The organism is Mycoplasma sp. CSL7503-lung (assembly GCF_025515455.1).
Lineage (GTDB): Bacteria > Bacillota_I > Bacilli_A > Mycoplasmatales > Metamycoplasmataceae > Mycoplasmopsis.
Map to the genome: position 1 here is coordinate 1 of NZ_JAOPHP010000002.1, position 57,671 is coordinate 57,671.

Annotated in this window: 49 protein-coding genes and 1 riboswitch (1 of these 50 running past the window's edge); of the genes, 17 read left to right on the top strand and 32 right to left on the bottom strand. The window is 25.9% G+C overall.

Annotation, left to right across the window (positions count from 1 at the left end; all coding sequences use genetic code 4):
- Nucleotides 1-361: 361 nt before the first annotated feature.
- Both N9R85_RS00325 and N9R85_RS00330 read right to left on the bottom strand, forming a co-directional pair.
- On the bottom strand, nt 362-1,303 hold the full coding sequence (locus tag N9R85_RS00325) for a DDE-type integrase/transposase/recombinase (RefSeq protein ID WP_262858097.1): 942 nt from the start codon (nt 1,301-1,303) through the stop codon (nt 362-364).
- A 368-nt stretch (nt 1,304-1,671) separates the two neighbouring features.
- The gene (locus tag N9R85_RS00330) at nt 1,672-1,875 is read right to left on the bottom strand and encodes a hypothetical protein (protein WP_262858098.1); all 204 of its coding nucleotides are present in this window, start codon (nt 1,873-1,875) and stop codon (nt 1,672-1,674) included.
- 43 nt (nt 1,876-1,918) lie between these two features.
- Between N9R85_RS00330 and N9R85_RS00335 the strand changes: the two genes are divergently transcribed.
- The gene (locus N9R85_RS00335; protein ID WP_262858099.1) at nt 1,919-2,041 is read left to right on the top strand and encodes a hypothetical protein; all 123 of its coding nucleotides are present in this window, start codon (nt 1,919-1,921) and stop codon (nt 2,039-2,041) included.
- A 94-nt stretch (nt 2,042-2,135) separates the two neighbouring features.
- On the opposite strand, the gene pepF is transcribed toward N9R85_RS00335, so the two are convergent.
- The 8 genes from pepF to ffh form a co-directional block, all read right to left on the bottom strand.
- Nucleotides 2,136-3,962: an oligoendopeptidase F gene (pepF, locus tag N9R85_RS00340; RefSeq protein WP_262858100.1), complete on the bottom strand. Its 1,827-nt coding sequence runs from the start codon at nt 3,960-3,962 to the stop codon at nt 2,136-2,138.
- 89 nt (nt 3,963-4,051) lie between these two features.
- On the bottom strand, nt 4,052-7,714 hold the full coding sequence (locus tag N9R85_RS00345) for a YobI family P-loop NTPase (RefSeq protein WP_262858101.1): 3,663 nt from the start codon (nt 7,712-7,714) through the stop codon (nt 4,052-4,054).
- 155 nt (nt 7,715-7,869) lie between these two features.
- Nucleotides 7,870-10,308 carry an ATP-binding cassette domain-containing protein gene (locus N9R85_RS00350; protein ID WP_316249921.1) on the bottom strand — a complete coding sequence of 813 codons (2,439 nt, stop codon included), beginning with the start codon at nt 10,306-10,308 and terminating at the stop codon, nt 7,870-7,872.
- Nucleotides 10,295-11,350: an ABC transporter ATP-binding protein gene (locus N9R85_RS00360; protein WP_262858102.1), complete on the bottom strand. Its 1,056-nt coding sequence runs from the start codon at nt 11,348-11,350 to the stop codon at nt 10,295-10,297. The genes N9R85_RS00350 and N9R85_RS00360 overlap by 14 nt, the downstream gene beginning before the upstream one ends.
- Nucleotides 11,351-11,358: 8 nt before the next feature.
- Nucleotides 11,359-12,669, bottom strand: a complete 1,311-nt coding sequence (locus N9R85_RS00365; protein ID WP_262858103.1) for an ABC transporter permease — start codon at nt 12,667-12,669, stop codon at nt 11,359-11,361.
- Nucleotides 12,659-13,825 (bottom strand): ABC transporter permease, encoded by a 1,167-nt coding sequence (locus tag N9R85_RS00370; protein ID WP_262858104.1) that lies wholly within the window; start codon nt 13,823-13,825, stop codon nt 12,659-12,661. The genes N9R85_RS00365 and N9R85_RS00370 overlap by 11 nt, the downstream gene beginning before the upstream one ends.
- 72 nt (nt 13,826-13,897) lie before the next feature.
- The gene (locus N9R85_RS00375) at nt 13,898-16,702 is read right to left on the bottom strand and encodes an OppA family ABC transporter substrate-binding lipoprotein (protein WP_262858105.1); all 2,805 of its coding nucleotides are present in this window, start codon (nt 16,700-16,702) and stop codon (nt 13,898-13,900) included.
- A gap of 109 nt (nt 16,703-16,811) precedes the next feature.
- A riboswitch (Lysine riboswitch) is annotated at nt 16,812-16,978 on the bottom strand.
- Nucleotides 16,979-17,243: 265 nt separating this feature from the next.
- Nucleotides 17,244-18,584 carry a signal recognition particle protein gene (ffh, locus tag N9R85_RS00380; RefSeq protein WP_205852297.1) on the bottom strand — a complete coding sequence of 447 codons (1,341 nt, stop codon included), beginning with the start codon at nt 18,582-18,584 and terminating at the stop codon, nt 17,244-17,246.
- A 292-nt stretch (nt 18,585-18,876) separates the two neighbouring features.
- Here ffh and N9R85_RS00385 point away from each other — a divergent pair, with 292 nt between their 5' ends.
- Nucleotides 18,877-19,803: an RluA family pseudouridine synthase gene (locus tag N9R85_RS00385; protein WP_216489750.1), complete on the top strand. Its 927-nt coding sequence runs from the start codon at nt 18,877-18,879 to the stop codon at nt 19,801-19,803.
- Nucleotides 19,803-20,666, top strand: coding sequence for a hypothetical protein (locus N9R85_RS00390; RefSeq protein WP_262858106.1), 864 nt, complete (start codon nt 19,803-19,805; stop codon nt 20,664-20,666). Before N9R85_RS00385 ends, N9R85_RS00390 begins: the two co-directional genes overlap by 1 nt.
- A 60-nt stretch (nt 20,667-20,726) precedes the next feature.
- Here N9R85_RS00390 and N9R85_RS00395 read toward each other — a convergent pair whose 3' ends face one another.
- Genes N9R85_RS00395 through N9R85_RS00415 form a run of 5 tightly spaced genes read right to left on the bottom strand, consistent with a single transcriptional unit; the run spans nt 20,727 to nt 27,440 of the window.
- Nucleotides 20,727-23,663, bottom strand: coding sequence for an AAA family ATPase (locus N9R85_RS00395; RefSeq protein ID WP_262858107.1), 2,937 nt, complete (start codon nt 23,661-23,663; stop codon nt 20,727-20,729).
- A gap of 7 nt (nt 23,664-23,670) precedes the next feature.
- Nucleotides 23,671-24,501 (bottom strand): ribonuclease III, encoded by an 831-nt coding sequence (rnc, locus tag N9R85_RS00400; protein WP_262858108.1) that lies wholly within the window; start codon nt 24,499-24,501, stop codon nt 23,671-23,673.
- Nucleotides 24,502-24,503: 2 nt separating this feature from the next.
- Nucleotides 24,504-25,475: a phosphate acyltransferase PlsX gene (gene plsX / locus N9R85_RS00405; RefSeq protein WP_262858109.1), complete on the bottom strand. Its 972-nt coding sequence runs from the start codon at nt 25,473-25,475 to the stop codon at nt 24,504-24,506.
- Between the two features lies 1 nt (nt 25,476).
- Complete coding sequence (locus tag N9R85_RS00410) at nt 25,477-27,126, bottom strand: DAK2 domain-containing protein (protein WP_262858110.1); 1,650 nt, start codon at nt 27,124-27,126, stop codon at nt 25,477-25,479.
- Entirely contained in the window at nt 27,126-27,440 is a 315-nt protein-coding gene (locus tag N9R85_RS00415; protein ID WP_262858111.1) for a hypothetical protein, read from the bottom strand. The genes N9R85_RS00410 and N9R85_RS00415 overlap by 1 nt, the downstream gene beginning before the upstream one ends.
- Before the next feature lie 128 nt (nt 27,441-27,568).
- On the opposite strand from N9R85_RS00415, the gene recO reads away from it, so the two are divergent.
- Nucleotides 27,569-28,240: a DNA repair protein RecO gene (gene recO, locus N9R85_RS00420; protein WP_262858112.1), complete on the top strand. Its 672-nt coding sequence runs from the start codon at nt 27,569-27,571 to the stop codon at nt 28,238-28,240.
- A gap of 26 nt (nt 28,241-28,266) precedes the next feature.
- Here recO and N9R85_RS00425 read toward each other — a convergent pair whose 3' ends face one another.
- From N9R85_RS00425 to secY, 12 genes are all read right to left on the bottom strand, one after another.
- The gene (locus N9R85_RS00425; protein ID WP_262858113.1) at nt 28,267-28,917 is read right to left on the bottom strand and encodes a DUF402 domain-containing protein; all 651 of its coding nucleotides are present in this window, start codon (nt 28,915-28,917) and stop codon (nt 28,267-28,269) included.
- Complete coding sequence (locus N9R85_RS00430) at nt 28,917-31,277, bottom strand: MYPU_1760 family metalloprotease (protein ID WP_262858114.1); 2,361 nt, start codon at nt 31,275-31,277, stop codon at nt 28,917-28,919. Before N9R85_RS00430 ends, N9R85_RS00425 begins: the two co-directional genes overlap by 1 nt.
- A 36-nt stretch (nt 31,278-31,313) precedes the next feature.
- Entirely contained in the window at nt 31,314-32,042 is a 729-nt protein-coding gene (locus N9R85_RS00435) for a class I SAM-dependent methyltransferase (RefSeq protein ID WP_262858115.1), read from the bottom strand.
- Nucleotides 32,043-32,132: 90 nt separating this feature from the next.
- Complete coding sequence (gene rplQ, locus N9R85_RS00440; RefSeq protein WP_174893069.1) at nt 32,133-32,501, bottom strand: 50S ribosomal protein L17; 369 nt, start codon at nt 32,499-32,501, stop codon at nt 32,133-32,135.
- Nucleotide 32,502: 1 nt separating this feature from the next.
- Nucleotides 32,503-33,513, bottom strand: coding sequence for a DNA-directed RNA polymerase subunit alpha (locus N9R85_RS00445; RefSeq protein WP_262858116.1), 1,011 nt, complete (start codon nt 33,511-33,513; stop codon nt 32,503-32,505).
- 35 nt (nt 33,514-33,548) lie between these two features.
- Nucleotides 33,549-33,938 (bottom strand): 30S ribosomal protein S11, encoded by a 390-nt coding sequence (gene rpsK, locus N9R85_RS00450; protein ID WP_174893071.1) that lies wholly within the window; start codon nt 33,936-33,938, stop codon nt 33,549-33,551.
- A 2-nt stretch (nt 33,939-33,940) separates the two neighbouring features.
- Nucleotides 33,941-34,309, bottom strand: coding sequence for a 30S ribosomal protein S13 (rpsM, locus tag N9R85_RS00455; RefSeq protein WP_205852284.1), 369 nt, complete (start codon nt 34,307-34,309; stop codon nt 33,941-33,943).
- 19 nt (nt 34,310-34,328) lie between these two features.
- Entirely contained in the window at nt 34,329-34,442 is a 114-nt protein-coding gene (gene rpmJ / locus N9R85_RS00460; protein WP_174893073.1) for a 50S ribosomal protein L36, read from the bottom strand.
- A 17-nt stretch (nt 34,443-34,459) separates the two neighbouring features.
- Nucleotides 34,460-34,675 carry a translation initiation factor IF-1 gene (gene infA / locus N9R85_RS00465; protein WP_174893074.1) on the bottom strand — a complete coding sequence of 72 codons (216 nt, stop codon included), beginning with the start codon at nt 34,673-34,675 and terminating at the stop codon, nt 34,460-34,462.
- A 1-nt stretch (nt 34,676) separates the two neighbouring features.
- Nucleotides 34,677-35,423, bottom strand: coding sequence for a type I methionyl aminopeptidase (gene map / locus N9R85_RS00470; protein ID WP_262858117.1), 747 nt, complete (start codon nt 35,421-35,423; stop codon nt 34,677-34,679).
- A gap of 61 nt (nt 35,424-35,484) precedes the next feature.
- Entirely contained in the window at nt 35,485-36,123 is a 639-nt protein-coding gene (locus N9R85_RS00475; protein ID WP_262858118.1) for an adenylate kinase family protein, read from the bottom strand.
- A complete protein-coding gene (gene secY, locus N9R85_RS00480; RefSeq protein WP_262858119.1) occupies nt 36,117-37,532 on the bottom strand; it encodes a preprotein translocase subunit SecY in 1,416 nt (471 codons plus the stop codon). The genes N9R85_RS00475 and secY overlap by 7 nt, the downstream gene beginning before the upstream one ends.
- Before the next feature lie 236 nt (nt 37,533-37,768).
- Here secY and N9R85_RS00485 point away from each other — a divergent pair, with 236 nt between their 5' ends.
- From N9R85_RS00485 to N9R85_RS00520, 8 genes are read left to right on the top strand one after another with little or no spacing between them, the layout of a single operon-like run.
- Complete coding sequence (locus N9R85_RS00485) at nt 37,769-38,302, top strand: tRNA (cytidine(34)-2'-O)-methyltransferase (RefSeq protein ID WP_262858120.1); 534 nt, start codon at nt 37,769-37,771, stop codon at nt 38,300-38,302.
- Nucleotides 38,289-39,011, top strand: coding sequence for a TrmH family RNA methyltransferase (locus N9R85_RS00490; RefSeq protein WP_262858121.1), 723 nt, complete (start codon nt 38,289-38,291; stop codon nt 39,009-39,011). Before N9R85_RS00485 ends, N9R85_RS00490 begins: the two co-directional genes overlap by 14 nt.
- 3 nt (nt 39,012-39,014) lie before the next feature.
- Entirely contained in the window at nt 39,015-39,293 is a 279-nt protein-coding gene (locus N9R85_RS00495; RefSeq protein WP_262858122.1) for a hypothetical protein, read from the top strand.
- Nucleotides 39,286-40,140 (top strand): ribosome biogenesis GTPase YlqF, encoded by an 855-nt coding sequence (gene ylqF, locus N9R85_RS00500; RefSeq protein WP_262858123.1) that lies wholly within the window; start codon nt 39,286-39,288, stop codon nt 40,138-40,140. Before N9R85_RS00495 ends, ylqF begins: the two co-directional genes overlap by 8 nt.
- Before the next feature lie 28 nt (nt 40,141-40,168).
- Nucleotides 40,169-40,525, top strand: coding sequence for a YigZ family protein (locus N9R85_RS00505; RefSeq protein WP_396888731.1), 357 nt, complete (start codon nt 40,169-40,171; stop codon nt 40,523-40,525).
- Nucleotides 40,518-41,888, top strand: coding sequence for a M17 family metallopeptidase (locus N9R85_RS00510; protein WP_262858124.1), 1,371 nt, complete (start codon nt 40,518-40,520; stop codon nt 41,886-41,888). Before N9R85_RS00505 ends, N9R85_RS00510 begins: the two co-directional genes overlap by 8 nt.
- A 53-nt stretch (nt 41,889-41,941) precedes the next feature.
- The gene (locus N9R85_RS00515; protein WP_262858125.1) at nt 41,942-43,321 is read left to right on the top strand and encodes a M17 family metallopeptidase; all 1,380 of its coding nucleotides are present in this window, start codon (nt 41,942-41,944) and stop codon (nt 43,319-43,321) included.
- 7 nt (nt 43,322-43,328) lie between these two features.
- Nucleotides 43,329-43,892, top strand: coding sequence for a hypothetical protein (locus N9R85_RS00520; RefSeq protein ID WP_262858126.1), 564 nt, complete (start codon nt 43,329-43,331; stop codon nt 43,890-43,892).
- Nucleotides 43,893-44,092: 200 nt separating this feature from the next.
- Here N9R85_RS00520 and fusA read toward each other — a convergent pair whose 3' ends face one another.
- Genes fusA through rpsL form a run of 3 tightly spaced genes read right to left on the bottom strand, consistent with a single transcriptional unit; the run spans nt 44,093 to nt 47,131 of the window.
- Nucleotides 44,093-46,183: an elongation factor G gene (gene fusA, locus N9R85_RS00525; RefSeq protein ID WP_262858127.1), complete on the bottom strand. Its 2,091-nt coding sequence runs from the start codon at nt 46,181-46,183 to the stop codon at nt 44,093-44,095.
- Between the two features lie 24 nt (nt 46,184-46,207).
- Nucleotides 46,208-46,678 carry a 30S ribosomal protein S7 gene (rpsG, locus tag N9R85_RS00530; RefSeq protein ID WP_174893085.1) on the bottom strand — a complete coding sequence of 157 codons (471 nt, stop codon included), beginning with the start codon at nt 46,676-46,678 and terminating at the stop codon, nt 46,208-46,210.
- 39 nt (nt 46,679-46,717) lie between these two features.
- Nucleotides 46,718-47,131 (bottom strand): 30S ribosomal protein S12, encoded by a 414-nt coding sequence (gene rpsL, locus N9R85_RS00535; RefSeq protein WP_174893086.1) that lies wholly within the window; start codon nt 47,129-47,131, stop codon nt 46,718-46,720.
- A 312-nt stretch (nt 47,132-47,443) separates the two neighbouring features.
- On the opposite strand from rpsL, the gene N9R85_RS00540 reads away from it, so the two are divergent.
- Nucleotides 47,444-50,539: a S41 family peptidase gene (locus N9R85_RS00540; RefSeq protein ID WP_262858128.1), complete on the top strand. Its 3,096-nt coding sequence runs from the start codon at nt 47,444-47,446 to the stop codon at nt 50,537-50,539.
- A gap of 90 nt (nt 50,540-50,629) precedes the next feature.
- A complete protein-coding gene (locus tag N9R85_RS00545) occupies nt 50,630-50,929 on the top strand; it encodes a hypothetical protein (protein ID WP_262858129.1) in 300 nt (99 codons plus the stop codon).
- 211 nt (nt 50,930-51,140) lie between these two features.
- On the opposite strand, the gene N9R85_RS00550 is transcribed toward N9R85_RS00545, so the two are convergent.
- Entirely contained in the window at nt 51,141-51,635 is a 495-nt protein-coding gene (locus N9R85_RS00550; RefSeq protein WP_262858130.1) for a hypothetical protein, read from the bottom strand.
- A 138-nt stretch (nt 51,636-51,773) separates the two neighbouring features.
- On the opposite strand from N9R85_RS00550, the gene N9R85_RS00555 reads away from it, so the two are divergent.
- From N9R85_RS00555 to N9R85_RS00565, 3 genes are all read left to right on the top strand, one after another.
- The gene (locus tag N9R85_RS00555; protein WP_262858131.1) at nt 51,774-53,063 is read left to right on the top strand and encodes a PD-(D/E)XK nuclease family protein; all 1,290 of its coding nucleotides are present in this window, start codon (nt 51,774-51,776) and stop codon (nt 53,061-53,063) included.
- A gap of 204 nt (nt 53,064-53,267) precedes the next feature.
- The gene (gene eno, locus N9R85_RS00560) at nt 53,268-54,629 is read left to right on the top strand and encodes a phosphopyruvate hydratase (protein ID WP_262858132.1); all 1,362 of its coding nucleotides are present in this window, start codon (nt 53,268-53,270) and stop codon (nt 54,627-54,629) included.
- Nucleotides 54,630-54,792: 163 nt separating this feature from the next.
- Nucleotides 54,793-57,243, top strand: a complete 2,451-nt coding sequence (locus N9R85_RS00565; protein ID WP_262858133.1) for an APC family permease — start codon at nt 54,793-54,795, stop codon at nt 57,241-57,243.
- Nucleotides 57,244-57,279: 36 nt separating this feature from the next.
- On the opposite strand, the gene N9R85_RS00570 is transcribed toward N9R85_RS00565, so the two are convergent.
- On the bottom strand, nt 57,280-57,671 hold the 3' portion of the coding sequence (locus N9R85_RS00570; protein ID WP_262858134.1) for a ribonuclease HIII. The gene runs 316 nt beyond the window's last position; only the last 392 of its 708 coding nucleotides appear in the window; the start codon falls outside the window, past its right edge; the stop codon is at nt 57,280-57,282.

Here is a 57,671-nt window from a genome sequence, read left to right on the forward strand (position 1 = left end):
AACTTTTGATATTGAAAACAAAGTAATAATATTGATTTTTTAAGTAAAATTTTAGATTTTTTTAGATCGTTAAGATATAATAAAAATACCAAGCACGAAAGTGTTGCACTTGATATTTCATTTTAGGAACTCATATTAATTTTTTATTGATATGAGTTTTTTTAATTTATTAAATTATATATTTATATTAACATTGAAAATAATATAAATCAAATTATATTGTATGTATCTTTACATTTATTTTTTCTTCATAATATTTATGTTTATATTTTTAGAACGAGTGATTATAAAATTTGATTGAATTAAATGATTTTTTACTTGCTTTAATCCCTTCTTTTCATTAAGAGTTTCAAATGATGTCTTATAATCTATTTTTTTGTAATCTAGCGTAATTATAATAAATAAAATATTTGCTTATCTCTAAATAATTTAGTTTATTAAAACTCATTAATTTTATTTTTCTTTTAAGATTTGCGAATAAATATTCTGAACCATGATTTTCTAACGAGTTACCTTTAACTGACGTTGATCGAATTATTTTATTTTTTACTATGTAATTTTTAAAATTAAAATTAAAATATTCTGGACCATGATCTGTATGAAAATAATTAGGTTTAATATTGTATTTTTTGATACAACTTTTCAATAATGATATTGTATCGTTAGCTGTTCTAGTGTCTTGTAAATTTCAATTTAAAATCATATTTGTTTTGTGGTCTCTAATAACATGTAAGTAATAATATTTATTTTGAATTTTTATGTATTTTATATCTTCTGTTCAAACTGTTCCGAATTTTAAATCAACTATATTCTTAATTTCGTTATTTACTCAAACATCACTATATTTGTGTTCTTTTGGTAATTTTTGTTTACCTTTTATATATGCTTGCGACTTATATTTAGAAGCTTCATATGAAAGTCTAAATTCATATTCTGTTATGTTATTATATTCTTTAAAATGTCTTCTAAACTTTTTATCATTATTAAATAAATTTATAAATTGAAGATACATTTTAGTCCTACCAACAACGTTTCCACTTAATTTACCTTGCTCTAAAATTCAATTTATTAGTTTATTGTTTATCTTTATTTTTTCTTTAATTATCTTTGATTTTTGCTCATAATAAAAAGTTGTTCTTGAAACATTTATAAATCTTGAAAATTTAAAAATATTAAAGGATGACATCGTTTTCTTTTGAATTTTATCTTTAATTATTTTTCATAATTCGCTACTACTTATCCCTTTACCTTTAAATAACTCTTCAATTGATTCATGATATAATTCCAATTCATCCTTATTCAAATCAGTAATTTTAACTTTTTGGTTCTAGCGGAACCTTTTTTGTTTTTAGTTTTTAATTCATTCATACTTAAATTATAACGTTTATATACTTTTTTTGAGTAATATAATATAACCATAACGATTTGGTCTTCTATTTTTCTTTTGTTTTTTATCTAAATACCAATAATATTTATATCTCTCTTCATTATTTATTAAAAAATTGTATTAATGCTGTTTTAAAATCAGTTTGATGAATAATTTTGCAACATTTAACTTTTTGTTCAAATGTAAAATGTTTTGACATAAAAATAACACTCCTTTATTTTGGAGTGTCAAATTTTTTTCACCTAACTTAAAACAATTATTTTTTTACTGTTTTGTGTTTTTAACTATACCACAGCGATTAAAATCAAACTTAACGCATAAACTATGAAATTAAAGTAAAATGGATAGTTTGATTTAGATGGTTTATTTACTTTTTCAAGTTCTTTTTTCCTATTATTTTCTAAGAATATTCTTCTCTCTACATCATTCATTTTTTTAGCTCTGTATTCGATTCTGCTTTTATTGCTTGAATTGATACCATTTTTCATTTTTTCTATAGTTCTTTCTAAAAAGCCTCATTTAAAGAGTAAAATGAATAAAACAAGTGCAAATGTAACAATTCCGGAAGCAGTTACTGCATTATTTCATTTTGTTATAGTATCTTTTGCGCTAAGTGCTGAATATGTAAAAATCGAGAAATATACAATTAAATAAATTAAGCTTATTATATAAAAACGCAGAGAAGTAAAGTTTGATATACTTTGATTCTTAAGATGTGACCATAAAAAATTTAATTTACTCTTCATAATTATTTAATTTTAAATATCTTCTTACCTAATTTTATTCACTCATCAATTGCATCATTAATAAATTCAAATCCCTCTTTATAGAAGTTATTATCATTTAATCTAACTCCAACCGAGTTCAGAATATTAATTGGATAGTCTCTACCACCTGCGCTTAAAAAGTTATCTATATAATTATCAAGAGCTTTTTTACCGTGTTGTTTATATTGTTTAAAGAAATAAACAGCAACTAATTGACCAACAGCATATTTATAAACATAAAACCCATAATAATAGTGTGGCACAAAAATAGATTCAATTGTATTTGTAATAGAATATTTTAATTTCTTAGCACTATATTTATTAGCATTTTTAAAATAAATATCACTTATTGAATCATAACTTCCAGAAACTTTTCCGTCTCATATACCTTTATATAAGTCATATTCATAATTTGCAAATAAAACTTGATCATTAACTGTTGAGAAAAAATTATTAATTAACGCGTTTAAAACTTGAAACTTCAATTTATCATCATTTGATTTTTTTAATAAATAGTCAATTAACATTAATTCATTATAAATTGATGCTATTTCTGCTAAAAATATAGGATATTGAGAATTAATTAAATTATTTCTACTATCAGCAAAATATGAATGCATAGAATGCCCAAGTTCATGAACTAATGTTTCAACACTACCTAATGTCCCATCAAAATTCATTAATACATACTTTTTATCAATACCATAAGTTCCACCTATACTATAAGCACCACCTCTTTTAGTGTTGGTCGGCATATAATCAACTCAATTTTCACTTAAAGCTTTATTTACTTGTTCAATATATTTTCCCCCAAAAGGTTCAAGTGATTTTTTTGCAAGATAAATCATTTCATCCACAGTATATTCTGTTTTAACATTAACTAAATCTCTAGCAGAATCTCATTTTTGCATTTTTATTCCATATTTAGAAAAATAAAATCTTTTTCTTCAATTTCTAAATTTATGCACTATATCTTTTCTTTGTGAAACTTGTTCAAACAATTTATTTAATAATTCATCATTCATTTTATCTGTTTTTGTCAACATATCAACAGCAGAGTCAAATTTTCTAATTTTTGCCTCAACAACAATTTCTTTAAAATGTTGAAATAAAACTTCAGCAAGAGAATCTTTATGATCTTTATATGCCTTTAAATAATTTACATAAGCTTCTTTTCTAACTTTTGCATCTTTATGCTTTCGTAATTGACGATAGTTTGTTGGATTTAATTTTATTTTCTTCTTACCAACATTTACATAACCATAGTCTAATTCACTATTTGTTAATAAACTGAATATTTTTTCTGGATTTGGCTGACCATAAGCTGATTGAATTAAATATTCTTCAACTTTATCATCTAATTTATGATTGTAATCTTCAATTTGATCTTCTAAATGACGCTTATAATCTGCTAATCTTGGATCATTTTTTCATTCTTTAATTTTTTCAATATTCTTATAAAAACGATTAATTTCTGAACCAAATTCAATGTTTAATTTGTTAAAACGAACTTTTAATTCTGATTCTAATTTTAAAATTTCAGGATTAACCAAATCTTCATTTAACTTGTTAGAAATATAGTTTTCAACTTTAAATTCTAATAATGTTTGTTTCTCTGATTTTTTAACATCTTCGATGTAAGATTCAAAGTTATCATATTTAGAATCTTTATTTTTAATTCTTTCACGATATACGGCTTCATATTCATCAATTAATTCTTCAATTTTTCTACCTTTAAGTATGTCTTCTAAATCTCAGGTATATTTTTTCGGTATATCAGTATGTTTTTTGAATTGTTTTGCTTTCATTTTTTCTCCTTTTTTATAAATTTATACGTTTTGAAAATTCAAATGTATAAATTTAAATATTTAAACATAAGACAATTATGATTTATTAACTATTTTTTGTAATTATTATTTAAACTTTCAAATACTTCATTTAATTTATTATCCAGTTCTGTCATTTCAAATGATGGAACTACTTTTTGATTAATATTATGTCAATTGTTATAAAATTCATAAATTATTGATCTATAATCTGAAATTTTATTACTTTCAAATTCTATTTCGCTAAAGATTTCATAAATATCACTTAAGTCTACAATAAAACATCTTTTTGTTTCTCTAAGTAAAAATGAACGATTTATTTTACGCTCAAATAAATGATCTACGCAGAAACAAGTTGTGTTATTTGTTTCTAAAGAATAATCAATTTTAGAAGGAATGGTATATGAATCAAAATTCACTGATATTGATCCATCATATATTAATTGTGTTAATAAATAATAAGTTTTATCACTTATACCTTCTTTTTTTGTTGTAATATTTTCTTCATTAATATTTAAATTGTTAGTATTATTTTCGCTTATTTCTAATTCTTTTTTTAGTTCATTGAATATCGTAATAAAAGTACCTTTATTTTCTATTTTTTTATCACTAATTAAATCATAATTATTTGCATTTGTATATTTATAATCTTTAAAATGTTTATTATCAAAGTTTATATTATTTTGTTTTACATTTACACCTTGGGTTTTCTGAACTTGTAGGTTTGTAAATTTTTTCGAGTTGGTTAAATCAATTAATTTAGAACTTGATAATTTATTATTCTTATTAATTAGAATATTTTTTATATTATCAAGTGTTTTTAAAGAATGTTTCATTACAAAAGAATTAATTGCTTCATCTGCTTTTATATATAGTTTTTGCATAAATTTAAAGGCTAAATCATTAATATTATTTGTATTATTATCATTATTTTTATCAATACTTTCAGGGAATAAAAGAATATAAAAAAGAATAAATTTTATTTTATTAACTTCTTCCTTAGAGTTAAACATATTATATATTTTTTGTTTTGTTAATTCTTCGCTATAGTAAAATAAATCTTTTATTATTAGCCTTACGAAAATTTCTTTTTTAAGACCCAGTATTTCATTATATTTGTTTTTTTCTTTTATTCTATCGTTTAACTCTAAGTAATTACAAATTTTTTCATCGTCTAATAAAAGATCTTGTTTTTTATCGTGTTTTAAATATGAAATAGAAATTAAATGTATTAAGTAAAGTCTAAAATACATGAATCTAATTAAATATTTTTTAACCAATTTATCCATTACATAAAAATTAATTTTTTTAGAAAAAGCAAAAACTAAAATATCTGATAATTCATCAACTATAGCATGTGTTGGGTAGTTTTTATAAATATTATTACGTATATAAATGCTTTTATCAACATACTTTTGTAATTTAATATAATTATCATTTTTAGGTACTTTTAAAGTAATAAAATTTTGTATTTTATTTCATAAAAATGCAATCTTTTTAAAATCTTCATCAGTTTCTTTTTCTAAAATATTTTGTTGATTTATATTTATTAATTTTTTTATTTTTTCTATTTCATCTTTCAAACGTAAATCATTCCGTAATATTTCTTTTAAAAATAAACCTTTAGTAATCATTTCAAAGTTACTAATTTCATTTAAAATGATGTCAATTTCTTTTCAATTCGATAAAAAGTCGTAATAATCGTCTACAATTTTTCTAACTTCTTCTATTTTATTTCTTTGAAATAAAGCAAAATTATTTAATACTAAACTTTTTATATTTTTCCTTTTAGAAAGAGTGATCTTGTCAAGTATTTTTTTAGATATTATTGATTTATCAATATCTTTAAAATTATTTTTAACATCAATAATACTATCGAAAAACCTAGTTTTAAATTCATCTTCTAAAACAGACGAATCTACTACATAAATAAATGTAATTTTTTCATCATCTTTTCTAGAATTTAAAAGACTATTTATTTCAAATAATTTTAAAAAAATGCTTTCAGGAATATTTCAGTTTATATCTTCGAATATTATTATTTTTTTATTTGATTTTGAAATTATATCAACAATAACATCGATATTAGCATCCAATAAATTTGATTCAGTGTTTAAATTTATTTCGTTACCAATAATTTTAACTGATTTAATCCTCCAAAAATTTTTGGTTATTAAAGTGACAAATATAAATGTAGCGAAAAATAATAAAATTCAAATAGATATAAAAAATAATGTATTTTTTCAATTACTTGTTACTTGATTTCATATAGTTTCAACATCAAAATTTATATAATCAAATTTTACTATTCAAATTAACATAACAAGAATAGAAATAAATACAGAAAGTAAAGTTCTTAGAAATAAACCTATCTTATTTTTTTTATTTTTTAAAATTGTTTTACCAGTGTAATAATTATTATCTAATTGATATATCATTTGTCTAACTAAACTTTTTTCAAATAAATTTTCATTTATTGAATTATCATTATCTTTTACTTGATTTATGTTACTAAAACTAATTTTAACGAAATCTTTATTTTTTTTATCGTATAAAAAAGATTTTAAAATACTACTCTTTCCAGAAAGTGCTTCCCCAGTAATTAAAATATTTTTATCTTTATTTTCATTAATTTGAATTAATATTTTATTTGAATAAAACTTAATTTCTTCATCATCAATAGTATTTATATTTGATTTTATTTCATCTAGTTGAAGATTAGAATTTATTTTATTACTAGAATGATTATTTTTCTTCTTTTTATTAACTAATTCTTTAAAGTTATTTTCTTTCTCGTTATTTTCATTGTATATAAAATCTTTTAACTCTTTAAAAGACCATTGTAAATCTTGAGAATCAATAGATTCAAAAGGAGAAATTATAGTTTTAACATCTAAACTTTCATCAGGATTTAATATTAAGTTTGGATTTATATAAATAAATTTACTAAATATTTGTTCTTCGTCCTGTTCTAAATTGTTCAATTTACCTATATTTTTTCTATTATAAATAATACTTTGTTTCGCTATATTTTTGAAATCTGCAACTAAATTCATTCAAGAACTATTTAACATTAATTCTAAATTTATTAATAATTTATTAAAACTATAAAATAAAAAAGCGTCGTCTTTATATCATTTTTTATTTTTTAATCTAAAATTAATATACAAATTTCGTTTTCAATCCTCAACTTTATTATATTCTATGTCGCTTAAAAATAATTCCAAATATCTAAAATTATTACAATATTGGTCGTTATAATATTTATTAATTTTGTCAAATTTAGATTTGTGTAATTGTTTTTTTATAAATAAAACGAAAATCCTTGCTTCTTCATTATTAAATGTTTTTTCTTCAGCGTCATAAATAATATATTTTTGGACAAATTCAATTGAAAAAATAATTATTTTTAAAACATTTTGTTTTGAAATGTTTTGAAAAAATTTAATTAAATTATTTATTTGTTGATTATTGTTATCTACGTTGTTTTCGTTATTTTTTTGTCATAAATATCAATCATAATATATTTCTCAATTTTTATTATCGCTAATTTTAGAACTAATTAATTCATCGAATAAAAGAGATAAATATTTACCAATTTTATCGGGTTTAATTTCTTTGTTGTCACCAACCAAAAAGATAGATAAATAAGATCAATTTAATCATAAATTAGCTATTAATGTTTTAATTTTTATTTTGTCTTCGTTTTTAATAACATTAGTTTTATTATTCATAAAATAATTATACTATAATCGTTTTTTTAAAAAATATAAGATGTATTTTAATTGTTTGGTATTTATAAAATATATTTAATAATCATTTAGAATAAATGTATAAATAAAAATCAACAACTTATTTTTTATATAAGATGTTGATTTAAGATATTAAATTATTTTGTTCATTCTTTAATTTGTTCTTCAGTTCCTAGAACATAGTGATTTTTATCTTCAATTTGTCGAACATATGGAATGTTTGGGAATATTTGATCTTTCATATATGAAAGTTCAAATTTAACTCCCTTAAATTTTTCGTTAGCGTTAGAAATTTTTGGTATTGCTTTAAATAAATTGATTGTATATGGATGAATTGGCTTTTTATAAATTTCTTCAGTTTTACCTGATTCAACTATTTTACCTAAGTGCATAATTTGAACTCTATCGGCGATATATTCAATCATTGATAAATCATGAGCTATAAATATCATACCAATATTTTTTTCTCTACATAAATCTTTCAATAAATTAACAACTTGGGCTTGAATCGAAATATCTAGTGATGCAATTGGTTCATCAGCAACAATTACTTTTGGTTCTGTGATTAAAGCACGAGCAATAACAATTCTTTGTCTTTGACCTCCACTAAATTCATGTGGATAACGATAAGCAAATTGTTTTAATAAACCAACATCTTCTAAACTCTTATAAATAGCAACTCTTGTTAACAATTTATTTAATTTAAATAATTTATAAGGTAATGTTACTTTTTCTAAGATGTATGAATATCATTTATTTTTTGATAATAATTCCAATTTAGAAATCCCCATTAGTATATATATATTATTTAAATCTTTGTTTAAATATTTTGACTCTATATAGAATGAATTATTACTATTTCATTTGGTTTCAACATTTGTTTGATAAACTTTAAGTTCAACTTGATGTTGTTTAATTTTATCTTTAATTTTTTCAATTTGTAACTTATTTTTACTATCAACTTTAGATAAATTATCTTTTAATTTTTTAACTGTATTTTCATGATAATACTTAATAAATTGTTTATGTATTTGATTAAATTTACTATCATATATTTTCTCTTGGTCTTTAATCTCTTTGAGAAGTAATTCTTGTTGTTGGATTTCTTCATTTATTTTTAAAATTCTATTTTTATACTCAACAACATATTTAGCTAATTCATCATCAGCAACTTTTTTAGCTTCTAAATATTCTTTTTTAGATTCTTCAAGTTCATTAATTTTTTCTTTGAAATTAGCTTCCTTTTTAGGAGAAACAAAGAAATTCTTAATTGTATTTTTAAAACTTGAATATAGTTCCTTAAATGAATCTTTAACGCATTTTAGAGTATCTTGCTTTATTTTTGCTGAAGTTTCTAAATATTGTTTAATATCTAGTTTAAATTCATCATTAATAAAAGTACGTATTTTATTTTTATATTTTGATAAAGAATCAAAGTCGTATGGTTCAAATTTTAAATGATTTACGAAAAATTCTCTAGAATCATCTTCAATTTGATAAATCAACTCTTGTAATGATTCATAGTTTAAAAATGCTAATTTAGATCTATTTTTTTTAAATAATTTATACACATGTCTATTCAATTCATATAATTTAATTTTATATGCAAAAATATCTATGTAAGGACTTGAGTAAGCCTCATTAAACAATAATTTAGCTTCATTTTTTAATTCGCTAGCAAGATTTTTTGTTGAATTATTTGAATCAACATAAGCTTCTCTTGCTGTTGCTCAATTTTCCTTAAATTTAACTCAATTCTCTTTAGTTAAATTTTTATATTTGTAGTATGATTCTGTTTTTTTTGTTAATTGTTTTGCTAAAACAAATCTATTTTTAGCTTTTTTAAGATTTTCTTCATCAAAATCTATTTCTTCATTTCTGAAATTTAATTGTTTACTTTTATAAAAGTTTAAAAGTTTTTCTGTGTTTGTATATAAACTATTTATTATTTTTGAATTAATTTTATTTTTTTCATCCAAATATGAAAAATATGAATTATATAAATCATCATAAGAACCATTTGTTTGATCGTTAAATTCAATTTTATCTAATCTTTTAGATCATTTTTTCATAAAAGGACTAGATAAATTAGTATTTATCTTTAAATTCTCAAGTTTTAATTTTAGAGAATATTCTAAAAAAGTGTAATGGAAATTATTTTTAATTTCGCTTCAGTCAATTCTAATATCCTTGATTTTATTTTTTATAATTCCATTAACCACAAGCGGTTCTTTTAAAATAGAAAAAATTGTATTTTGACCATTTAATGAAGCCATTGGATCTTGGAAAATCATTTGAATATTTTTATGTAAAAACTTATTTGTTTTACGTGTTATTTTTTTACCTGAAATTAACTTGCCATCTAAACGAACAAAACCATTAAAATCATCATATAAACGTAATAATGAACGACCAATAGTTGTTTTACCAGAACCAGATTCACCAATTAAACCTACTATTTCGCCTTCTTTAAGGTCAAAAGAAACATCATCAACAGCTTTATTAACAATATTTTTATTTCTAAAAAACTTTTTTAAATTATGAATTTCTAAAATTGATTTATTATTTTGTTTCATCTGAAAATACCTTTCTAAAATGGTTTAATCTAGTTTCTAATTCTTCGCTTAGTTTAACTTTTGGAGCATCTGGATGTAAAAGTCAAGTTGCGGCTCAATGTCCTTGGCTAACTTCAAATAATGGTGGTTCTTTTATGAAATCTAATTCAACTGCATAGTCGTTTCTAGGAGCAAAAGAATCTCCTAATGGTAAATTATTCATATCGGGTGGTGTTCCTTTGATTGAATAAAGTCTATCATCTTTATTTTCTGGTATAGCAGAAATTAATGCTCATGTATAAGGGTGTCTTGGGTCAGTGAAAATATCTTTTTTACTTCCTCTTTCGACTATTTTCCCGGCATACATTACATAAATATAATCACAGAATTTTGCAACAACAGAAATATTATGACTAATAAGTATAATCGATATATCCATTGTGCTACGTATATCTTCGAATAATGCTAAAACTGACGCTTGGACCGTTGGGTCTAAAGCGGTAGTAGGTTCATCAGCAATAATTAAACTTGGTTTAAGTGCTACAACCATAGTAATAACTACACGTTGTTTCATTCCTCCACTTAATGTATGCGGATACATATCAAACACTTGTTCTGCACCATTAATCCCAAATTTAACTAATAAGTCTACTAAGTATTTTCTTTTCTCAGAATAAGGCTTATTTTTTCAATCTTCATTTTTATTTAAAGCATCTATTAATTGTTTCCCAATTTTACGTGTTGGGTTTAAAGAAGTAAGAGGGTCTTGCGGAATATAACCAATTTTATGCCCACGTATTGTTTGTCAAAATTTTTCTTTTTTGCTTTGTGTTAAATCAATTCCTTCAATTTCCATTTTTTCGCTTGAAATAACTGCGTTTTCGTTTATGTTTAAAAACGATTTTGAAGTAACAGTTTTTCCTGAACCGGATTCACCAACGATACCAATTATCTCACCTTTATTTAACTCAATATCAACGCCCCGTACAATTGTTATAAATTTATTTCTTCTTAATTTAAAACTTACTCTTAAATCTTTTATATCTAATAATTTTTCTTTCATAATTTTACCTATTTTGCTCTAATAACTTTTGGATCAAGAGCATCATGTACTCCTAATGCTATAAAGTGTAATGATACTGATATTGATAATAGAATTAATGAAGGTAACAATAATACTCAAATATTCAATCCTGCTTCTGATGGTGCTTGAGAAATAATTTGACCTAAATTAATATCAGATTCTGCTTTAAAGAATCCTAAGAATGCTAATGATGATATTGATAAGATAATTGATGGGATAGACTCAACAAATCCTGTTGCAATTTTACCTATAATTGTTGGTAAGGCATGTCTATAAATTAATCTTACTTTTGAAGCTCCGACAGATTTTGAAGCTTTAATAAATTCAGAGTCTTTTACTGTAATAATAAATAATCTTGTTCTACCAACAGAACCAACTCAACCAATGAAAATTAATGCGAAACCTAATGTTAAATCTGTTGTTCCGAATAAAGAAACAAATAATAATAATCAAATAAGTGTTGGTGGAGCAGAGAAAATGTCAATAATACGCATAATTATTGTATCAATTTGACTCCCTACATGGAAACCTAAGTAAGAACCTATAGCCACCCCAATGATTGTTTGAATTGTTGCTACAATAATTGCTAATCTAACGGCTTTTCAAGTACCTACTCATGATTGAGTTCAAATATCTACACCGCTAGTTTTTGTCCCTAAAATAGTGTTTAAAAATATTTGTGGGTTAGCATCTAAAGCTTGTTTATATAATTCTTGATATTGTTCTGTTGTTAGATTATTTGGTATGTTTGAATAGTTAAACACAATAAAAGCACTATCGATTTTAAATAATTTATATGCATCGATATAACCTTCACAATTAATTGTTTTAAAAGTATTTTCTTTTAAGAATAGATCCCCAAAGAAACCATTAAAAAATTTAGAATCACGATAACCATTAACAGTATTTCTATAAAGATCTTGACTAATTGTATCCCCTAATTTAACATAATGATCAGAGTATAAAGGAGGTATAGAACTATCAAATGATGAACCTGAATTTGTTGCTTGTCCAACTTTATCACCAATTAAATTTAATTGTATTTTAGAAATACTTTCTGTCGCGCTATATTGTGAATTTACTGTAACTATAATTGAAATTAAAAAGACAACCAAGAATACTATTAAAAACAAAACTGAAGGTCAACTCATAAAAAATCTTTTCAAAATTTCAATTAAGATTTTTTTAGGTTTACCAGCTACGTTTGTGAAAACATTTGTATTTTTAGAAAATTCAAATGGATTTTCGATTCCGTTTAAAGAAACTTTATATTTTGATTCAAACTCTTTAGCTGTCATTTCTAACTCCTTTCATTTCTAATAAATTCTTTTTAAATTCTTTATTTCTAGTTAAAGTTCTTTTAAGGAGAACTAAATTACTTTGGTTCGAACCTGAATTGTACTTAATTCTAGGATCTAATACAGTATATGATACGTCAACTAAAATAGATGTAAATATACCTAATGCTGTGAAAAATAATGTATTAAACATAATAATATTAATTTCACCTGTTGGGAATGCTTGTGCAAGAACTTGTGAAGTTCCTGGAACTGCTCAATATAGCTCTATAACAATACCACCACTAAGAAGTCCAATATATGATGGTATCAATAAAGCAGCAAGTGGTATAGAAATATTTCTTAAAACATGTTTAAAGAATATTTCTGATTTACTTAAACCTTTTGATTTGGCAATCAATACATGATTTGAAGTTAAAACAGTAATAATTTGATTTCTTGTATATGTTATATAAACAGATAAAGAACCCAAAGTAATAATCGCAATTGGTGGTAATCATGATAAAAAGATTTCGCCACTTGTATGTTCAGTATCTGTTGGTAATAAGAATTTTGGTGTTACACCAAATTTAAGTAAAATACTAATCAAAATTGGAGCAATAATAAATGATGGTAGTGCTATAAATAACAACGAAAACGCATTAATAGCAGTGTCAAAAATTGTTCCACGTTTGTATCCAGAAATAATCCCAAGAGCTATACCAATAATTGCACTTACTACGAATGCTGGTATTGTTATTATTACTGAATATCTTAAATATTTAAAAAATATTTGAGGTATTGAGTTAGCTGAAAATCTCGTAAAGATTGTTTCTTCAAACGGCAATCCAAACGGATGATCTGAATTGGTAAATAAATCATTAATTCAATAACCAAAACGAGCTACTGGATTTAATTTATATGTCATTCATTCATTTGCATGTAGATTATACTTACCTGCTCAATCTGATGGTAAGAAATGATATTTGACCGATTGCTCATATAATTGTATTAATTTTTCTACCGAACCACTTGATCCTGCTCCATCAGCTTGTCCAATTGCCTTTTGAGCAAATGGGTTTTCACTAAATTGAGCTACTAATAGAAATACTACAACTAAAATAATTAGCAGAGTCAATATTGCAAATCCGATACGTTTTAATATATAATTTGTCATTTTTTCCTTTGCTTATTTTAAAACACAAACAATTAACCACAAATTGGTTAATTGTTTTTTATATGTAATTTATTATTTAACTATTCTAATTTTTGTTAAATCAACATAATTTAATTGATCAACTGGTGAAATATAGTTAGTATTTAAAATTGTTGTAACAAATGAATTTTTAGTTACTGTTGTTGCTAATTTAACAATTGTTCCTTGTTGGTTAGTAAATTCTCTTGCTAATTCTAATAATTCTTTCTTTGTAAAGTGATCAGATGATGTGTCACCATTATTTAATCATGAGAAGAATTGAGCCGATATTGTGTAACCATCTTTGTATTTTTTAGAACTTAAATCTTGCTCTGTTAAATTAACTAATTGACCTTGTTCATCAAATTTTTGAGTTCCTAGTAAATCAGAAAGTTGGTCCATTTGTGCATTTGTTAATAATTTAACTTTACTTGGGGTAATTGAAAGTTCAATTGTATTTTTATTATGTTCTAAAAAATCACCTAATTTTTTTGCAGCTTTAACAATTGTTGGGTATGATACTTCTAATTTTGCTTTGTAAGCACTGTCGCCTAACACACTCATTAAGATTGGGAAAGCTTTACCCATTCCTCATGATAATCCATCAATTCCTGAACCAATTGATTTATAATCATATCCTCATCCTGCAGTATGAACTGGTGAAGATGATTTTAATCAATATGAATAAAAGTCGCTATCACTAAGTTCTTCGACATATGTTGCTTTTAATCTTGAATCTAATTGGTTGATTGTATCAATTTGACCTTTAACTATTTCGATATATGTTTGTGGATAATTTTTATATCTTTTTAATAATTTAAATTCAACATTTTTACCTTTGAGGGTTGGGTGTTCTTCATAGAATTTATCAAGCAACGCTTTCATTCTTTTTTGTAATTCAGCAAATGCTCCTGATTTATATTTGTCATTATCAGAAATACCGATGATTGTAGATTCGCTAGGTTCTAATTCGTTTCCAATTGTGCCACCTAAATCTACTTTTTGATTTGTTTGATTATCTACAACAAAAAGTGTAGAAAGTAATTCTCAATTATATCTAGGACTATTATTTGTTGCACTTTTATCACTTGCATCACTGTTAATTGCTGAGTCGGGCGCTAATGTTGATAACCATGGAACAGCTTCTTCTGTAGGTGACATAACTGTTGTTATGTTAGATCAGTTAACAGCTGCTGTTAATATATTTCTAAATTCTTCGGCAATTCCAGTTGTTGTATATTCTAAAACATTTGTAGCAGTACCTGCTTCAATTTCAGAAAGTGAGTGGCCCCATACAAGTTGTGAATATACTTCGTTAACATAAGAATTAGCGCCATCACTATCTTTTGCACGAGGCACTAAAGTTGAAAATATATTTCCAATACTATGATCTGCGTTTAATGATTGTTGTTTATTAACACCAAATAATTTTGGATTTTCATTAACTTCTTTTTTACTTGATTCTGGTAAATTTGAATATGAAATAGTAGAAACTAAACCAGCTTTATAAGCGTTAAATTGATCAATTTCAAATTGTTTACCTTCTTTAGTTTGTTGAACATAAACACTTCTAAATTCTTTAACTGTTGTAGGATCATTATAATATGATTCCAAAGCATAGTGATTGTTAATTTTGTATGTGGCTGTATAGTTGTCACCATTATATCCTTCGTAGTAATATTTACCTGAATATAAAGTTGAATTTTCGTTGAAACCATATCAGTAAATACCTGATTTTTGAGCTAAATCTGTAGCTGCTTTAATTTGAGTCATTTTTTGCTCTTTTTCAGGTTGTTGAACTGTTGAATCTGTAGCAAAATCAGGAAGAGTTGCGCCTTGATTTACAGCATTAATATAAGCACTAGGCGCAGGTGCATATTCGTATGAACCAACAAAGTTGTTTGTAAATCATTCATAAACTAAAGCATCATCGCCACTTGTTGTAACATTAAAGTAACTTCTATTATCTTTGTTTGTTACTGTTTTTTCTTCGTTTAATAAGTTTTCTATACTAATTTTGTATAAATCGAATAAATATGAGTTTGAATAAGTATCTTTTTCTTCGAATAATTTAGCTCCATTTTTTGTATATAAAGCTTTTGATGCAGCATCCAGATCAGATGAACCACCGTGTGAACGTCTATATGAAGTATCATTTGACATATATGTTCTTAAAAATCCTAAATAATAATCTTCTGCACTCATTTTATACTGTGTAGCTTCACCTTTATTATTTACTCAATAAACATTATCTCTAATTCTTAATGAAACTTTTGTAGCTTTTTTAAGCTTATCGAAGAAGTTTTGTGAGTTAATTGAATTTTCGTTTGCACTTGTTTTTTGTACTCACATTGAAGAGTATAAATTATTTTCTAAATCAGGTTTTGGAATAATTTCTGCTTCATCACTATCAAAAGTATATTCGTGACCATCTACTGTTAAAACAACAGCATCAGCAACGTTCAATTCGTATGATCATGTTGATGGTCTAGTAATTTTTCTAGTTGTTTTTGTTATTGTTCCAAATGCATCTCTTTCTACTTCTTCTGAATATTCAGCTTTTCCTTCATTTTTCACTTCAACCAATTTTCCAAATGTTGTATCTTCATTTGATAATGAATACCCACCATAAGAACTACTTAAATCGAAACGTGATCTACTATATGAAAAAGGTGAATTAATATTTGTTGAATAAATTCCATTTCTTGCTAAAATATTGAAATTATTTGAAAATGATACTCCTCCTTTATTTTCTTGACCGCTTGTACTTGAATTGCTTTCCGAGGTTCCACAAGCAACCGCTAGTCCTAGGGTAGATAAACTAGCTAAAGAACCCATTAATAAATATTTTCTTTTCATTTTATTTCCTTTATATGATATATATTTTTATTAAATATGAAAAAAGCTTTGTATAGGCTATATAACCATACAAAACTTTTTTATTATTTTTCAATAATTTAAAGAAATGTAAGTCTATAGCACCAATGGTTAAACCAAAGAGTAGAAATCTTTTATGCTTTTCTACCAACTAACTTAATCGCCATTAAGCAAGTTTCGGCCACTATATCCTTTCATCAATATCAATGCTTGCCAGCTCAATTGATTACTAATATTAGTAGCTCCTCTATAGACATAACAGATTTCAATTTATACATTAAAATCTGTTATGCATACATAATTAGTACAACAAAATTTTAATGATAAAACTAACGAATGCGAATAATATTAATATTCATAATTTCGTTAATAATAATCATAAAGTCTCATTGTAACGCTTTTTTCATACCATTATTATACACGTAAAATAATTTTTTAAAAGTTTTTTTACAATTTGAAAAAATTATTTTTTAACTAAAAAGTTATTTTTTCAATAATAAAAAGGGCCTACACCCTTTTTAGTTTAGAAACCAAAACCGCCGAAACCACCAGTTTTTTTGAAACTTTTAGCCATTTCACTCATTTGCTTAACCATAGAATCAAAGTCACTTAAAAGTTTATTAAATTCTTGGGGTGTTCTACCAGAACCTTTCAATATTCTTTCTTTTCTAGAAGCTTGTCTAAGTAACCTTGGATTATTTCTTTCTTTTTTAGTCATTGATGAAATTAAAATTTGAAATACTCTCATTTTTTCTTCAGCTTTTTCAACTTGATCTTCATTTACTCTCGAAGATAAATTTCCTGGAAGCATTTTAAGTATTTTTGAAAATTTACCTAAATTTTTTACTTGTTTAATTTGCTCCATTAGATCGTCTAGAGTAAAACTTCCTGATAAAATCTTTTTAACCATGTTAGTCATTTTATCTTGATCGATGTTATCTTGAGCATGTTCGATCAATGACATAACATCACCCATTCCTAAAATTCTATCTGCCATACGTTCTGGATAAAATAAATCTAAATTACCAATTTTTTCTCCGGTACCTGTAAAACGAATTGGTAAATTAAGAATATATCTTAATGAAAACGCTGCACCACCTCTAGCATCAGAATCTAATTTAGTTATTATAGAACCTGTTAATTTTAATTTTTCATGGAATGTTTTTGCTACATTTATTATATCTTGGCCACTTAATGAATCCGCAACAAAGAAAATTTCATCTGGATGTGCAATTTTCTTAACTTCTTGTAATTCATTCATTAAAGGCTCATCAATAGAAAGACGACCCGCTGTATCTAGAATAATTAAATCGTTATCATTTTCTTTAGCGTGTTTTAGAGCATTTGCAACAATTTCTGAAACAGGATTATTAACCCCTTGTTCATAAAAGTCAGCTTGTATACTTTTAGCAAGAGTGACTAATTGTTCCACTGCTGCTGGTCTATAAATATCCGCAGCAACAACTAATGGCTTTTGAATATGTTTTTTCTTTCTAAAATAATAAGCTAATTTTGCAGTTGCTGTAGTTTTACCAGAACCTTGTAAACCACACATCATTATAATATATGGTTTTTTTTCTATTTTAAACTCTTGAACTTTATTACCTAAAATAGAAACCAATTCTTCATGTAAAATTTTAATAAATTGTTGAGAAGGATTTAATTTTCCAATCAACTCTTGATCAAGAACTTTTTGTTTAACGTTCTTTATGAATTCTTTTACAACTTGCAAGTTAACATCGGCTTCTAACAACGCCATTTTTATTTCTCTTGTAACTGCTACTAAATCGGCTTCATCTAACTTTATTTTTTTAGACACTTTTTCAAGTGCTTTTTGCATTCTTTTTTCTAAAAATCCTACCATGTTTTAATTATACCATTTAGATGTTATATTTTATGTTATTAATTTAGTTAGTTGATATGTATATTTTTTGCTTGTTAAGATAAACTAACAATAAATAGCGAAAATACATAATACCTTAATTTGAATAATAATGTGTTTAAATTATTATTTGTAAATTAGCATTAATTATCATTAAACCCAATAAATGAACATTAATAAAAAATATTTGCTTTAAATTTTTATACAAAAACGAAAACTTTAATACCTTGATATTGAACTTAAAAATATGCCTTTTTAATGTATAATTTAATATATGATTGAATTAAAAGTAGAATATAAAGAAAGAATAGATAAATATATCTCAAATAATACAAACATTTCACGTAATGATATTAAAATTTTAATTGATGAACATGCTATTTTAGTAGACGATGTTGCCGTCAATAAACCTAAATTTGTAGTTAGAGAAGATCAAATAATTAAAATAATGAAGGTTATTGATAAAGAAATTAATATTGAACCGGAACAAATGGAACTTGATATAGTATATGACGATGAATATATTTCTGTTATAGATAAACCAAGTGGACTAGTTGTTCATCCATCTCCTGGACACCCAAACGGAACATTAGTAAATGGATTATTGTATCATTTTAAAAATAATCTTTCAAATGAAAGTGGAGTTTTGAGACCTGGTATCGTCCACAGAATCGATAAAGATACTAGTGGTTTATTAATAATAGCTAAAAATAATCAAGTACACCAATTATTGGCAGAAAAATTTGCTAATCACGAAATAAATAGAAAATATATAGCAATTTGTGATGGAATTATTGAAAATAAAAAATTAAAATTAGACCTTCCAATTGGTAGAAGTGCTAATGATAGACAAAAAATGGCAATAACAAATACTAATTCAAAACACGCAATTACTTGAGTTGAAAAATTATCAACTTTCTACATTGATAAAATGCCTAAAACACTAGTTAAGTGCGAATTAGAAACAGGTAGAACACACCAAATTAGAGTACATTTAAAATACATTGGAAATCCAATTTACGGTGACCCTGTCTATGGTAAAAAAGTAGATGATTTCGGACAAAGATTACATGCTTATAAACTAGAATTTATGCATCCTATTACACAAAAGAAAATTGAATTATTTTCAAAAACCCCAAAAGAATTTAATGCATCATCATTCGACTTTGATGAATTCTTAAAAAGCGAAAGGACACTATAATGTTTAATCAAAATTGAAATGAGAAATATAAAAACATCAAAACAACCGATGAATTATGAAAACACGAAAAAAAAGATTTTAGAATTTATTTTATTTTGTACACTTTAGCAATAACATTGTTAAGTTTAATATGATTTAGTTGGTTTATAATATTATTAGTTTCAAAAGAACAATACTTATTATTAATAAGCGAGTCAATTAAAAATAATAAACAACTTGGAGAACCAATAGCTTACTATAATAGCGAGCTAATTCAACAAACTTTTTATACAATATCATTAATAGCTATGAATGTTTCATACATTATGTCAGTATTTAAGAGCTATAAAAACAAAAACTTTAAACATATTAGTTCATGAGTACAATTAATATATTATGGATTAGCAATTTGAAAAATAATTGGTTTTATTGTTTCGATAACACAAAATGCTTTTGCTACTATAGGTAATAATTATTTATCAATAATTTCATTAATTTTTAATATATTGTCTTTAGTGATATTTATGGTAATTATCTTCTTCTTGCATGGTAAATTAAATAAAATACAAAGAGCATTCAAGTATATTGAATATGTAAAAACAATGGAAGAATATCAAAAAGCATTTATGGAAAACATAAGAAGTAACAATCCTTTTGGGCCTTCTTCGTTTAATGCAACTAATTCATCTGAGGAAGAAAGAAATTCCAATAATAGAAATTCACATTCTAAAGATGACTATACAAATTCAGAAAATTACAAGAAAATTATCGAACTACCAAGAGAACAATTAAATGATATTGCTAAGAAATTAAATATTTTCGGCTATGAAGATATGGAAAAAGAAGAATTAGCCAAACTAATTTATAATATAACTAAAAAATAAAAATTATTAAAAACATCATAACAGTTGATTATGATGTTTTTAATATAAATTTCAATTAGCTTATTGGTCTACTTCTGTTAATTTTTTAGCATCTTCAAGTTTAACACTAAAGAAACTTGTAACACCTCTTCTTTGCATTGTTGCACCGAATAAGCTATCTACTCTTGCCATTGTTCCGGTTCTATGAGTAATAACTAAGAATTGAGTTTGTTCTTTTAGTTTTTGTAAATATTCTGCATATCTAACAACATTAGACTCATCTAAAGCTGCTTCAACCTCATCTAAAATACAAAGAGGAAGTGGTCTTGCTTTAAGTATTGCAAACAATAATGAAATAGCAATTAAAGCTTTTTCACCACCTGAAAATAGTTTTAAATTTTTAACTGTTTTTCCAGGAGGTTGTGCAAAGATACTAATTCCACTTTCTAAAATATTTTTAGGATCAATAAACTCTACATATGCTTTTCCACCACCTAGCATTGAACGGAAAACAGCATCCATTTCAACATTAACATCATCAACAATTTTAGTTAAACGATTAATGATATTATTATCTAGATCTTTTATAGCTTCTATTAAAATATTTTTAGCTTCTTTAACTTCGTTATAGTTACTTGTATATTCATCAAATCTTTTTTCGAGTTCTTCTAACTCAGTTATAGAATTTAAGTTTACATTACCAATTTCTTCAATTTCATGTCTTAAATCATAAACCAATTCTTTTGCAGCTTCAACAGACATTGTTAATGGAAAATTATTTTTAGCATTTTCTAAAGTAATTGAATAGAATGAACCTAATCTATCTTTATGTATGTTAAATAAGTTTTCAGCCTTTGTTTTTGCTTTTTCTTTTTCTAAGAAAGAGTTAAGTAATGTATTCAACATTTTTTGTGTTCTTTTTCTAACCTCTTCTATAGAAACTATATCGGCATTAATTTTATTTCTAATTTTTGATTTTGTTTCAAGATCAAAATTAATTATTTTTAATTCATTTTCAAGCTCTATAAGTTTAGTTTCTGCAGAAACGTTACCTTCTACAACTTTTTGAGTTTTATTCAAATCTGAAAATGCAATTGTTGATTTATATTTTTTTAACTTTTCAACTTCTTTTTGAATTTCAACTCTCATTAATGATTCACGAGTATCAAGAGAATTATGTTTAGTTTGTTCACTTTCGATTAATTGAATTAAATTATCTTTTTCTTTTCTTAAGTTTTCAACAATTTGTTTGTGCCCAGGAATAATTTCTTTTAACTGATTAATTTGTCCGTCTAAGCCGATTAAATCACTTGCAATATCCTTGGTTCCACCATGCATAACACCACCTACTCTGATGATATCACCTTCTTTTGTAACAACCATATATTTTTTCTCAACTAAATTAGAAATTTGAGTTGCTACTTTAATGTCTGAAACGACAATAATATTACCTAGTAAAAATTCATTTAAAACTCTATATTTATCATCGATAGTAACTAAATCTTTGGCTAAACCAATAAATCCAGGATTGTTACGTAAAACCAATAAATAATCATCTCTTACAGTTTTCCCTTTTATAGATGCCAAAGGAATAAAAGTAGCTCTTCCACCGTCGTTTGCTTTAAGATAATTAATAGCCTTAACAGCAACATCAGAATTTTCAACAACAATATTTTGTGCGGCTGCTTTTAAAATAACATCAATTGCAGGTATAAATTCTTGTTCAACAGTAAATAACTCACTAACTAAACCTATATAACCTCTGAAAACATGTTTGTTTTGAACAATATTTTTGGTTCCTTGGTGTAGGTTAGTTTGTTTATTTTTCTTTTCAACAAGTAATTTCAATCTTGTTTCAATAGAAATAATTTGATTTGTAGTATTATTTATTTTACGTTCATAATCATTGAATTTTCTACGATATTCATCAATAAGATCAAATGTTTCTTTTTTTTCTTTTACAACTGAGTTGTAGCTATCTTCAAGATATTTAATTTTCTTTTCAGCTATTGTTGCTTCTTCGATTACAGCTTGGATTCTTTCTTCTTCGTTAAAGTTCCCTTGACCATTAACCTTCATTTCTCTAAGAAGGTTATTTTCAGTTATTGTTTTATCAATAATTTGAATTTCTGTTGAAAGAGCTTCTTTTTTACTTGTTAAAGTATTAATTTCATCTTCTAATCCAACAACTTCATCTCTTTTATTTGATATTTTTTCTTCAGATTCTTGAATTTCTTTATTGTAAGATAATTTAGTTTCTTCTACCCCAACTAATTCTTCAGATAAATCTAAATATATTTTTTCATTACGTTCAATCTCATGTGCCAAATAACCAATTTCAACAGAACGTAATTCATCCACTTTTTCTTTATACTTTTTGGCTTTTTCTGCGGCTTCTCTTAAAGGTTTTAATTGCCTGTCCATTTCTTTAATTTTGGCATCTAAAATATCAAGAGAACGTTCAGAACTATCTAATTTTAAAGTAGCTTCATGCTTACGTAATTTATATTTAGAAACACCCGCAGCTTCTTCAAAAATTCTTCTTCTTTCTTCTTCAGAAGAATTTGCGATATCAGAAACAGTACCTTGAGAAATAATCGCAAGAGAACTTTTACCAATACCAGTTTCCATCGCTAAAGCTTTAATCTCTTTGTGTAAAGCTTTTTGATCGTTAATAAAATATTCGTTAATACCTTTTCCACGTTCAAGAGAACGAGTAATTTTAATATACTCACTTTGAATAGAACTTTCACCTTTTCTATTATCAAATGTAAGAGATACAGTTGCTTTTTGCATAGGTTGAACTGTTTTAGAACCTGCAAAAATTACATCTTGCATAGAATCTCCACGCAATTCTTTTGAACTTTGTTCACCTAAAACTCAACGTATAGCATCATTAATATTACTTTTACCAGAACCATTTGGACCAACGATCCCGGCAACACCACCATCAAAACGCAACACAATTGGGTCTGCAAATGACTTAAATCCATGTGCTTCAAACTTAATTAATTTCATTTTTCTCCTAATATTTATATAGCTTTTTTAAAGCATCTTTAGCAGCTTCGATTTCAGCTCTTTTTTTAGAGCTTCCAGAACCTACACCATAAACAATACCGTCTTTTATAGCTTTTGCTACAAAAATTTTATCATTTTCTTCTTTGGTCTCATAAGTAATATTTCTTTTATCTATGTTTTGAAAATATTCTTGTAACTGTGTTTTAGGATCTTTTTCAGTTGTAAACATTAAATTTTCATCAGTGACTAATTTTTCATTGCTGTTTACAACTTTATGCTCCATATTTTCTTTAATTAAATGTTCAAAAATAAAATTACTTGCAAATTCTATTCCTAAGTCAATATAAATAGCACCAACTATAGCTTCGAAAGTATCTGCCTTAACTTTTAATGAATTTTTGACTTCTTCTTCCATTCTACCATTGCCGGTTCTTAAAATATTAATCAACTTCATTTTATCCGATGCCTTAGCTAAAGTTTTTGTGTTAACTATATCTGCTCTCAATCTTGTTAATTCTCCTTGACTTAGATTTTTAAAATTTTTAAAAATTAAATCTGAAGTATACAATTGTAAAAAAGCATCACCTAAAAATTCTAATCTCTCGTAATTAGTTTTTTTTGTTTCATCTTTAGGATCAAAAGATTTATGAGTAGTTGCTAAAATGTAATAATGAATATCATTAGGAACATAATAAAAATTTTTAATAAATCATTTAATTAATTTTTTGGCATAAGATTCTGAAATCTTTAAATTATAATCATTTTTGAATCCCTTTATAAAAGGTAATAATTTAGCTAATATTTGTTCATTTTTTTCTTTATCTATTTTAACTTCCATAATTAACCTTTTAAATGAGACATTAAATCAAATTCTAATGCATTTTTCATATTATTTAGTGCTACTAAAACGGCTTTTCGATCGCTAGCTCCGTGAATTTTAATTGCAGGAGCATTAACTCCTATAACTCATGCAGATGCAATATTTCTATAATCAAAAGTTTTAGCTACTTTTTTAAATGCACCCTTCATTAATAAAGCTCCAATTTTGCTAATTAAACTATTTTTAATATGGATTTTTAACGCATCTTTAAATGTTAATAATGCGCCTTCATAACTTTTTGTAACTAAATTACCACCATAACCGTCTGTCAAGGCAATTTGATATTTACCTTGTAATAATTCTCTTGGTTCTGAAAATCCAATATAATTAAAAGTTTCATTTTTTAATAATTCATGTGCATCCCTTAAAATTTGAGTACCCTTATATTCTTCGATACCTATATTTAATAAAGTAATTTTAGGTTGTTCAACTTTATACATAACTTTATAAAACCTATTAGCTAATTTTGCTCATTCAAGATAATATTCTGGTTTAGCCTCTAAACTTGCTCCAATGTCTAGCATTAGTAATATTTCATTTCTTATAGAATAAGCCATACCCATAAAAGCAGGTCTAGAAACATTTTCAAGTCTTTTTAACTTAAAAGTTAAAGAAGCTAAATAAGAACCACTATCACCACCAGAAATAACACCTTGAGCAACATTATTTCTAACTAAATCTATTGCTTCATTAATAGAAATATTTTCTCGCATCACTTGACGTATATCTCTTGGGTTAACTGATTTTATGTTATTTTGATAAATTTTAATATTTTTGGGTAATGAACTAACATCTATGTTTTCAAAATCACCGACCAAGTGTATTTCGGTGTCTGGGTTATTCTTAATAAATATTTTTGAGCCTTCTAAAGCTTCAATAGAACCGAAGTCTAATCCGTTAGCATCCAAAGCTATTTTATATTTAAATTCCATATTATTCCACTCCTATTAAATAAGAATAATTTGGTTGGCTACCATCAATAACTTGAACTTCAACTTCATAATTTGATTCAATATAATTACTTAATTCGTTAGCTTCGTTTATGTTACCATCTTCACCATAATAAATACTTACAAGTTGACTATCATCTTGAATCATTCTAGATACTAGATCTCTTAATGAATTTGTAATATTTTTATTAGAATTTACAATTTTACCATTTAGTATTGTTAGATAATCATCTACTTTAACTTTTATACCATTTATCTTAGTATTTCTAACTGCTTTTGTTATTTCTCCAGTTGAAACTAATTCTATTGACTCTTCCATCAATTCTTTATTATCTTCAGCACTTGTTTCAGGATTAAAATTTAAAATTGCACTTAAACCTTGCACTTGTGTTTTTGTTGGTATAACAATAATATTTTTATCGCGAACAACTTGAGCAGCTTGTTGAGCAACCAAAATAACATTTGAATTATTAGGTAAAATAAAGACTGTATCAGCATTAACCGAATCGATCGCATTAATTAAATCTTGAGCTGAAGGATTTTGAGTTTGGCCTGATTCTACAACAAAATCAGCACCCAAATCCTTCATTCGTTGAATAATGCCTGAACCTAAGTTACATGATACTACTCCACATAAATTTCTTTTCGAGTTTTCTAAATTACTTTTTATAACTTTAGCGTTTTCTCTTGAACCATTCGCTTGAAGTGTCATATTTTCTGATTTTATTTTTATAAATTCACCAAATTCTTGAACAAAGTTAAGCATATCTCCAGGTTTAATTGTATGTCCATGAACCTTTAAAATATTATCATCATTTACTACAACTAGAGAATTTGCAATCATTTCAAGTTTTTTTGTGAAAGCTTCTTTATTAAAATCTTTTGGTTTATCTAAATCAACTAAAACCTCGGTACAATAACCGAATTCTCCATTATAAACTTCTTCACTACTTAAAAAAACGTTAACATTTTCATTTTCTTCTAATTTAACTGGTCTACCATTAAAATACTCATTTATACCTCAAAATATTTTAAATAAACCTTCTCCACCACTATCGGTAACCCCAACTTCACGTAAAGTTTTAAGTTTATTAGGAGTTTCATCACAACTCTCACGCATAAACTTCAAAAGTTTTGATCAAAATTCATTCAATGTAACTCTACTACTATCAAAACGATAAAACTCTCTTTCTAAATCTTCTGTTGTTTCTCTAATAACAGTAAGCATTGTACCTTCAACAGGTTTAAAAACAGATTTATATGCTGCTTCAGTAGCACTTCTAAAAGCTTTTAATAATGAGTCTAAATTTAATGTTTTTTTATTTTTGCAAGCTTCTGCAAACCCTTTAAAAATTTGGCTTAAAATTACCCCCGAATTACCTCTAGCTGCAAATAACATACTATGAGCTAATTCTTTGGTAACAGTAGCAATATCAATATTTTCATCGTATGAATTTAAAAGTTCGACTGCTGCGTAGGCAGTTGACGACATATTAGTACCAGTATCTCCGTCGGGAACAGGAAAAACATTCATAGCATCGATTTGATTTTTTGCATTTTGTAGTGCCGTTGCACCAGAAATGACAGCTTGTGCAAATTTATAACCAGTTAAATTAATTGTTTTTTTACTCATTATTTAACTCCTTTAACAATTATTATTAATTTATCTAACGAGATTTTATTTTTTTTAAAAGCCCTTTGTACCCTTTTATACAAGTCAGTATTTAACGAGTTAACATTTATACCTTCTAAAACAGTTATAGCTAACTTAAAATTAAAAACATTAGGAGTACTTTCGTAAGCAAAAATACGGTCAATTAATTCTAGATTATCATCATCAATATCTTTTGTAATTTTCTCATCATTTGATAATTCATGAATTGCATGAATACCAGGAATTGAAGTGATTATTTTAAAAAATAATTCGCTTGCTTGTTTTATTTCCACTTAAAACCTCTATTCTAGTATATAAAAAGTAAATAAGTACTTATTTAAGTATTATTTATATTTTACAACATTATTAATTTTTTAATAAAATTTAATTCTAGTAAAATATTAGTGAAAAAAGGAGTTTTATGCCTATTAGCATTAAATTTGGAGTAGTTTTAGAAATAAAACAAATAGAAGAAAATGGATTTATAGTTTCGTTCTTTACACGCAAAGGTATGTTAAGACTTTTTGCTCAAGGTCTGAATAAGACCTCTTCCAAAAATAGAGCAAATTTAATACCGGGTTCAATCGTTGAAATCGAATATTTTCCAAGTAGATTAAAAGATAAAATTGGCCGTCTAAAGAAAGTAACAATTACTCATTTTTTCGATATAACAAATAAGAAAAAAAATAGTTCATTTTTAAGGATAAAAAATATATTTTTAAACTTCAATTTTGCAAATCATTTATTCGATTCTTATAAAGATTATTTTGATAAATTTGATGTTCAAAACTCTGATAAATTTGTTACTTTTATTTATGTTCAAAGCACTGTTTATTTTGGTATTGTACCAATTTTTAATAAATGTAGAATTTGTGGTTCAAGAAAAAATTTAATTGATTTTCAAGCTTCTGAAGGTGGTTTTATTTGTAATAAGCATGGTCATATTTATATAAAAACAAACTTAGAACTTAATGCTTATTGATCTTTATTTCATAATTTTGATAAATACTTACAACTTGCTGATTATAATTTAGATAGAAAAATAAGGTCAGAATTTTATGTTTTAATCAAAGAATCTGGACACATTATATAAAAATAAGTCAACACCAAAAGTGTCAACTAATATTTTAAATATTTATTTAATTTATTAAACATTTCTGTTTCTTCACTATAGCTATTTTTATATTTTTTAGTATATATATTATATGTTTTTAAGTCAATTAATTTATCTTTTAACATCAATTCTAAATAATATGCAATAATTCCTTCGTTAAAAAAATATTCATCTTTATTATATAGAGTAATCACTTCCGTTAATTCATTATAAATATCTTTTTTTAATTGTTCAGGATAATTATACAATTTAGAATTCTCTTTAAACTCTTCTTTATCAACAATTTGTAAATCTCTATTAGGATAGCTTTTTATATCTAAATCATAATCAATAAATTTAATTGTATTATCTTCAAAGATAGGTCTTGAAGCTAAATTTGTATAATACGAATACCCTAATTTTCTCTTGATTAAAACAATGGTATTATATAAACTATCTTTTGGAAAAAATCAAATCGCATCTTCTTTATATTTTCAACCTTTATAATTTTTTGAAGTTTCGACAACTCTAGTGCCTTTTAACGAAAGAACTATATGTCTTTTATTATGAAAAATTATTTTAGCATTAGATCATTGCCGGTATAATTTTCCATTATGTTTATAAGCTTGAATATTCACCATTTGTCCAATTTGGACTTTACTAAAGTCTCATTTCATTAAATATATTCCTCTATTTTTGTTCTATTATTTTCGTCTTTTATGACTTTGTATTTAAGCAATTGAGTATTTGTTATGCTAGACCTTTGCGATGATACTCATCTTTGTTCTGGTAATGTTATTTGTTCGCTATCTAATTCATTTTCTTCTGCAATACCGTTTTTATTTAAATCTGTTCATAAATAAATTAAAGAATTATTTTTAATATTAACAAACTCTTTTGTTATATATTGATAATAATTTTTATTTTTTGGATATAAACGATTTGCTATTTGATTTTCTCTATCCTCAGTATTTGTGTTGGTGTTTGGATCTATCAATATTGCTCCTTGATCAAAATCTTTGTGACCAAAGAAATTAAATAAATCATAATATTGAATTCCTATTGTTTTATAAATTTGATTATTAGAATCTTTAAGCACTATACCACTAATATTTTTATTATCTAAAAATCCAGTAAATTTTATTGTTTTAGCTTTTTTCTCATCGATTGAAACCCCGTTTGAACCAACTCATTCAAAATTATTATCAAAATAAATTTGTGAAATTGTCTTACCATAACCCATTGTTTTTAAAAACAATTCATAAAAATCTTCTGATCTACTTTTGGTTTTATATTCTGGCAATTGACCAATAATATATCTTCCGTTATAATTAACTCCTGTTTTTTCGGTATATTTAAAAGTTGAAATATCAAAAACTGAAGTAGGGTACATTATAGCACTTAATCTTGGCTCGCCAGTATTAGGGTCTATTTTACCGTCCTGAAACATATATTGTCTTCTAAAAGAATCGAAATTATTTAAAAATACTTTACTCCAATCATCAGCATTTGCTGAAGGTGAGAAAATTAAAGTTTTATCTCCGTTATCTTCTTTATATGAATGGAGACCAAATCAACCAATACTTGATTTGCTTGTTAATCTATTTTCATATGCTTCATTTACATGATTCATATTAAAGTAGGCTTCATAAGCGAATTTTAAATATTCTCTAGGTAAAAGTTCAGTAAGAGAATAATAGTATTTAATTTTAGAATAATCTAATTTAAATGATTCACTCGGAGAATATGATAAATTAACATAATTCTCTGGATTTTTAAGATATTGTGGACCTGTTTTTGAATTAGAAATATTTCATAAATCATTTGCAGAAAGCTTCCTATACATAAAACTTAATTCTGTTCTAAGAGCTAAATCTGGACCCCCAAATAAAGATAAAGTTTCATAATCTATAAAACCTTTTTTATCTACATCGTAATTTAATAAATTATAAAATTTATTTGTAAAAAAAGCATTTCAATATTGTCTTGAACCATGGGTATGATTATCCTTAGAATTTGAGTTAGGATCATAATAAATATCAATTCTTTTTTTACCATCGATATCATTAATTGTACTTTCAACTTCAACTTCAGGATCACTAACTAAACCTGTTTCTGCATAAGATGTAGCTCAATGATGAATATATTCATGAAAAACAGTAGGCATAATACCGCCTATTCTTTGATATTCATTAAAAGATTGTTCGCTTAAAATAGAGCCATTAATATAAATTGTTTTTGTAGAAGGAATGTAAAGTCCATTCGCATTTTTACCAATAATTTTAAAATCATTAATATTAATTCCATCAAGATCAAAAACTTCTGTACCAAATGGTATTTTTCTCTTAAACTCTTGAGCTAATTTAACAATACCACTTTTTCCTAGTAGGTATCTATGATCATTTTGATTTGTATAATACGAAAAATCTCTGAAAAATATTTTTGTATAAGGATCTTGATATTCATAGTAAAAACGACCATCATTTGTTTTCATTTCTTTTATATCATCTAAACTAGTAATTGAAGTATCGTTCAATTCAACTAAATCATTATATAATTCTTCGTTTGAAATCGAGGTATTATATGATGTTTCATTTCTCAAAATAGGAAATAAGCTAATATCGGTAAGCTCTTTAATTAAAGGTTTATTTTCTTTTTCGTCTTCTTCGTTTTTTGAATTATTATCACTTATTTTGTTGTTATCAGAATTATTATTTGAATCTGTTTTTGTTTCATCTAAAGGTTTATTTTGGTCATTTTCATTAGGAATAGAATTATTAGTAGATGCACTATCATTCGAAGTGTTTGTATTATCATTTTTATCTTTTGGAGTTTGATCAAATCCGTTATTTGCATCAAAAGTGTTTGAAGTTCCGTCGTTTTTTATTACGATTCCTGATTCTGTTTTTGTCGTTTCTTTCGAATCGTTGTTACCTAATAAAAAATCGAGCGGTTCACAACTTATTGTTAATAAAACCGGTGAAATTAACAATGAACTAGCTGCTATTTTTTTGATTAATGATAACTTATTTTTCATCTTTTTCTCCTTATTTTAATTGATATATTAATTATATTATTTTTTTAAAATAATAAAATGAGTATTATTCGCAAATTCCTTTACTTTGTAATTTTCTGTGAAATTTTTATCTCTGTCTATAATTTCTAAAATTGTAAATTTTGTTTTATTTAATACTTTTATTAATTCTTGATAAGAATACAAATGCATAAAATCACATAAATTATTTTCATTTAAAAAAATATGATCTCCGTATTTTTTTATTTTAAATTCATTGCATTTTAGTATTGTTTCTTCTTCAGGTTGAATATATGTTTCTTCATTTCTAATAATTGTTGAAAAAATAAAAATTCCACCAGGCTTTAAAACTCTATATATTTCATTTAAAGCATTTATTCTTCCTTCTTCGCTTGGAATTCCAGGCCATCCATTAAAAGAGAAAAGAGCATATTCAAATGAATTGTAGGTGTAATTTAATTTTGATGCATTTGCTGTTTCAAATCTAACATTAATATTATCATTTTTTGCCAAGTATTTAGCGGTATCAATCATATTAGATGAAATGTCAACACCTAGAATATTAGTAAATCCTTTTTTAACTAATCCAAATGTAGTTCTACCTGTTCCGCATCCTATATCTAATAATTTAAAATTCTTATTTTCAAAATACTTTTCAAATATAAATTCTTCAGATTTTCAAAGACCTATTGAAGAATTTGATTTTGCATATCTTACCACTGTTCGATCATCTTCAAAAACACTCTTATTATTGTTGTTAAAATTCATTTATTTATTATAACAAAATAAAACTTCTTGTTCGAATTATTCAGAATAAAAAATATTCGGTTTATTCCGAATATTTAATTATTATTTGAATTAATCTACAAGTTCAATAATTGCCATTCTTGTATTGTCACCAAGACGTTTAGGCAATTTAATAATTCTTGTGTAACCACCTTGTCTTTCTTTATATTTTGGTGCAATAGTGTCAATTAAGTGTTTGTAAACTTTTTTGTCTGAATTTTTAACAGTAATAGGTCTTACATAACTTGTAATTACACGGACATTAGCTAATGTAGGGTTTTTTGCTTTAGTAATCATTTTTTCAGCATGTTTTCTTAATTCTTTAGCTCTTGTTAAAGTTGTTGTTAAGTGACCGTTTGCGAATAATTCACTTGTAAGTGAACGCATCACACCATTTCTTCATTTTGTATTACGTGAATAAATTTGTTTTGGATTAGCCATATTATTCTTCTCCCTCTTTTAATTGTAAACCATGTTCTTCAAGTTTTTCAATAATTTCTTGTACAGATTTCTTACCTAAGTTCTTAATTCCTTCAAGTTCTTCAAATCTCATTTCAGCAACTTGACTAAGTTTTTTCTTACCGCTTTTCTTAAGTGCATTTAAAGAACGGACAGATAGTCCAAGTTGTGTAATATCTAAATCATCTTCAATTTGTTGTGGTTCTTCAATCTTTGGTTCTTCAAAAATTTGAACGTCTTCCATATTTTCAACGCCACCGATAACTCTAAATAATCCAATTAACATTTCTGAAGCATATTTAACAGCTTCTTTCGCAGTAATTGAACCATTTGTAACCACTTTAAATTCTAACGCTTCTTCTATTTTAGTTGAATCGGAATTTAATTCTTTAACATCTCATGTTACAGTTTTAATTGGAGCAAAATTAGAATCAACTGCTAAAAATTCAGCACGTTTGATATCTGTTTCTAATTTTGATTTTAAATCTTTGTCATTAATATAATTTTTATTTTCTTCTTCAGACATAAATCCACGCCCTACACGAAGAAATAGTTCAAGATTTAATGCATCAGGTGAATTAACTGTAGCGATATATTGGTTTGGATTGATGATTTGAACACTAGGATTACTTACTTCCATTGATTTAGCTGTGATTTGTCCAATTTCGTTTGATTTAAGTTTAACCTTAACAATTTCATCATCAGCAACATATGATGGAGAATATGTGAAATTAACTTCTCTTAGGTTCATTATTAATGATAGAACATCTTCAGTAACATCTTTAAGTGCTTTGTAATGAAACTCCGCACCCTCTATTCTTACACTAAAAGGCGCTAAAGTAGGCATACTTGATAAAATCATTCTTCTAAGTGCAACACCTAAAGTTTTACCAAAACCTCTTTCTAATCCTTCTAATATAAATGTTACTTCATTGTCTGAAACAACTCTAAATTCTGGTTTTTTTCTATATGATAATGGTTTCATTTTTTCCATATTTAGATTTCCTTTCCTTTTAAACTTGGTTTAAATTATTTTTTTGCACGTTCACGTTTTAAAATTCTTTTTGGTGGTCTTGTACCGTTGTGTGGAACTGGTGTTACATCTTTAACTTCAGTAACTGTAATTCCAGCAACTTCGATTTGTTTTCTAGCTGCATCTTTACCAGCACCTAAACCTTTTAATTCAACTTTAACTGTTTTAATTCCGTGTTCTTTAGCAGCTTCTGCTGCTGCTTGAGCTGCTAAACCAGCAGCATAAGGAGTTTTTTTCTTAGTTCCTTTGTAACCGATGCTTCCTGCAGAAGATCAAGCAATAACATTACCATTTTCATCAGCAAATGTAACAATGGTATTTTGGTTTGTAGAATGTATGTGTGCTACACCACTAACAATATTTTTCTTTTTAGTTTTACGAGCCATTATTATTTACCTTTCTTTCCTGCTACTGTTTTTCTTGGACCTTTACGTGTACGTGCATTTTTTTGTGTAGATTGTCCACGTACTGGTAAACCTTTACGGTGTCTTATACCACGGTAGCTTTTGATTTCCATTAAACGTTTAATGTTTAATGTTACTTCTCTACGTAAATCACCTTCTGTTACATAATTTTTAGCGATTTCACGAATTTTAGATAATTGATCTTCATGTAAGTCTTTTACTCTTGCGTTTTCATCAATTCCTGCTTGTGCACAAATTTCTTGTGCTGTTGATTTACCAATTCCATATATGTATGTAAGCGATATAACAACACGTTTATCGTTAGGAATTTCAACGTTTAAAATTCTAGCCATATTTTCCCTTTCTTAAATATTAACCTTGTCTTTGTTTGTGTTTTGGTTGAACACAAATTACACGGTTAATTCCTCTACGTTTGATAATTTTACAATCTTTACAGATTTTTTTAACACTTGCTCTAACTTTCATTTTGTATCTCCTCGATTTTATTTATGACGATACACAATGCGACCTTGAGTTAAGTCGTAAGGACTCATTTCAACATCAACTGTATCACCTGGTAAAATTCTAATATGATTAACTCTCATTTTTCCAGAAATGTGAGCTTTAATTGTTAAACCATTTTCAAGTTCAACAGTATATAAATCTGTTGTATGAGCTTCTTTTACAACAGCTTTTATTTTTAATCCGTCTTTAGCCAAATTAAATTCCTTTCGTAAGAATAACACCTTTTCCATTTTTAATTAAAACAGTGTGTTCATAATGAGCTGTATTAGTACCATCTTCACTAACGACTGTTCACCCATCATTTTTAATATAAATATTTTTTGATTGAGTTATCATAGGTTCAATACAAATAACCATTCCATCTTTTAATAATGGACCAGTACCTGCATGTCCTGAATTAAAAACATCTGGATCTTGGTGTAATTTTTTACCAATACCATGACCACAAAATTCGGATGGTGTATATAATTTATTTTTTTTAATGTAACGTCCTATTGCATAAGATATATCTCCTACACGTGCTCCTGGTTTGATAGCTGCGACACCCGCTTCAAAAGCGCCCTTAGCTACATTAATTAATTTTTGGTCTATTTCTGATATTTTGCCAACACCTTTTGTGAAAGCACTATCACTATGATAACCTTCTCAAATACATCCAAGATCGACGCTAACTAAATCGCCTTCTTTTACGACTCTTTTAGAAGGAATACCATGGATCAATTCTTCATTTACAGATATACAAGCTGTAGCAGGAAAACCATATAACCCTTTAAAGGATAATTTTGCTCCCCTTTTTTTAATTTCTTTACAAGCTAATTGATCAATCTCTTCTAAAGAAACTCCTGGTCTTATGAAGTCTCAAAGTATTTGTTTTACTTCCGCCAAGATTTGACAACTTTTAGTAATTTTTTTTATTTCATTTTCTTTTAAAATTTGAATCATAAATTCTCCTTAAATGTATAAAAAATATAGATACCAAAAGTATCTAAATTTTAACAAAATTTTATAAAATTCCAAGTACTTTTTTTGCTACTTGTTCTGGAGTTAAACTTCCATCAACTACTTTTAATTCATTCATCCCTATATAGTAGTCTAATAACGGTTTTGTTTGTTCTTGGTAAATTTTTAATCTATTTACTATTTTTTCTTCAGTATCATCATTTCTTATTATCAAGTCAGCACCATCTAAGTCACATTTTCCTGCTACTTTACTTGGTTTAAATTTAATATGGTAACCTGTTCCGCACTTAGAGCATGTTCTTCTTCCGCCAAGACGTTCTAAAACGACGTCCTGAGTAACTCTTATTTCAACTACATCAAACTCGAATTCTTTTAAACTCTTTAAATACTCAGCTTGTTGCACTGTTCTTGGATAACCATCTAAAATAAAATATTTACCTTCATTTTTTAATTTGCTTATAGCATTAAATACTATTTCATTGGTTATTTCGTCTGGAACATATCCTCCAGAATTAACATATTCTTGAACTTTTAATCCTAATGTTGTTTTATTCTTTATTTCTGTTCTAAAAATATTACCAGTTGATAAATGAACTAAATTAGTTTCTTTTGTTATTAACTCCGCTACTGTACCTTTTCCAGCACCAGGTTGACCCATAAAAATTAAATTTTTTGTTATCACAATAATCCTTCATCTACATTGTTTACATCGTTAATATCATTAATATCTCTCGATAGACGTTTTGCTTTTGCTAAACGCATTGTTTTTCTTCTTGCTTTAAGTTGATCTAAAGTTTCAATGCTTGTAGAAACTAAAATCATTAACCCTGTACCACCAAAAGCAATACTTTGAGGAAGAATACCTGCCATTATTTGTACAAATTGCATACTTCCTAAAATCAATAAATAAATTGAAGAAAATACACTTAATCTAAAAACTGTACCTATTAAATAATCTTGAGTTTCTTCTCCTGGTCTAAGACCAGGTATAAAAGTTGAATTTTTTGTAAAATCTTCGGCTATTTTATCTACTTTAGATTGTTGAATTCCCATTAATAAAGAAAATACTCAAACAATAACAACTAATAAAGTAAATCCTACAGGTTGTGTAAATTGAAGATTAGTATTAATTCATTGTTTTGCAATACTTGTCTCAGGAAGCAAGTTAGCAATCATGGTCGGGAATGATAAAACCATCATAGCAAAAATAATTGGCATAATTCCTGCTGGATTAACTTTAATAGGTAATTTCCCCATTTCCTTACGGTTTCTTGAACGCCCTGCTCCAACTTGTTGAATTGGAATATGACGTTCCGCTACATAAAATATAGCAATTATCAAAATGGTTAATAGATAAACACTAAAATATGTAACTACATCAATTATCCCGGTCATAACACCACTCGAACCGTTACCACCAATATAATATTCAACAGCATTTTTAAATTGATATGGTAATCTAGCAGCTATACCAGTAAAAATAATTAAACTAGTTCCGTTTCCTATACCTTTGTTAGTTATTTGTTCAGAAATAAATAATGCAACCAAAGATGCAGATGTTAAAATAATTGGAATTATAAAGTATATTAGAGTAGATTCACTCAAAATATCTGTTCCAACAATTTCAATAAAACCTCTTGTTCCTTGTGCTGATAATGATTTAACTAAAAAAACAGCCTGAGGGTAAGCTATAACCAAAGTAACTAAACGAGTAATGATATTTATTTTTCTACGACCTTGCGGACCACTTTGGCTTAATTTATGAATCGGCAGAAAAATTTTAGATTGCAAAATCATCATAATCAATGATGCATTAATAAATGGACTTATCCCTAATGCAAAAAGTGAAAATTGTCTTAAACCTCCACCACCTATTAAATTTAAAGTATTTAAAAATGAATTTTCTGAAAGTTGATTTTGATTTTGAATTCTAATAAAAGGAGCTGTAAGAGAAGTTCCTAAAATAAAAATAATCAAAAATAATAATGTAAAAATTCCTTTTTTTAGTAATTCTTTTGTTTTTCAAAAAGAAATTCATGATTTTGAAAAGGTTCTAAAACCACGTCTTATATATAATATTAAACTATCCAATGTTACCTCTTTTTTGTATTTTAATTATATAAAATTTTTCTATTTTTACAATTATTAAATTTAGTCAATATATTTCCGTAAATAACCTCTATTAATATTTTTTTATATAAAAAATTAAAATCTAAATTTAAATTTAGTAAAAAGAAGATTTAAAACACATAATATCATATATTTTTATGCACTAAAAATAATAAAAAATATATAATTAAAATAATATATTAATAAAAGGAGAAAAAATGATTAATATTGTACTTTACCAACCTGAAATTTTTCCAAATACAGGTAATATTATTAGAACTTGTTTTGCTTTAGGTATGAAATTGCACATCATCAAACCAACGAGTTTTGATTTGCACCCAAAATATTTAAAAAGATACGGGGCAGGCAGAATGCTTTCTGATATTAGACATGAAATACACTCATCTTATGAAGAATTTGCAAAAAAATATCATGATAAAAACATTTACTATATAACAAGATATGGATTAAAAAATTATACTGAAGTAAATTATAAAAATGCATTTAACCAAAATAAAGAAATTTGATTAATGTTTGGTAGAGAATCAACTGGTATTGACAAAAAAATTTTAAAAAATAATATTGATAATTGTTTAAGAATACCTATGGTTTCTGCAATGAGATCAATTAATTTAGCAAATTGTGTTTCTATCCTAGGATTTGAAGTTATGAGACAATTAGACTTTAAAGACTTATCATTATTTGAAGTAGAAAAAGGGAAAGATTTTCTAATTGAGAATGATTTTAAGTAGTAGACAAAATCCTAAAATTAAATTTTTAAAAAAATTACTTGATAAAAAATACAGAAGAGAAAATAATAAATTTTTAGTTTTTGGTTACCATTTAGTAGAGGAAGCTAAAAATGCTGGAATCATTGAAGAAATTTTTGAAATACCTGGAAGTGAAAAATATAAAAATTCAACATTAATTGAAAAACATTTAATAGACTATATCTCGCCAACAAAAACCACTCAACCTATTTTTGCTATATGTAATAGTAAAAAAATTAGAAATATTAAAAAAAATAAAGTAATTTTGCTAAATAATGTTCAAGATCCAGGAAATATTGGGACTATCTTCAGGTTAGCAAAAGCTTTTGATTTTGACACTGTTATAGTAGAAAATACAGATCCTTACAATGATAAAATAATACGTTCATCACAAGGAGCAATGTTTTCAATAAATATAATAGAAACCAAAAATGGTTTAAGTACACTTGAAAAATTTAAGAAAAATGGATTTAAAATTTATGGAACACTTTTAGATAAAAAATCAACAAAACTCAATGATACACCTTTTGATAATGAAAATATAGTTGTTATTTTTGGAAACGAAGGAAGTGGAATTGAAAAAAATATGATCAATTTACTTGATCAAAAAGTGTATATACCAATTAGTTTTGAAAGTTTAAATGTATCTATGAGTGCTGCGATAATTTTAAATAAAATAAGAAATGGATAAATAATGAACAAAAAAAATAATTTTAAGATTTTAGAGTATATCCAAAATGTCAATATTCCAATAACATTAAAAGGTTATAGTACTTTTGAAATTGATAAACTATTAGAAAAAATTTATTCAGAAATTAGTATTTTGTTAAAAGACTTGGAAATTGAACAAAAGCAAAAAGAAGAATTAGAAAAAGAATTAACTAAAATTCAAACAAAAAAAGAACAATTAGAATTCGATTTAATCAGATTAAAAACACAATTATCTGATATTAAAAAAGGAAAAAATGAATAACGAAAACGAAAAAGAATATAATAATTTAATTAACTGATATCCTGGACACATGGCAAAAGGGATTCGAGAAATAAAAGAAAACGCAACACTTGCAGATATTTTTATTGTTGTATTAGATGCAAGATGTCCAATTAGCTCCTATAATGAAGATTTTGATAAAATTGCTCCTCAAAAACAAAGATTATTCATAATAACCAAAAGTGATTTAATGGATCAAAGTAAAAAAGATGCAATTACAAAAAGATTTAAAGGTGAACATATTCTTTGATTAGATTTAAGAAAAAATAAATCAAAGAATATAATTTTAAAAAAACTTAAATCAATGAGCCAAGAGCGAATCGAAAGAAACAAATCAAAAGGTCTAATACAAACAAAAATAAAATCATTTGTTGTTGGCATACCAAATTGCGGTAAATCTACTTTAATAAACTTAGTTTCTCCAACTTCAAAATTAAAGGTAGCAAATTATCCTGGTGTTACAACTAAACAAAAATGAGTTGTCAATGGAGAATTTTTATTTTTAGACACGCCAGGTATATTACTGCCTAAATTTCACGACCAGGAAGTTGCTATTAAGTTACTAGCAATCGGTTCAATTAAAAGCGAAAATTTTGGTAGAGAATTTGTTGCTACAAAAATTTGAGCACTTTTATCAAAATACTATCCAAACATAATTGAAAATTGAGGACTAAAACCTTCTTTTGACGATAAAGAAATTTATTCATTATTTCACGATTATGCAATCAAATTTAATTTTTATAAAGAAAAAGGTAAACTAGATTTAGAAAAAGCGCAAAATCATTTTATACAATTTGTGAAAAATATGTCAGGCGTAACTTTTGATTAAACCAATTTTTTAGCCAATTACATACGAAATTAAGAAATCTAGTTTTATTTCTTATATTTTTAGGTTTGATTCAAAAACAGAATTAAAAAATATCTTAAACCAATTAAAAAAGGAACATAAAAAATCAAGACATATTTGTTATAGTTATATAATAAATAATGATGGTGTCGAATCAGGAGGTTTTAGTGATGATGGTGAGCCTAAAAACACTGCTGGTAAACCCATGTTTGAACTAATGCGGATAAAAAATATTTCGAATGTATTAGTTATCGTGGTTAGATATTTCGGAGGCATAAAACTAGGTGCCGGCGGACTAATTAAAGCATATAGAATATCTAGCTCGCAAGCAATAGACAAATATTTAAAGGAGATAAAAAATGATTAAATTAATCAAAAAAAATACAAGTAAAAATCAAGTTTTAAAACCTGCATTTGAAGGAAAAGAATTCCCTAAATTTATAACAAAGAAAAATTTTGCTTTAACTGAAGACTTAGAAAGCAAAATTTCATACGTGTTTTTTGATAAAGAACACCAAACAGTAGATACTTTAGCTGATTTTGTATTAAATTTTGCATCTTCACACAAAAGAAGTTATGAAATTTCATTATCAGACTTTTTAGGTGTGTACGAAATGAAAACACTTTTAAGAACTTTTATTCTTAAAACATATTTTGCAAAAGCAAAATTATTTAAAAAATCTATAGAAACAGAAAAAGAAGAAAAAGAAAAATTATTCTTAATTTTAGACGAAGAATCTCAAAAAGAATTCGCTTCACTAAATAAAAAACTTTTTGTGTTGGCTGAAAATATTCAAAAAACAAGAAATTTACAAATTATGCCAGAAAACTTTTTAAATTCTGAACAATTAGCTTCAGAAATCACAAAGGATTTTAGTGGTATTCCCGATTTAACAATTGATGTTTTAACTAAAAAAGAAATACAAGAATTAGGAATGGGTCTATTATTATCAGTGAATAAAGGAAGCACACATGAACCAAGAGTTGTTGTAGTTAAATATAATGGTAATCCTAAATCTAAAGAAAGCATTTCAATAGTCGGAAAAGGAATTACTTTTGACACAGGTGGAGTAAACACAAAAGGTTACTACATGGACGGTATGAAATATGATATGTCAGGTTCTGTAATTAGTGCCTATGCAGTAAAAACATTAGCTCAATTACAAGCTAAAGTTAACGTTTCTGCAATTATGGCAATAACAGATAATAGAATCAACTCAGATGCATCATTACCTGAGAATGTTTATCGTTCAATGAGTGGTAAATGAGTAGAAGTAGTCGATACAGACGCTGAAGGTCGTTTAGTTTTAGCTGATGGAATTTACTATGCAGCAGAAAAATTAAAACCTACAACAATTATTGATGTTGCTACATTGACTGGATCTATTTTAACAGCTTTAGGTAACGTTTATACAGGTATCTGAAGTACAAATGATGAAAAATGAGAAAAATTTGAATCTGCTTCTAAAGAAGCTAACGAAAAAGTTTGAAGAATGCCACTTCATGAAGATTACAATAAAGGAAATAAAGGATCAAAAGTTGCTGATTTAGCTAACTGATCAAAAGCAGTTCGTCCAGATTCAAGTCAGGCAGCAATGTTCTTAAAAGAATTTACAAAAGATATTGATTTTATTCATTGTGATGTTGCTGGTACAGCAGATAGAAGCGGAGAACCTCAAGGTGAATTAATTTCAACATTGGTTGAATTTGCACTAAAATATCAAAATTAATACAAAAAGTTGTAAAATTTAAACTATATATTAAATATCAGAAAGGAAATATTATGAAAATTAATTTAATAGATAATAAAAGAAATGATTCTATATTATTAAGTGCCATTTTTAAAGGCGAAGAATATCCAAAATCATTAATAGAAAAAAATTCAGTAGTTACTGATTATTTCAATGAAAACAAATCATTTGTTTTCTTAGGTAAAAAAGAAGACTTAAAGTTTTCTACACTATACAATTTTGCAAAAGGATTATTTACAAATTTAGGACGTGATTTACAAATTAACTTAGATACATTTGTTACAGAAAAAGTTAGTTTAGTAGAGGTTGTTAAAGCTTTTGCAGAAGCATATTCATATGTAACCGCAGAAATTTACAATGCCAAAACAAATAAAAAAGATGACAAATTTAACGTAAGTTTATTAAGTGAAAAAGCAACAGAAAAAGAAATAGAACAATTAAACAAATCAAATATTCTTTTAGAAGCTGTTAACTTTGCAAGAAACTTACAAATTACACCTCCAAACATTTTAAATTCTGAAGAATTAGCAAAAAGAGTCCAAGAAGACTTAGCTCAATACGATAACTTAAAAGTAACAGTTTTAAATAAATCACAAATTGAAGAATTAGGAATGGGATTATTACTTTCAGTTAACCGTGGAAGTATGTTCGAACCTAGAGTTGTAGTTATTGAATACAATGGAAATCCTGATTCAAAAGAAAAAACTGTTTATGTAGGTAAAGGTATTACATTCGATAGTGGTGGTTACTCACTTAAACCAGGTCGTTCAATGTTAGGGATGAAATTTGATATGTCAGGTTCAGCATTTGTTGCTAGTGCTTTAAAAGCAATTGCACAATTAAAACCAAAAACAAATGTTGCTGCTGTTATGGCTATTACAGATAACAGAGTTAACGGTGATGCTTCATTACCTGATTCAGTTTGAACAAGTATGAACGGTAAAACAGTTGAAATTAATAACACAGATGCTGAAGGTCGTTTGGTAATGGCTGATGGATTAACATATGCTGTTAGAAACTTAAAAGCAACAAGATTAGTTGATGTTGCTACACTTACAGGTGCTATAGTTGTTGCTTTAGGAAGCACATACACAGGTGTTTGAGCAACTTCAGAACAAGCATGAAAAGAATTAAAAGATGCTTCTGACGCACAAAACGAATTAGTATGAAGAATGCCTCTTGACGAAGCATACGCAAAAGAAATCAAAAACTCTCCAGTTGCCGACTTAAAAAATACAGATTTAAGCGGTGCTGGAGCAGGTAGTTCTTCAGCTGCTATGTTCTTAAAAGAATTTACAGAAGGTGTTGAATACATTCACTTAGATGTTGCTGGTACAGCAGATATAGGTGGTAGACCAACTGGTGTTATGGTTAAAACATTAGTTCAATTAGCGTTAAATTCTAAAAAATAATTTAACAATGAAGAAATCAAAGAATGCTTTTGAATTAGAAATCGAGTTTAATGCTTTTGAATTAGAATCAAGAAATACATTATCATACGTTAATGATATGATAATTGATAAAATAATAAAAAAAAGTGATAAAAATGGTCTATGTTCTTTCATTATATCAAAATGATATAGAATAAAATATGACCGATCATTTGATATAATTAAAATTTTATTTTATTGTATTCATATTGGAATCTTATCTTACTTACTAGTTATGATTTTTTTCTTAGATTTAGGTAACATTTGAAAATTTTTTAATAATTTTTTTATTGCTCCAATAATTGGTATATATATTAATAAAGTGATATCTATCGTAACCTCGTCAAAATGAGTTAAAGAAAATAAAATAAATATAATTAAATATATCTTAAAGAAAAATATAATTAATGTTGAAATTAAATTTGATAATAATTTAAAAAAACAATTGAATGATGTTAAAAAATTTATTGATACATTACAAGAAAACATAAATAAAAAATATGGCTTCGATTCTATAGGAGAACTGAATATAAAAATAAAAGATGATGTGTAAAACATTTAAGACAAACTCCGCAAATTAAAAAACAAATTAATAATACACATACATTAACATAAAAATATTAATCAAAACTATATATCAAGTGCAAAATTTAAGTACTTGGTATTTTTATTATATCTTAGTTGTTTCTAACTTTTTTGGATGCGAAATTATAAAGCAAAAAATCAAACCCTTTAAGGCTTGATTTTTAACTTTTAATCTTCGTCTTTGTTTTGAATATTTCTTCTCTTAATTATTTCGTCTGAAATACTTTTTGGAGTTTTTTCATAGTGATCAAATTGCATTTGGTATGTTCCACGTCCGCTTGTCATAGATCTAAGTTCTGTTGAGTAACCGAACATTTCTGAAAGAGGAACTGCCGCTTTAACAACAACTGCACCATCTGATCTTTGTTCTTGATCATTAACAAGACCTCTACGACGTGATAAATCACCGATAACATCTCCCATGTGGTCAGAAGGAACAACAACTGAAACGTCCATAATTGGTTCTAATAGTACTGTACCAATTTGATCTTTTGCTTTTGTAAGAGCTTTAGAAGCTGCTATTTTATAAGCCATTTCAGATGAATCGACATCATGGTATGATCCGTCAAATAATGTAGCTCTCATATCGATCATTGGGTAACCAGCTAAAATACCAACAGACATTTTTTCTTCAAGTCCTTTTTGAATTGACTTAATGTATTCTTTAGGAATTTTACCACCAACGATTTTATCAACGAATTCAAATCCACCATCTGGGTTTGGTTCGAATTTAATTCATACGTGTCCGTATTGACCTTTACCACCAGATTGTTTGATGTGTTTTCCTTCAACATCAGCTGATTTTGTAATTGTTTCACGGTATGAAACTTGAGGAGCACCAACTTTAGCTTGTACACCAAATTCACGTTTTAAACGATCAACAATAATATCTAAGTGAAGTTCACCCATACCAGCAATAATTGTTTGACCTGTTTCTTCGTCTGTGTATGTTCTAAATGTAGGATCCTCTGCTGCTAATTTTTGAAGTCCTAATGATAATTTTTCTGTAGCTGCTTTTGATTCTGGTTCAAGAGCTTGAGAAATAACTGGTTCTGGGAAAACCATTTTTTCAAGAACTATTTTTGTTGCTTTTTCGTCTACTAATGTATCACCTGTTGTTGTATATTTAAGACCAACAGCGGCAGCAATATCTCCTGCACGACATTCATCGATTTCAACACGGCTATTTGCGTGCATTTGAAGAATACGACCAATACGTTCTTTTTGTCCTTTTGTTGAGTTAAATACATAACTTCCTTTGTTTAATACTCCACGGTACACACGGAAGAATGTAAGCGAACCAACGAATGGGTCATTCATAACTTTGAATGCTAAAGCTGCGAAATCACCTTCATCTTTAGCTTCAACACTAACTTCTTGATCTTCGTAATGAGCTTTAATAGCTGGAATATCTGTAGGTGAAGGTAAATAATCAATAACAGCATCGATCATTTTCTTAACACCTTTGTTTTTAAATGATGTCCCTAAAACTACCGGGAAGAATTCTGAACTTAATGTTGCTTTTCTGATTGCTGATTTAAATTCATCGATTGTAACTTCTTCACCTTCAAGAACTTTCATCATTAATTCTTCATCAAAAGCTGAAGCTGCTTCTAATAATTCTTGACGTTTAATTTCAACTACGTCTTTTAATTCTTCTGGAATTTCAGTTGGAAATTCTTCTTCTGCTTGTTCACCGTTGTATGTAAACGCTTGACGTGTAACAAGATCGATAATTCCTTTAAAGTGCGCTTCAGCACCAATTGGTCATTGAATAGCAACTGCGTTTCCACCTAAACGTTGTTTAACTGATGCTACTGAAGCTGCAAAATCTGCTCCAGCTTTATCCATTTTGTTAACGTAAACAATACGTGGAACTTTATAGTTTGTTGCTTGTCTTCAAACTGTTTCTGTTTGAGGTTCAACCCCTGATTGTGCATCAAGTACGGCAACCGCACCATCTAATACACGTAATGAACGCTCAACTTCAACTGTGAAGTCAACGTGACCTGGAGTATCGATAATATTTACTCTGTGTCCTTTTCAAAATGCTGTTGTAGCAGCTGATGTAATTGTAATACCACGTTCTTTTTCTTGGTCCATTCAGTCCATTTGTGAACCACCATCATGTGTTTCACCAATTTTATGAATTTTACCTGTGTGGTATAAAATTCTTTCTGTTGTTGTTGTTTTTCCTGCATCAATGTGAGCCATAATACCGATATTACGGTATTTACTTAATTCGTAATCTCTAGCCATATTATTTAAAAAGTAAAGTTTACACTATCATCTGAAGTGTGCAAATGCACGGTTTGCTTCAGCCATTTTATGTGTATCTTCACGTTTTTTAATAGCTCCACCTGTTTTGTTTGATGCATCGATGATTTCATTTGCTAAACGAACATCCATTGTTTTTTCATTTCTAAGTCTAGCATATTGCACTAATCATCTAAGTGCTAATGTTTGCTTTCTACGTGTAGGAACTTCAGTAGGAACTTGGTAGTTTGTTCCACCGATTCTTCTTGTACGAATTTCTAATTGAGGAGTAATGTTTTCAACTGCTGCTAAAAACACTTCCATTGGTTCTTTTTCTGTTTTCTTTTTAATGATTTCAAAAGCTGAATATAAAATATCTTGAGCTATTGATTTTTTTCCGTCAAGCATAATTTGATTAATTAACTTTGTAACTACTACTGAGTTAAAAACTGGATCTGCAAGTACTTCACGGATAGGTGCTGATTTTTTTCTTGACATAAAGTCCTCCTTAATATTTATAAATTTAATTAATTATGCTTATTTTTTAGCTTTTTTTGTTCCGTATAAACTACGACCTTGGTTACGTTTAGCAACTCCGGCAGCATCTTGTGTTCCACGAACGATGTGGTATCTAACCCCAGGTAAATCTTTAACACGACCACCACGAATTAAAACAACAGAGTGTTCTTGTAAGTTGTGTCCTTCTCCTGGGATGTATGCTGTAACTTCCATTGTATTTGATAACTTAACACGAGCATATTTACGTAAAGCTGAGTTAGGTTTTTTAGGTGTCATTGTTGCAACACGAGTACATACACCACGTTTAAATGGTGAAGCCATTTTTTTAGATTTTTTAATAAGTGAATTGTAGCTTAAGCTTAATGCAGGCGCATTTTGCTTTTTAATTTTTGAACTACGACCACTTGAAACTAATTGATTTGTTGTTGGCATTGTCTGCTTCCTTTCTTTAAATATAATTTTTTAATGTAATTTGTTCAACTATAAAATATAGCTTAATTATTATACCAAACAACATAGCCGTGTGTATCATATTTTTATTTTTTTTATGCCTATATTATAGTAATAAAAGTTATTTTTAACTTATTTTTTGAAATAAAATTTAATTAAAATTGAATTTTTTATTTTTTAAAATATAACTTGTTTTCCTAAAAAAATAAACATAAAAGACTAAAAAAATATAAAAAAATGAAAATTTATTATAATTTAGCAGTTTTAATTTAAAAAAATGAATTGAAGGAAAATATGAATAAAAAATATAAATTTATTTTAGGAACTTTAGTTAGTTATTTACCGATAGTTACTATAACATCATGTGCTAATAATAAACATGAAGACCCAAAACAGGATAAAGAACGGGATAATACAAATAAGTTTCCGAACGAAAATAAAAAAGAAGAATTAAAGAAAGATAACATTTTAAATCAAGAAGATAAAATAGATTCTAATAATAACAAAACTCAAAATAGCAAAAATATTCATTCAAAGTCAAATAAAAATAATCAAAATAATATCAATGAAGATGATAACAATAATACCAACCCTAAAACAAAAGAACAAAATGACAAATTTTTGATATTAAAAGATATTAAAAGAAAATTCAAAAATGAAATCTTAAAATATGAAAATAATGGTGAAAAATTTAGTATTTTAAAAAATGATGCAAAAAATGCTATAGATAATATAAATAAAATACTTGAAAAAGAAGATGAATCAAACAAAAAAATTCAAGAAGAAATAAGCAAATATAACTCATTATATGAGATTTTAAATCAAAAATCAGATAACATTCAATTAATTTTTGATTTAGAACAATTAAGTAGTGTTATCAAAGAAAATAATGATAAATATGAAAATAATAATAATAAAATAGAATTAGACGGCTTAAATTCTAAAATAAATGAAAATAAAATTTTTATTTTTAACGACAATAATAATTTACAAGCCATAAAAGAAAAAAATACACAATTATATAACTTAAAAACAGAGTATATATTAAAAAATAAAGAAAGAATTAACGAAATAAAAACTAAAAACTCAGCCCTTTATAAATATATAGTCACAAAAGAACATGCAGAAGCGTTATTGAATTATTTGAAAAATACATCCACAAATTCTTTTGAAAATGTAAGAAATAAATTTAATGAAATTACGAATAAATCCAGTTCTGACTTCAGTAATAAAATAAACCTATTAAAAAAATTAGTAGATGATGAAAAAGTAAAAATTAATAATGCACAAAAAGAAAATGCAAAAAATCTTAATTTAGATCATAAAAGCAAATCATTTACAAATTACTTTGAAGGTTATAACTTTTCAACAAAAAATATATCAACATATAATGAGAAAAACGAAAAAGTTATTTATGTTGGGTTGTTAGATATGATTTTTAATCTTGATGGCCTTTTTAAGAATAAAGGGTTAAATGTCATCAAAAAAGATAAAATTATTGAATATTCTTTACCTAATAACGAAAAAATAAAAATAGATTTGGAAAGAAATACGTTTTCAGCTACTAATGCTAATTTTTGAAATTTTACAAAAGAAAATGATTCTTTAGACCCGAACATTCATTTAGATATTTATAAAAACAAAAAGATAGTTAAAGGTAAAGAATGAGTGGAATATTCATTAGCAGATGCTAATTTTAAATTTATAGATATAAATAATGATATTTTAATACCTTTACCTATATTTAATATACTTTTTGCAAATCCTAACTACTATAATTTATTTTTAAATAATGATAATATTATTGGCTTTGACACTATATACCAAAAATACCAAGATAAATCAAATAAAATATCTTATATTAGTTCAAATCAAGACCAAAAGGATAGACAATATAACTTTAACACGCTAAAATTTTTAATGAATAATTTTTATGGCTTAAAATATAAGAAATTCAAAGACAAAAAATGAGAAGAAACAATAAGCGAATATCAAAAACAATTAATTTTATCAACCGAAGTAACTAAAAATAATTATGGTTATATCGATGCATTACAAAATAACTTATCAGATAGACATACAGTTGTGAGAAACTTTTCATTCTATAATAGTAATTTTAGAGAAAGTGATGAATCACTAAATAAAATTAGTAGGTATGGCGGTCAAAATACAAATTTTAACAACTCTTTACTAAGTACTATATTTTTATACGAACAAAAATCTAAATATTTAGAATTGCAAAATAAAAGCGAATATTCAGACATAAGAATAGAAGGTAATACAGCTTTTTTAACAACATACGGATTTGATTTTAAAGAAAATAACAGTACATTTAATTTTTACAAAGAAAAACTTAATCAAATAAAAAATGATAACAATGCCAAAAGTGAGGAAGAAAAAATTAAAAATATAGTAATAGACTTAGCAACCAACGGTGGTGGCGAAACAATTTCATTATTTAAAGCATTAAGTTTTCTAACTAATAAACCTATTTATGACTACCAAATTAATAAAAATGACGGCTCTATACTTCTTAATTACTATAATGTTGATAATAATGATGATAAATATTTTTCAGATAAAGATAGTTTTCAAGATGATTTTAAATTCTATATTTTAACATCTAATAGCACTTTTTCGGCAGCTAATATTATGGCTCACATAGCTAAAGATAATAACTTAGCTACAATAATTGGTAATAATTCGGGTGGTGGAGCTTTTTCTGTTTTACCAACATCATTGCCAGATGGAACTTCATTGTTTATTTCATCAGTAAATGGTTCATTTTCTAATAAAGACAATAATCAAAATATAACTAATATTAATGATTTAACGGATGTTGAAGAACCAGCGATCCCACAAATAAAAATAGATTATAAAGATTTTTATGACTTGAAATTTATCGATAAATTATTAACAGACAAAAAAGATAATAACCCTATTTCACAATTGCCTAACTTCGCATTAGAAAAAGAAAAAAATAATTGAGGTTTTAGTACAAAAAACCTTGAAGAACAAAAAAGTTTAATAGATTCTGAGTTTGAAAAAATTCAAGAAAGTAATTTAAATATCACTAACAGCAATGACATTTACACTTTTATCAATAATTTCCAAGCCAATGAACTAGATTCTGAAACCAAACAAAGCAAAAACGAGTTACAACAAACATTATCAAGCGTTAAACAAAAAATAAAATTAATGTTAAATAAATTAAATGTAAATGAAAATCAATGAGTAGATCAGATCGAAAATAGTTACGGATTCTTTTTGAGAGCGAAAGATGATAATACGCTTGAATTAACTATTATGCTTACAAATTTAAATGAATCATTACTTTCAAGACCATTGACAATTCAATTTAATAAAATAAATAATAAAGAAGCATCATAACAACTAGTTATGATGTTTTGTTTATAGCATAAATAAATAATATAAAAGACAAGATAATATATAATTTTTATATATCAAAGGAGAGAAATTATGTTTGATAAAAATAAAAATTATTCAAAAAAAGATTTAAAAAACTTAGTGGTATCTAAAAATTTAATGATAACTACATTAGTAATTATTCCTATTTTAAGTTTTTTTGTAGGAGCAATTTTAAATATTGGCGCTAACTTAAACGGATTTTCTAGAGAAAGTTCAGAAGGTTGACTAATTTTCATTATAATATTTGGTATTTTATTTTTGATAGCTTACTTAGTCATTATTATTCTACAAATATATTTTATAAGTCCTAAAATGATTGAATTAAGCGGTACTTATAATAGGTATTTTTAACCCGCCAGTTTACGTTTTTGCAGCCACTTACTTTTTAATTAAAGCAACACCTATAATTAAAACTTACGTAAATAAAGAAGAAGTTCAAAAAGAAGAAACAACAATAATTGAAGAATAAAAATAAATTTTAAATATACAAAAACCTCCAAATTCAGGTAAGATTTGGAGGTTTTGTTATATATTATTCTTTTACAATAATTTTATGATGAAATTATGAAGGCATATCACAACCATTAAATGGATGAAAATTAAAATCTAATTTTTCTATTATTTCCATCTTTGAATTATCTATACTATTTAACAAATCAACTAACAATAAAACGTCTCTAGTCGAACCATCTAAATGTGTGATTCTAAAAATTTGTTTAGCTAAAGTTAAAACTTTTTCTCTTAATTCTTCATCGTTAAGAGTTGAAAATAATTTTTTATTTTCGACTAATACTTTACTAATATCATTTTTTTGACTTGAAGCATTATTATCGGCTAAGTATTTCATCAAATAAAAAGAAAAGTCGTAAGCTACTTTTAAAAATCTATCATTTCTTGTGTAAAAACTTTGAGTTAATTGTTCATAATCTTGATAAGTATTATCAATATACTTTTTAAATACTTTTCTTAAAGCGTCGTAAACAGAGATAACATCAACAGATCAAGAGTTGATATCATATTTATTTTCTTTTAGTTCTTTGTATGTTGTAAAAATCATAAAAACTCCTTTTTAGGTTTATTTTTAAGTAATTTTATAACTTTTTAAAAATATTTAAAATTATTGTTAATTTGTATTTGCTCAACTAAAAACTCTCCAAACAAAAAGCAAAACTACAAAACATGCTAAAATTTAAATATGAATCAAAAAGAGAATTTTAATCAAATAATTCTTAATAGAATGTATGGCGGAACATATATAAGTGATTATGATAACATAGGTCATGAGATTATAAATTTATACAAAAGTGATAATGGTAAAAATTATATATTTTTGTGTGCTGATGGACAATTACCAAAAGAACATCAGGGTTATGAATCAGTAATGCTTTTAATAAGAAGTGCCGGTAATAAATTATTTAAAGTGATAGGAAAAGCAACTGGTTTAAAACAATTTGGTGATGTAACCAAAAATAATGATAAAAAAATAATTCAATACCAAAAAGATGAAATCAAAAAAAATAAAATTACTTATGGCGGAATTTTATTAGACAAAATATTTCATCAAAATAGATTTAAAAAAAACGAAACGCATAATAATATTTATATAACATTTGAAGCAAAAAAAGTTGTTAAATCCGCAGAAGTATTTTACATAACAACGGACCAAAATGACAATGAATATACAGGTAAAAAAATATATAAAATACCAGGCAAAACAATGCTTGGTCGATCATCTAGACGTTACTACAAAGAGGACGAAATAGAGAAATCAAACATTTACAAAGAGTTAAAAAAGATAATAAATGATGATAGCCTTTGAGATAAGGAAACTAAAGTTTTTAAACCTAAAGAAAATGATGGTTGGAACAAAAGAGATAATTTACTCGAAATAATTGGAAAAGATTATGATGAATTATCATATTCAAACCTAATTTATTACTTTTTAAATAAATACCCAGAATTAACTAAAGATTTTGTTAAAAATGTTTTAAAAATCGAAGATGAAAAACTTGACTTTAATAACTTTAAAATTGAAAGAGAATGAGAAAGAATCGATATATCACTTTGAATTAAAAAAGAGGATCAAAACAATAAAGTAGACTTAATAGTAATTGAAAATAAAATAAAGTCAAATGTTTCAAAATACAAAGATGAGAGAACTCAGTTAGAAAAATACAAAGAAACAGTTAATAAAGAAAAAAATAAAATGAAAAATATTGACAAAACATATTTTTATGTATTATCTCCGAATTATAATGAAATTAAATTAAGTAACGATGATTGAAAAAAGATTAGATATAGCGAGTTACTCAATTGTTTTAAAAAATTTAATGATTTTTACAATTTTCAAGAAGATCAATTTAATAAGTTATTATTTGAAAATTTTATAAAAAATATTGAGAAACAATCCAAAGATATAGATAATAATCTAGAAGAAAAAAGTGAATGAATTTTTAATAAAAGAATTATACAATTAAAAAAATAATTGAAGATAACCAAATAAATAATGTTGATATTTGTATTAATTTTATTTATTTGGTTATTATTTTAATCAAATCATTATAATTTAAGCTTAAACCAATAAAACATTAATATGTATATCAATAATAAAAAAGTGCTATAATTTAAAATATATTACATATATTTAATAATATATATTGAATTTTAATTAATAAAATAGGAGAAAAAAATGTCAAAAATTTCAAAAATTCACGCACGTGAAATATTAGACTCACGTGGTAACCCAACAGTTCAAGTTGAAGTTTACACAGAATTAGGTGGATACGGTTCAGCAATGGTTCCATCAGGTGCTTCAACAGGTTCTAGAGAAGCTTTAGAATTAAGAGATAAAGGTTCAAAATACGAATCAAACTGATTTGGTGGAAAAGGTGTTATGTTAGCTGTTGATCACGTCAACAACGATATCGCGCCAGTTGTTGAAGGGTTAGAAGTTACAGATCAACGTTTAGTTGACCAAACAATGATTAAATTAGATGGTACACCTACAAAATCTAAATTAGGTGCAAACGCTATCTTAGGTGTTTCTTTAGCTACAGCTAGAGCTGCTGCAAATGAATTAGATTTACCATTATACAAATATTTAGGTGGATTTAACGCTCACTTATTACCTTTACCAATGTTAAATGTTATTAACGGTGGAGAACACGCATCAAACACACTTGATTTCCAAGAATTCATGATTATGCCAGTTGGTGCAAAATCATTAAGAGAATCATTACAAATGGCTAACCACGTTTTCCATAACTTAGCTAAATTACTTAAAAAGAATGGACACGGTGTTCAAGTTGGTGATGAAGGTGGATTTGCTCCAAACTTCAAATCACACGAAGAAGCTCTTGATTTCTTAGTTGAAGCTATTAAAGAAGCTGGATATACACCTGCAACATCTGGAGAAAAAGCTGTTGCTATTGCAATGGACTGTGCATCTTCAGAATTATACGAAAATGGTGTTTATACATTTGGTAAATTAAAAGCTGCTATAGAATCAAAACAACCAGGATTTGAAAACTTAACAAATGTTAAATTAGAATACACAACAGATGAAATGATTTCATACTTAGAATCACTTGTTGCTAAATACCCAATTATTTCAATTGAAGATGGTTTAGCAGAAGCAGACTGAGCAGGATTTAAAAAATTAACAGCTGAATTAGGAAACAAAGTACAAATCGTTGGTGACGACTTAACAGTTACAAATACAGAAATCTTAAAACGTGCTATTGAAGAAAAATCAATGAACTCAATTTTAATTAAAGTAAACCAAATTGGTTCATTAACAGAAACATTTGAAGCAATCCAAATGGCTCAAAAAGCAAACATGACTGCCGTTGTTTCACACCGTTCAGGTGAAACAGAAGATTCTACAATTGCTGATATTGCAGTTGCTATGAATACAGGACAAATTAAAACAGGTTCTATGTCAAGAACAGATAGAATTGCAAAATACAATCGTTTATTAGCAATTGAAGAAGAATTAGGAACAACATCAAAATTTGATGGTGCTAAATCATTCTACAACATCAACAAATAATAATAACTTTAAAATTACGCGATAAACGCGTAATTTTTTTATTTTTTACCAAAAAACATGTTTTTCCACAAAAAAACACTTTTTATTAATGTTTTTGATAAAAATGTGTAGAATTTTTAAAGTAAAAAACATATTTAATAAATAACAAACATCGAAAGGAAAAATGAATAAAAAATTTAGTGAAAAAAGCTTCATTTTTTACGGGATAAACTTTATAGTTGGTTTTGGTTTCATAGCAACTATTCAAAGTGTTATAAAAACCGGAAACTATAGTTTACTAATTTTTGCAATTACTTCATTAATTGCGGCTGGTATTATGCTAGCGTTCGCAAGAGGTACCCAATATTTTGGTAATAAAATTGGTGGATCATACGTTTATGCAAAAGAAGCTTTTCCAAAAAGTAAATGGTTTTGATTTTTAAATGGCTGAAATCAATTTATGCAAGCTCCACTTTTTTCAGCGACAACACCTTTATTTTTCTCAACTTTAGTCGGATTATTCGTCAATAATCAAGACTATAAAATATTATTGCAACTTGGTTCGTTACTATTCTTTATAGTATTAACAATTGTTTCTGCGTTTAGTTTAAACGTCTCTAAAAAAGTAGTTTTATGAAGTGCGATTGTTAAGTGAATAGTTTTTGTATTAATTTTAGGTGTAATAGTATATTTAGTTGCTTCAAGTCCTGAAATACATCTTTTTAAAAAAGAAAATTCAACACTAGAAACAATTACTCCGTTCACAATCATTAGTTCAATCCTTAGCTTTATATACGCTTACGGTGGAATTGAAGGTTTAGCTGGGTTATCAACTAGTGTTAAAACTAAAAATTTTCAAAAAATATTATTATATCTTTTTGGATTTGTAATATTTATCTATTTAATATTTTTCTTATTATTTTCATTTATACCTACAATTAATTCATCTGGTCAAGATGATTATGTGGCTTTAATAATGAGAAATACATTAGGTATAACAGGTATTATTCTATTTACAATAGGTTTATTATTTAAACAAATAACATCAACAATTTTCTCAATGGTTTACTATGCTAAAGCAGTTGTACCACTTGCTTTAGATTGATTTTTACCAAGCTCACTAGCCAAAGTAGCAAAAAATGGACAACATAAAAATGCGATTAAATTTGTTACAATAATAAGTATTTTTGCAATGATTTTATTAACAATAATTCCGCAAGTATTAGGAATTTCTAATTCATTTGGTGCTGTTTTAAATGCAGGTAATTTAGTTTTCTTTGTACTATATTTAATTGCTATTTTATCAATATTAGTAATTTCTTTCAAAAGAAAAGAATTTAAAATACCAACTTGAGAAAAATTATTTTACATATTAACTATATCACTTATCGGAGTAGTTATTTTAGTAACATTATTACCCCCTATATTAAATGAAAAATATGACCCTTCTCAATTAATAGTCATTTTAAGTTATATTGGATTTATGTTATTAGGTTTTGTAATTTGAGGTTTATATAAAATCATTAAATCATTTAATCCATTAAACAAGTATGCTAAAAATTATTCAAAAATATTTGAATCTAAAAAAACTACTTTAGAAGAATTAGAAAGAAACGGGATTAAAGACATTGTTGAAAAACTATTTGTTAACTCATTCAAAACTCAAAATAAATTTATACTCTTAACCAAACAAAGTGAATCATTTAGAGATCTAATCATAAGAACTTTAGCTCAAGTAATTAATTTTAATAATAAAGATAATGAATTACCAACAAAAAATGTTTATAAACTTAATACCGAAAAACTTCTTTTTACAAAGGAAAATAAAATAACAAAAATTTTATATAAACTTTTTTATAATAAAGCAAACTTAAATTCTGATTTAATAATTTTTATAGAAAATATCGATTTATTAGAAAATCATAATATGATGCAACTCCTAAAAAGAGTAAAAAATCAAACAAATATAAAAATTATAGCTTCTTTAAGTGATGAAACTAAAGCAAAAGATTACAATGATTTATTTATCAATTCTTCTATCGATGATTTAAGTATTGAACAAAAAATAATGATAACTTTATACGCAAAAAATAAAATTTTAGCAAAACAAGAATTGATAGGCGATAGTGATGTTGATCAATTAATTAAAAATTATATTGAACAAAATATGTATATAAGCGATATTTTAGATAAAGTGGATACAGCTGCCGCATACTTAAATTCACAAAATTCTCAATGAGAAAAAAACTTAAAAGAACTATATGATCAAAAAATAAAACTAGAATATGAAAAATATGTTATTTTAAAAGATAAAAAGAATGTTAATATTAAAGAAATTGACTCTAAAATAGACGAAATTGAAACATTAATATTAGAAAAAACAGAACTTTTTGAAAATGAAAAACAAAAAATTAGAGAATTGATTGATAGTTACAATTTAATTTCTGAACACAAAACAAAAGTAAAAGAATACGAAAAAGATAATAACATCTCTGCAGCGTACAATTTAACTAATATAATAATTCCTGAAATCGAGCAAAAAATCACAAGCCTTTTAAACGATATTGAAAACTTTAAAGAATATAAAGCGAAAATAAGTAAAGATATTTTCCTAAAAGAATCTTCAATAATATAAAAAAATCATAACTACTAAATTATGTAGTTATGATTTTTATTTTTTAATTTTAAAACTAGTTTTACATACTGAATCTAAAGAGTTTCTACCGTATAATTGTTCAAAATTTAATACAGCTTCTTTAACTTTTTGACTTGCACCTAGAGGAAATTGGAAATTTCATTCTTCGCTTTGTTTTTTCATATAATTTATTAAATAATATCTAGCAATAATTGAAGCACAAGCGACAGATAAATGAACACTTTCTGCTTTAGTAACAAAAAAAACTTGATTTTTTAATTCATATGTTTTTTTAAAATCAGGGATAAAATTAAATTTTTCTTTGTATCTTAATATAGAATCAAAAGTAGAATATCTATCCACAATAAAAATATCATTATCAAATTTATTTTCATTTAAAAATAAATTTGAATAATTACCAATTGCAT